Source organism: Erythrobacter sp. RANMB8 (genome assembly GCF_056848235.1).
Map to the genome: position 1 here is coordinate 1 of NZ_JBREHG010000001.1, position 55,237 is coordinate 55,237.

General features: G+C 66.0%; 57 protein-coding genes and 1 tRNA gene (1 of these 58 cut by a window edge). 25 read left to right on the forward strand and 33 right to left on the reverse strand.

From position 1 onward, the window contains the following. Position 1: 1 nt before the first annotated feature. The 15 genes from ACU0AG_RS00005 to ACU0AG_RS00075 form a co-directional block, all read right to left on the reverse strand. Positions 2-604: a DUF938 domain-containing protein gene (locus ACU0AG_RS00005; RefSeq protein ID WP_482780202.1), complete on the reverse strand. Its 603-nt coding sequence runs from the start codon at positions 602-604 to the stop codon at positions 2-4. Next, on the reverse strand, positions 601-2,163 hold the full coding sequence (locus ACU0AG_RS00010; protein WP_482780203.1) for a long-chain-fatty-acid--CoA ligase: 1,563 nt from the start codon (positions 2,161-2,163) through the stop codon (positions 601-603). Before ACU0AG_RS00010 ends, ACU0AG_RS00005 begins: the two co-directional genes overlap by 4 nt. Positions 2,164-2,232: 69 nt before the next feature. Continuing rightward, positions 2,233-2,685: an ABA4-like family protein gene (locus ACU0AG_RS00015; RefSeq protein WP_482780204.1), complete on the reverse strand. Its 453-nt coding sequence runs from the start codon at positions 2,683-2,685 to the stop codon at positions 2,233-2,235. Continuing rightward, positions 2,682-3,407 carry an NAD(P)H-binding protein gene (locus tag ACU0AG_RS00020; RefSeq protein ID WP_482780205.1) on the reverse strand — a complete coding sequence of 242 codons (726 nt, stop codon included), beginning with the start codon at positions 3,405-3,407 and terminating at the stop codon, positions 2,682-2,684. The genes ACU0AG_RS00015 and ACU0AG_RS00020 overlap by 4 nt, the downstream gene beginning before the upstream one ends. Next, a complete protein-coding gene (locus tag ACU0AG_RS00025; protein ID WP_482780206.1) occupies positions 3,400-4,563 on the reverse strand; it encodes a deoxyguanosinetriphosphate triphosphohydrolase in 1,164 nt (387 codons plus the stop codon). The genes ACU0AG_RS00020 and ACU0AG_RS00025 overlap by 8 nt, the downstream gene beginning before the upstream one ends. A gap of 272 nt (positions 4,564-4,835) precedes the next feature. Then, positions 4,836-5,540 carry an aspartate/glutamate racemase family protein gene (locus ACU0AG_RS00030; RefSeq protein ID WP_482780207.1) on the reverse strand — a complete coding sequence of 235 codons (705 nt, stop codon included), beginning with the start codon at positions 5,538-5,540 and terminating at the stop codon, positions 4,836-4,838. 93 nt (positions 5,541-5,633) lie between these two features. Next, positions 5,634-6,626, reverse strand: coding sequence for an alpha/beta fold hydrolase (locus ACU0AG_RS00035; RefSeq protein WP_482780208.1), 993 nt, complete (start codon positions 6,624-6,626; stop codon positions 5,634-5,636). After that, positions 6,623-7,636, reverse strand: coding sequence for an SO2930 family diheme c-type cytochrome (locus ACU0AG_RS00040; RefSeq protein ID WP_482780209.1), 1,014 nt, complete (start codon positions 7,634-7,636; stop codon positions 6,623-6,625). Before ACU0AG_RS00040 ends, ACU0AG_RS00035 begins: the two co-directional genes overlap by 4 nt. After that, positions 7,633-8,829: a parallel beta-helix domain-containing protein gene (locus ACU0AG_RS00045; protein WP_482780210.1), complete on the reverse strand. Its 1,197-nt coding sequence runs from the start codon at positions 8,827-8,829 to the stop codon at positions 7,633-7,635. Before ACU0AG_RS00045 ends, ACU0AG_RS00040 begins: the two co-directional genes overlap by 4 nt. Positions 8,830-8,919: 90 nt before the next feature. After that, positions 8,920-9,261, reverse strand: a complete 342-nt coding sequence (locus ACU0AG_RS00050) for a hypothetical protein (RefSeq protein WP_482780211.1) — start codon at positions 9,259-9,261, stop codon at positions 8,920-8,922. A gap of 66 nt (positions 9,262-9,327) precedes the next feature. Continuing rightward, entirely contained in the window at positions 9,328-10,788 is a 1,461-nt protein-coding gene (locus tag ACU0AG_RS00055) for an NAD(P)(+) transhydrogenase (Re/Si-specific) subunit beta (RefSeq protein WP_482780212.1), read from the reverse strand. 3 nt (positions 10,789-10,791) lie between these two features. After that, entirely contained in the window at positions 10,792-11,073 is a 282-nt protein-coding gene (locus tag ACU0AG_RS00060) for an NAD(P) transhydrogenase subunit alpha part 2 (RefSeq protein ID WP_296306960.1), read from the reverse strand. 1 nt (position 11,074) lies between these two features. Beyond that, positions 11,075-11,425 (reverse strand): hypothetical protein, encoded by a 351-nt coding sequence (locus ACU0AG_RS00065; protein WP_482780213.1) that lies wholly within the window; start codon positions 11,423-11,425, stop codon positions 11,075-11,077. 11 nt (positions 11,426-11,436) lie between these two features. Next, positions 11,437-12,558: an NAD(P) transhydrogenase subunit alpha gene (locus ACU0AG_RS00070; protein WP_482780214.1), complete on the reverse strand. Its 1,122-nt coding sequence runs from the start codon at positions 12,556-12,558 to the stop codon at positions 11,437-11,439. A 12-nt stretch (positions 12,559-12,570) separates the two neighbouring features. Next, a complete protein-coding gene (locus tag ACU0AG_RS00075) occupies positions 12,571-12,693 on the reverse strand; it encodes a hypothetical protein (RefSeq protein ID WP_482780215.1) in 123 nt (40 codons plus the stop codon). Between the two features lie 275 nt (positions 12,694-12,968). Between ACU0AG_RS00075 and ACU0AG_RS00080 the strand changes: the two genes are divergently transcribed. Further along, entirely contained in the window at positions 12,969-14,414 is a 1,446-nt protein-coding gene (locus ACU0AG_RS00080) for a sigma-54-dependent transcriptional regulator (protein ID WP_482780216.1), read from the forward strand. Positions 14,415-14,416: 2 nt separating this feature from the next. Here ACU0AG_RS00080 and ACU0AG_RS00085 read toward each other — a convergent pair whose 3' ends face one another. Then, the gene (locus ACU0AG_RS00085; RefSeq protein ID WP_482780217.1) at positions 14,417-15,235 is read right to left on the reverse strand and encodes an HNH endonuclease; all 819 of its coding nucleotides are present in this window, start codon (positions 15,233-15,235) and stop codon (positions 14,417-14,419) included. 179 nt (positions 15,236-15,414) lie between these two features. Here ACU0AG_RS00085 and ACU0AG_RS00090 point away from each other — a divergent pair, with 179 nt between their 5' ends. After that, positions 15,415-16,176, forward strand: a complete 762-nt coding sequence (locus ACU0AG_RS00090; RefSeq protein WP_482780218.1) for an SDR family NAD(P)-dependent oxidoreductase — start codon at positions 15,415-15,417, stop codon at positions 16,174-16,176. A gap of 81 nt (positions 16,177-16,257) precedes the next feature. Here ACU0AG_RS00090 and ACU0AG_RS00095 read toward each other — a convergent pair whose 3' ends face one another. From ACU0AG_RS00095 to ACU0AG_RS00110, 4 genes are all read right to left on the reverse strand, one after another. Continuing rightward, complete coding sequence (locus ACU0AG_RS00095; RefSeq protein WP_482780219.1) at positions 16,258-17,436, reverse strand: alkaline phosphatase D family protein; 1,179 nt, start codon at positions 17,434-17,436, stop codon at positions 16,258-16,260. An 84-nt stretch (positions 17,437-17,520) separates the two neighbouring features. Then, positions 17,521-18,633 (reverse strand): dihydropteroate synthase, encoded by a 1,113-nt coding sequence (gene folP, locus ACU0AG_RS00100; protein WP_482780220.1) that lies wholly within the window; start codon positions 18,631-18,633, stop codon positions 17,521-17,523. A 9-nt stretch (positions 18,634-18,642) separates the two neighbouring features. Then, on the reverse strand, positions 18,643-19,785 hold the full coding sequence (locus ACU0AG_RS00105; protein ID WP_482780221.1) for a DNA methyltransferase: 1,143 nt from the start codon (positions 19,783-19,785) through the stop codon (positions 18,643-18,645). 195 nt (positions 19,786-19,980) lie between these two features. Next, complete coding sequence (locus tag ACU0AG_RS00110) at positions 19,981-20,604, reverse strand: ribonuclease HII (RefSeq protein WP_482780222.1); 624 nt, start codon at positions 20,602-20,604, stop codon at positions 19,981-19,983. Here ACU0AG_RS00110 and ACU0AG_RS00115 point away from each other — a divergent pair. The 6 genes from ACU0AG_RS00115 to ACU0AG_RS00140 all read left to right on the forward strand — a co-directional run bounded on the left by ACU0AG_RS00115 (position 20,603) and on the right by ACU0AG_RS00140 (position 25,491). Beyond that, entirely contained in the window at positions 20,603-21,763 is a 1,161-nt protein-coding gene (locus tag ACU0AG_RS00115; RefSeq protein WP_482780223.1) for a PQQ-dependent sugar dehydrogenase, read from the forward strand. The two genes, ACU0AG_RS00110 and ACU0AG_RS00115, sit on opposite strands and share 2 nt — an antisense overlap. Continuing rightward, positions 21,760-22,326 (forward strand): GNAT family N-acetyltransferase, encoded by a 567-nt coding sequence (locus ACU0AG_RS00120; RefSeq protein ID WP_482780224.1) that lies wholly within the window; start codon positions 21,760-21,762, stop codon positions 22,324-22,326. The genes ACU0AG_RS00115 and ACU0AG_RS00120 overlap by 4 nt, the downstream gene beginning before the upstream one ends. Positions 22,327-22,377: 51 nt before the next feature. Continuing rightward, complete coding sequence (locus tag ACU0AG_RS00125) at positions 22,378-22,932, forward strand: DUF1285 domain-containing protein (RefSeq protein ID WP_482780225.1); 555 nt, start codon at positions 22,378-22,380, stop codon at positions 22,930-22,932. Beyond that, positions 22,929-23,537, forward strand: coding sequence for a CoA pyrophosphatase (locus ACU0AG_RS00130; protein WP_482780226.1), 609 nt, complete (start codon positions 22,929-22,931; stop codon positions 23,535-23,537). The genes ACU0AG_RS00125 and ACU0AG_RS00130 overlap by 4 nt, the downstream gene beginning before the upstream one ends. Next, positions 23,527-24,711 (forward strand): CCA tRNA nucleotidyltransferase, encoded by a 1,185-nt coding sequence (locus tag ACU0AG_RS00135; protein WP_482780227.1) that lies wholly within the window; start codon positions 23,527-23,529, stop codon positions 24,709-24,711. Before ACU0AG_RS00130 ends, ACU0AG_RS00135 begins: the two co-directional genes overlap by 11 nt. Before the next feature lie 258 nt (positions 24,712-24,969). Then, positions 24,970-25,491 (forward strand): hypothetical protein, encoded by a 522-nt coding sequence (locus tag ACU0AG_RS00140; RefSeq protein ID WP_482780228.1) that lies wholly within the window; start codon positions 24,970-24,972, stop codon positions 25,489-25,491. A 54-nt stretch (positions 25,492-25,545) separates the two neighbouring features. Here the strand turns inward: ACU0AG_RS00140 and parC are convergent, their stop codons facing one another. The 4 genes from parC to ACU0AG_RS00160 form a co-directional block, all read right to left on the reverse strand. Continuing rightward, positions 25,546-27,846, reverse strand: a complete 2,301-nt coding sequence (gene parC / locus ACU0AG_RS00145) for a DNA topoisomerase IV subunit A (protein WP_482780229.1) — start codon at positions 27,844-27,846, stop codon at positions 25,546-25,548. 68 nt (positions 27,847-27,914) lie between these two features. After that, positions 27,915-28,244: a 2Fe-2S iron-sulfur cluster-binding protein gene (locus tag ACU0AG_RS00150; RefSeq protein ID WP_482780775.1), complete on the reverse strand. Its 330-nt coding sequence runs from the start codon at positions 28,242-28,244 to the stop codon at positions 27,915-27,917. Between the two features lie 2 nt (positions 28,245-28,246). After that, positions 28,247-29,347 carry a cysteine desulfurase family protein gene (locus tag ACU0AG_RS00155; RefSeq protein WP_482780230.1) on the reverse strand — a complete coding sequence of 367 codons (1,101 nt, stop codon included), beginning with the start codon at positions 29,345-29,347 and terminating at the stop codon, positions 28,247-28,249. Between the two features lie 121 nt (positions 29,348-29,468). Beyond that, on the reverse strand, positions 29,469-30,461 hold the full coding sequence (locus ACU0AG_RS00160) for a cysteine desulfurase family protein (protein WP_482780776.1): 993 nt from the start codon (positions 30,459-30,461) through the stop codon (positions 29,469-29,471). Between the two features lie 172 nt (positions 30,462-30,633). Here ACU0AG_RS00160 and ACU0AG_RS00165 point away from each other — a divergent pair, with 172 nt between their 5' ends. Together ACU0AG_RS00165 and ACU0AG_RS00170 are read left to right on the forward strand one after the other, a co-directional pair. After that, positions 30,634-31,290, forward strand: a complete 657-nt coding sequence (locus tag ACU0AG_RS00165; RefSeq protein WP_069309774.1) for an alpha/beta hydrolase — start codon at positions 30,634-30,636, stop codon at positions 31,288-31,290. Between the two features lie 310 nt (positions 31,291-31,600). Further along, positions 31,601-32,287, forward strand: coding sequence for an energy transducer TonB (locus ACU0AG_RS00170; protein ID WP_482780231.1), 687 nt, complete (start codon positions 31,601-31,603; stop codon positions 32,285-32,287). Positions 32,288-32,321: 34 nt separating this feature from the next. Here the strand turns inward: ACU0AG_RS00170 and ACU0AG_RS00175 are convergent, their stop codons facing one another. Further along, positions 32,322-32,537 carry a hypothetical protein gene (locus ACU0AG_RS00175; RefSeq protein WP_482780232.1) on the reverse strand — a complete coding sequence of 72 codons (216 nt, stop codon included), beginning with the start codon at positions 32,535-32,537 and terminating at the stop codon, positions 32,322-32,324. A 73-nt stretch (positions 32,538-32,610) separates the two neighbouring features. Here ACU0AG_RS00175 and ACU0AG_RS00180 point away from each other — a divergent pair, with 73 nt between their 5' ends. Together ACU0AG_RS00180 and ACU0AG_RS00185 are read left to right on the forward strand one after the other, a co-directional pair. Then, positions 32,611-34,461, forward strand: coding sequence for a DUF885 domain-containing protein (locus tag ACU0AG_RS00180; protein ID WP_482780233.1), 1,851 nt, complete (start codon positions 32,611-32,613; stop codon positions 34,459-34,461). Positions 34,462-34,655: 194 nt separating this feature from the next. Next, entirely contained in the window at positions 34,656-36,272 is a 1,617-nt protein-coding gene (locus ACU0AG_RS00185) for a DUF1570 domain-containing protein (RefSeq protein ID WP_482780234.1), read from the forward strand. A 23-nt stretch (positions 36,273-36,295) separates the two neighbouring features. Here ACU0AG_RS00185 and ACU0AG_RS00190 read toward each other — a convergent pair whose 3' ends face one another. Both ACU0AG_RS00190 and ACU0AG_RS00195 read right to left on the reverse strand, forming a co-directional pair. After that, positions 36,296-36,619, reverse strand: coding sequence for a hypothetical protein (locus ACU0AG_RS00190; protein WP_482780235.1), 324 nt, complete (start codon positions 36,617-36,619; stop codon positions 36,296-36,298). 235 nt (positions 36,620-36,854) lie between these two features. Then, the gene (locus ACU0AG_RS00195) at positions 36,855-38,516 is read right to left on the reverse strand and encodes a phosphoenolpyruvate carboxykinase (RefSeq protein ID WP_482780236.1); all 1,662 of its coding nucleotides are present in this window, start codon (positions 38,514-38,516) and stop codon (positions 36,855-36,857) included. Between the two features lie 242 nt (positions 38,517-38,758). Between ACU0AG_RS00195 and ACU0AG_RS00200 the strand changes: the two genes are divergently transcribed. From ACU0AG_RS00200 to ACU0AG_RS00230, 7 genes are all read left to right on the forward strand, one after another. Continuing rightward, complete coding sequence (locus ACU0AG_RS00200; protein ID WP_482780237.1) at positions 38,759-39,532, forward strand: response regulator transcription factor; 774 nt, start codon at positions 38,759-38,761, stop codon at positions 39,530-39,532. Next, positions 39,525-41,078 carry a sensor histidine kinase gene (locus ACU0AG_RS00205; protein WP_482780238.1) on the forward strand — a complete coding sequence of 518 codons (1,554 nt, stop codon included), beginning with the start codon at positions 39,525-39,527 and terminating at the stop codon, positions 41,076-41,078. Before ACU0AG_RS00200 ends, ACU0AG_RS00205 begins: the two co-directional genes overlap by 8 nt. Continuing rightward, positions 41,075-41,560 (forward strand): HPr kinase/phosphorylase, encoded by a 486-nt coding sequence (locus ACU0AG_RS00210; protein ID WP_482780239.1) that lies wholly within the window; start codon positions 41,075-41,077, stop codon positions 41,558-41,560. The genes ACU0AG_RS00205 and ACU0AG_RS00210 overlap by 4 nt, the downstream gene beginning before the upstream one ends. Then, positions 41,557-42,483, forward strand: a complete 927-nt coding sequence (gene rapZ, locus ACU0AG_RS00215; protein WP_482780240.1) for an RNase adapter RapZ — start codon at positions 41,557-41,559, stop codon at positions 42,481-42,483. The genes ACU0AG_RS00210 and rapZ overlap by 4 nt, the downstream gene beginning before the upstream one ends. 75 nt (positions 42,484-42,558) lie before the next feature. Then, positions 42,559-42,984 carry a PTS sugar transporter subunit IIA gene (locus ACU0AG_RS00220; protein WP_482780241.1) on the forward strand — a complete coding sequence of 142 codons (426 nt, stop codon included), beginning with the start codon at positions 42,559-42,561 and terminating at the stop codon, positions 42,982-42,984. 12 nt (positions 42,985-42,996) lie between these two features. Further along, on the forward strand, positions 42,997-43,275 hold the full coding sequence (locus tag ACU0AG_RS00225) for an HPr family phosphocarrier protein (RefSeq protein ID WP_482780242.1): 279 nt from the start codon (positions 42,997-42,999) through the stop codon (positions 43,273-43,275). Between the two features lie 89 nt (positions 43,276-43,364). After that, entirely contained in the window at positions 43,365-44,156 is a 792-nt protein-coding gene (locus ACU0AG_RS00230) for a TrmH family RNA methyltransferase (protein WP_482780243.1), read from the forward strand. A 492-nt stretch (positions 44,157-44,648) separates the two neighbouring features. Here ACU0AG_RS00230 and ACU0AG_RS00235 read toward each other — a convergent pair whose 3' ends face one another. From ACU0AG_RS00235 to recR, 3 genes are all read right to left on the reverse strand, one after another. After that, positions 44,649-46,076 carry a DNA recombination protein RmuC gene (locus ACU0AG_RS00235; protein WP_482780244.1) on the reverse strand — a complete coding sequence of 476 codons (1,428 nt, stop codon included), beginning with the start codon at positions 46,074-46,076 and terminating at the stop codon, positions 44,649-44,651. Between the two features lie 218 nt (positions 46,077-46,294). Further along, on the reverse strand, positions 46,295-46,867 hold the full coding sequence (locus ACU0AG_RS00240) for a peptide deformylase (protein ID WP_482780245.1): 573 nt from the start codon (positions 46,865-46,867) through the stop codon (positions 46,295-46,297). Positions 46,868-46,992: 125 nt separating this feature from the next. Next, positions 46,993-47,589: a recombination mediator RecR gene (gene recR / locus ACU0AG_RS00245; RefSeq protein ID WP_482780246.1), complete on the reverse strand. Its 597-nt coding sequence runs from the start codon at positions 47,587-47,589 to the stop codon at positions 46,993-46,995. Positions 47,590-47,642: 53 nt separating this feature from the next. Here recR and fmt point away from each other — a divergent pair, with 53 nt between their 5' ends. From fmt to ACU0AG_RS00260, 3 genes are all read left to right on the forward strand, one after another. Then, the gene (gene fmt / locus ACU0AG_RS00250) at positions 47,643-48,548 is read left to right on the forward strand and encodes a methionyl-tRNA formyltransferase (protein ID WP_482780247.1); all 906 of its coding nucleotides are present in this window, start codon (positions 47,643-47,645) and stop codon (positions 48,546-48,548) included. Positions 48,549-48,664: 116 nt separating this feature from the next. After that, positions 48,665-49,405, forward strand: a complete 741-nt coding sequence (gene truA / locus ACU0AG_RS00255) for a tRNA pseudouridine(38-40) synthase TruA (protein ID WP_482780248.1) — start codon at positions 48,665-48,667, stop codon at positions 49,403-49,405. Between the two features lie 159 nt (positions 49,406-49,564). Then, the gene (locus ACU0AG_RS00260) at positions 49,565-50,677 is read left to right on the forward strand and encodes a zinc-binding dehydrogenase (RefSeq protein ID WP_482780249.1); all 1,113 of its coding nucleotides are present in this window, start codon (positions 49,565-49,567) and stop codon (positions 50,675-50,677) included. On the opposite strand, the gene ACU0AG_RS00265 is transcribed toward ACU0AG_RS00260, so the two are convergent. Continuing rightward, positions 50,661-51,593, reverse strand: coding sequence for an SGNH/GDSL hydrolase family protein (locus tag ACU0AG_RS00265; protein ID WP_482780250.1), 933 nt, complete (start codon positions 51,591-51,593; stop codon positions 50,661-50,663). The genes ACU0AG_RS00260 and ACU0AG_RS00265 overlap by 17 nt on opposite strands. A gap of 8 nt (positions 51,594-51,601) precedes the next feature. Then, on the reverse strand, positions 51,602-52,588 hold the full coding sequence (locus ACU0AG_RS00270; RefSeq protein ID WP_482780251.1) for an asparaginase: 987 nt from the start codon (positions 52,586-52,588) through the stop codon (positions 51,602-51,604). An 86-nt stretch (positions 52,589-52,674) separates the two neighbouring features. On the opposite strand from ACU0AG_RS00270, the gene ACU0AG_RS00275 reads away from it, so the two are divergent. Next, positions 52,675-52,750: transfer RNA gene (locus ACU0AG_RS00275), tRNA-Val, on the forward strand. 6 nt (positions 52,751-52,756) lie between these two features. Here ACU0AG_RS00275 and ACU0AG_RS00280 read toward each other — a convergent pair. After that, positions 52,757-54,205 carry a M20/M25/M40 family metallo-hydrolase gene (locus ACU0AG_RS00280; protein WP_482780252.1) on the reverse strand — a complete coding sequence of 483 codons (1,449 nt, stop codon included), beginning with the start codon at positions 54,203-54,205 and terminating at the stop codon, positions 52,757-52,759. A gap of 115 nt (positions 54,206-54,320) precedes the next feature. Here ACU0AG_RS00280 and ACU0AG_RS00285 point away from each other — a divergent pair, with 115 nt between their 5' ends. Continuing rightward, positions 54,321-55,073 (forward strand): SDR family oxidoreductase, encoded by a 753-nt coding sequence (locus tag ACU0AG_RS00285; protein WP_482780253.1) that lies wholly within the window; start codon positions 54,321-54,323, stop codon positions 55,071-55,073. 14 nt (positions 55,074-55,087) lie between these two features. Further along, a protein-coding gene (locus tag ACU0AG_RS00290) for an FAD-dependent oxidoreductase (RefSeq protein ID WP_482780254.1) crosses the window boundary here: on the forward strand, positions 55,088-55,237 show its beginning. 1,125 nt of this gene lie beyond the right edge of the window; only the first 150 of its 1,275 coding nucleotides appear in the window; the start codon lies at positions 55,088-55,090; the stop codon falls past the right edge of the window.

Genomic DNA, 55,237 nt, shown 5'->3' on the forward strand with positions numbered 1-55,237 from the left:
ATTACAAACGATAAACCAGCATGATGTTATTGGCCGGGAGCGCGTATCTCGCGCTTCTGGCCATGCCATGCTGCGCGGCGACATCATCGAGCGCCCCGGCCTCGCGCAGCCCCCAGCGCGGGTCACGCGCCTTGAGACTGGCATCGAATTCGAGGTTGGACGGAGCGGTTTCCACGCCCTGTTCGATATAGGGGCCATAGAGGATCAGCGGCCCCTTGCCCGCTCGCAGCACCTGCGCTGCCCCCGCAAACAGCCCCAGCGTCGCTTCCCAAGGGCTGATATGCACCATGTTGATGCACACAATCGCATCTGCGGACGTCACAGGCCATTGATCAGGCGCTGACGCATCGAGCAGCAGCGGATCGGCAAGGTTTGTCCCGGCATATTCCGCCCGATAGGCCGCGATCGAAGCCAGCGCCTCTGCCGAGGGATCGGTCGGCTGCCATGCGAGCGCGGGGAAGCGTCCGGCAAAGAACATCGCGTGCTCCCCCGTCCCCGCCGCGATTTCGAGGACCCGCCCCGATGCTGGAAGTTCGCGGGCAAGCACCTGCGCAATCGGTTCGCGGTTGCGCAGGGTGGCAGGCGCGTGCTGCTTTGCAGTCACGAGACCTGCCGCTCCTGCCCCTCCCAATAGGGCGCGCGCAGTTCCCGCCGCAGGATCTTGCCGCTGGCGTTGCGCGGCATCAGCGGGATCACGTCGACGCTTTTGGGCGCCTTGAACGCCGCGATCCGCTCGCGTGCCCATGCGATCACATCGGCCTCGTCGATCTCGCAGCCGGGCTTGGCGACAACGCAGGCCTTGACCTCCTCGCCCCACTTGGCGCTCGGCACCCCGATCACCGCGACCTCGGCAATGGCGGGATGACCGTAGATCGCGCTTTCGACCTCTGCCGGATAGACGTTCTCGCCGCCGGAAATGATCATGTCCTTGATGCGGTCCTGAATGTAGACATAGCCATCCGCATCCATCACGCCCGCATCACCGGTGTGCAGCCAGCCGTCCGGGTCGATGGTCTTTGCGGTCGCCTCAGGCAGCTTCCAGTATCCGGCGGTGTTCGAGGGCGAGCGGATGCACACCTCGCCGATCTCGCCGCGGGGCACCTCGACATTATCCGGCCCGCGCACCTCGATCCCGACGCCGGGACACGCCTTGCCCGCCGAACGCATCCGCTGGTTGCCTTCGGTCGAGTGGTCCTCGGGCGGAAGGATCGAGATCGTGCCGCTGGTCTCGGTCATGCCATAGGCTTGCAGGAATTTGGTGGTCGGCATGGTGCGCACCGCTTCCTTGAGCAGTTCGAGCGGCATGGGGGCAGCGCCATACATCAGGTATTTCAGATTGCCGAAGTCGGTCGTCGCCGCACGCGGGTGCTGGACCACCATCTGGAGCGCAGCGGGCACGATGAACATATGCGTCGCCCCGGCCTCGATCGCCTCGAGCACGCCGACAGGCGAGAATTCCGCCTGCACGAGGCTGCGCACACCGTTCGCCACCGCAATGTTGACCAGACCCGTCCCGCCGATATGCGCACACGGCATGGCGACGAGCATGCAGTCCGAAGGCTCGTAGAACTGCCAGTCCAGCCCCGCCTCGTTACCCGCATTCCTGAGGCCGAGCAGGTTGGTGTTCGACAGCATCGCCCCCTTGGGATTGCCTGTCGTCCCCGACGTATAAAGTTGCAGCACCGGATCATGCGGGCCGGGCGGAGCGTAATCCGCCGGTTCGAAGCCCGCCGCCGCCGTGCGCGCCGCCTCGCCCTCGATCACTTCGGGATTGGCAGGGACTTCGCCCGCCACCTGATGCGCCACGCCAACGAATTCGGCATCGGCAAACAGCAGCTTGGCCTCGGTATCGCCGAGAATATAGGCGATCTCGCGCGGGGCGAGGCGCCATCCGATCGGCACCATCACCGCCCCCATCCGGGCCGCAGCGATATAGAGCAGGAAGTAGATATCGCGGTTCTTGCCCAGCCACGCCACGCGGTCGCCTGCGGTAATGTCGCGAGACTGCATCAGCGCGATAAGCTGACGGGTCAGCCGGTCAGCCTCGGCATAGGTGATGATCCGCCCTTCCTGATCGAAGGCAATGCCGTCGGGGCGCTCCTTCGCCCAGAAATGCATGATCGCGTCGAAATTCTGGTGATCGTGATAGGCGTTTCGCGCCATGGCGGTGCTCTCTCCCAAAAGCTGTGGGGGAGAGGTTAGGCGAATCCGCGCGAGCGTCCAGCCGCCAATTTAACGAAACTGCCCCTGCCTGCGCGCCATCGGTTCGCGCAGCCCCAGCCACACCAGCAGGCCCAGCGGCCCGGCCATCAGGGTCGCCAGCAGGATCGGGGCCTGCACGAAGCGCGAGACGCCCTTGGCATCGGCATCGCGGGCAATCCACAGGCCGACGAACAGATCGAAGGCGAGATAATGCGTCCAACCGATCGTCACCCCCGCATCGCTACCGAAAATGGCGCGCACGCCGGCAATGGTGGTGAAATCCGCCCCGCCGCCTTGCGGGTTGGGGATCAGCCCACTCACCACCCCGATCAGCCCGCCTGCATAGATCAGGCACAAGAGGCCGACACCGAGATAGAGCACGCCCGAAAGAAGGGCAGGCCAGCGCGGCAGGGCGATCAGACCGGCCCACGCGATCAGCGCGAGCAGATTGACCATGCTGAACCATGCGTTCCAGTCGATCATGCCACCTCTCCCTCGGCATCGGCATCAGCCACGCGCCGCCATTCACGGGCGGCACGGCGCATCGCGTCATTATCATGGGTGAAGCGCCCGCCCGCCCGCCGCAAGGCAAAGCCCAGCGCCGCCTCGGCCACCAGCCCTGCATCGATCGACCGGAACCGCGCCCACTTGCCAGACAGCAGCGGATCGACCAGCGGCGCAGCCAGCAGTGCGGCGCGCTCGGCAAAGCGCAGATCGTCCACCCGCTCGCCCCTGAGCAGGCCGGGATGGAGGATGTCGAGCCGCTTGAAACCGACCTTGGACACCGCCTCCTCGGTTTCGCCCTTCACCCGCATGTAGAAGCTTTTGGAGCGCGCATCGGCTCCGGCGGCGCTGACCAGCACCATGTTGGGCACGCCTGCTGCCTTGGCCGCCCTTGCGGTGGCCAGCACCAGATCGTGATCGACAGCGCGGAACGCCGCTTCATCGCCGCCCACCTTCTTCATCGTGGTGCCAAGCGTGCAGATCAGCGCGCGCGGACGCACGGCTTCGAGCACTTCGCCCCATTTGTCGGGCTCGGCCACGAACATTTCCATGCGGGCGCCAGGCGGCAGCGGCGCCTCGCGCCGGGCGATGCCGACGATCCGCGCTTCATCGCCGGCGCTGGAAATTGTGATCACGCGGCGGCCGACAAGGCCGGTCGCGCCGACCAGCGCGATCCGCACGGGGCCGCGCGCGTCAGACATTGATCAGCCCCGAAGGACGCTCGCCATAAATGCTGCCGACCGCCTGCATGGCGAAACGGTCGCTCATCCCGGCGATGAAATCGGCGATCACGCGGGACCTCTGCGGCTCCTGCGCGGGCAGGCGCGCCTGCCAGTCTTCGGGCATCAGCCGCGCATCCTGCGAATAGGCGGCAAACAGCCGGGCGACGACATCGCGGGCGCGCTCTGCCGCCGCAACCTGTTCCGGGTGGTAGTAGAGCCGTTCGTACATGAAGGTCTTCAGCCGCCGTTCCTGCACCGCCATGTCAGGCGAGAACCCGGCCAGCTGGCGCCCCGCGGCGCGCACGTCCGCGACCGAACCGAGGCCCTTCGCCTGCTCTGCCGTGTGCTCCAGCACATCATTCACCATCAGGCCGATCTGGTCGCGGATCATCTCGCGCAGCAGACGCTCTCGCGGGGCATGGGGAAAGCGCTTTTCGACCGCCCGCCACTGGTCTGCGAGGAAATCGAGCGTCAGCAGGTCATCCAGCTCCAGAAACCCGGCGCGCAGGCCATCGTCGATGTCGTGATTGTCATAGGCAATATCGTCCGCCACCGCGGCGACCTGCGCTTCCAGCGAAGGCCATGTGCCCAGATCGAGCGGAAAGGCCGCGTCCAGTTCCGCCAGCGCCCAGCCCGGCGCGGTGACCGGGCCGTTATGCTTGGCCAGCCCTTCCAGCAGATCCCAGGTCAGGTTCAGCCCGTCATGTTCGGGATAGGGGCATTCGATCCGCATCACCGTGCGCAGCGCCTGCGCATTGTGGCAGAACCCGCCATGCCGTTCCAGCGCGCCGGACAGCGCCGCCTCGCCCGCGTGGCCGAAGGGCGGATGGCCGAGATCGTGGGCAAGGCACAGCGCCTCGGTCAGATCCTCGTCCAGCCCCAGCGCACGGGCGATCACGCGGCCGATCTGCGCAACTTCGAGGCTGTGCGTGAGGCGGGTGCGGTAGTGGTCGCCATCGGGAGCGATGAACACCTGCGTCTTGGATTTCAGCCGCCGGAAGCTCATCGAATGGACGATCCGGTCGCGATCGCGCTGGAAGGCGCTGCGCGGCCCGCGCCGTTCGCCGGCAAAGCTGCCGCCAAATTCGCGAGGGCTGTGGGTTTCGGGATCGGCGGCGTAGGGGGCGCGGGACATCACGCAGCCGCGATTAGGGGAGGTGGCGGCGCACCTCAACCGGAACAGGTCGGGAACCTTGCGGATGGGAGGAGATTATGGAGCCGCCTTCCGGTGATTGGGGGGGAGGAAGGCGGCCCCAAGGGCCGTTCGGTGCGACCCGAAGACCCGGATGATGCCATTTCATTTTCGTGACAAAATCCGCGGGCGCCCTAGCCACAAAAGTTAACGCGTTGCACCCCTTGCAACCGCCCAAATCGACCAAACGCCCACAATGCCGGACGAGCGGACGATCAATCCCCGCCTTCGCCCCCGAGAATCCACTCCGCCGCAGCCTCGCAGTGGATGCGGGTGCTGTCGAAGATCGGCAGGACATTGGCATCGACATCGACCACCAGATCAAGCTCGGTACAGGCCAGCACAATCGCGCCTGCGCCTTCCTGCGCCTTGTTGGTGATGATCGTCTTCAAGGTCCGCTCCGCCTCGCGGGTGACCTTGCCGACCATCAGCTCGTCATAGATGATCCGGTCGAGCATCTCGACATATTCGAGATTGGGGGGCAGCAGATCGATGCCGTGCGCCACCAGCCGCTTGCGGTAGAAGCTTTCGGTCATCACGTTGCGGGTGCCCAGCAGCGCGGCACTGGTGGCGCCGGCACGCTTCATGGCAAGGCCGACATGTTCGGCGATGTGGAGGATCGGGATGTTCACCGCCGCCGCGACATCATCATACAGGCGGTGCATCGAATTGGCGCCGATGATCAGCGCCCCTGCGCCCGCGCCCTCCAGCCGCCTGGCACTGTCGATCAGCACGCCCGAGGCGCGCCGCCAGTCGTGATCTTCGACAAGCCCGCAAAGCTGTCGAAAATCAAGGCTCTCGATCAGCAGCGGCGCGCTCGCCATCGGGGGGCTGCGCTTCTGGACCATGCGGTTGATGTAATCATAATAGGTGGCGGTCGACACCCAGCTCATGCCGCCAATGATCCCGAGCTTGCGCAAACCCGCAGTCCTTTCCGTATTCGTGTGCAATTGCGAAGGGATGTAACGGCCAAGCGTTCCTCCCGTCCAGTGCGCAGCGGATATGCGGCGGCTTTATTCCCCCGCCTGCGCCGGGGCGTGCTGTGCAAGCCACGGCTGAAGATCGGCAAGCGTCGCTTGCGCCGCCTCTTCATGCGGCAGATGGCCGATGCGGGGATAGACCACCAGACCGGCGTTCGGCATGGTCTTTGCCAGCCATTGGCCCGCCTCGACCGGGATCAACCGGTCTTCCTCGCCCCACAGGATCAGGGTCGGGGCGGTCACTCCGGCAATCTCGGCCTCGGTCAGGGATTCGTAGGGGTAGGCGAAACGCTTGAGCGTCGCGCGGCGGTTGCCGGGGTAGCGCAGCAGTTCCCAATAGCGGTCAACCGCCGCCTCGCTCGCGACAGACTTGACCGAGACCGACTGTTCGAGGCTCTGCCTGATCAGCGAGCGCGGGGTGATCTGTTCGACCAGCAGGTTGATCCCCGGCGTCTGGGCGATCCGGAACCCGATATTGCCGCCGCCGCTGTCCTTGCGGGTCTTTTCCCCCTTGAGCGGCAGCATCGGCCCGCCGCTGCCATCGACCAGCACAAGGCCGGCCACCCGGTCAGGATGCGCAACGGCAAAGGCCAGCGCATGCTTGCCGCCCATCGAATTGCCGCCGAGGATGAAACGATCCAGCCCCAGCCTGTCCGCCACCGCCAGCACATCGGCCACATAGTTGTCGCGGCTGTAATCGTGCTGCGGATCGGGGCCGGTCAGGCCGTGGCCGACCTGATCGAAGCGGATCACACGGTACTGGCCCTTGAGCGCCTGTGCCCACGGCTCCCAGGTGTGCAGATCGGCGTTGGAGCCGTGGAGCAGCACGATCGCGGGGGCATCCTTCGGCCCCTCGTCGCGCAGGTGAGCCGTCACGCCATCGCCGATATCGACGAATTGCGAAGGTGGGCCGCCATACTTGGCCCGCATTTCCGCCGCATCCGTATCGGGGGTGCGGAAGATCAGGAAGGCGATACCCAGCACCACCAACAGCGCGAGCAGCCCGCGCAAGGCCCACTTTTTCATTTCATCTCCGCAATCCAGCGCCGCACCACCGCAACGCCATCGTGATCCACACTGCTCTTGCCCAGTTCGGGCATGGCGATGCCGGGTTCGGCGCTGTCCATCCGGTAGAGCAGGATCGATGTGTCGGGCTGGCCCGGCAGCACCGAGAAATCATGCCCGCCCGCCCCGCGCCCGGCAGCGACCGGCCGCTTGAAAATGCCGATCGCGTGAGGCTCCTGCTGCTCCCAGCGCAGATCGAGGCCAGAATTGGACGCACCCCCGCCCGGCTGGTGGCAATGGGCGCAGTTCACATCGAGATAGGCGCGGGCCAGCGGCGCGGCGGGGCCGGTCGCATGGGTGCGCCAGTCGGGCAGCATGTCTGCACCATCAGGCATGCGGTCGAGCGCGCCCGCTTCAACCATCGTCCCAAGCCACCCGGCGGAAAGGTTGCGCGCCTTGGGCCCGATGGGAATGACCGCTCCGTTCTTGGAATGGCAGGATTTGCACTGGTTCTTGTTGGGGATGGCATAGGAAATCGCCTCGCCCGCAGGGGTGACGAGATCGATCCGCCCGCCCGCCAGCGCCAGCGTGGCATCGGTCTGTTCGTCATTCCAGCGATAGGGCAGCGCCACCCAACCATCTGCGCGGTGCAGCAGCAGGCGGGTTTCGATGAGGCGGCGATTGTCGCCCTCGCCAAAGGCAAAGGTCTTGATGATCGCGCTGCCGACAGGAAATTGCAGCAGGCCCCCGTTGTCTTCGGCGCCATCCGCAGCCAGCTTCGCGCCGGGGGGAAGGTAGATGAAGCGCAGCTTTTCCGCCCCGTCCGACCATAAGGGCGTGTTGAGGCTATAGGCCTCCACCCCATAGGTGCCCCATTGCTGGCGCATATCGGCGAAAAAGCCGTATTCGGACAGGTTCCGGGCCATGCCGCCCAGCACCGCCGCATCATTTACGGGTGCCGGACTGCGCGCACCCGCCATCGACGCGACCAGCGCCGCCACGGACAGGGCGAGGATCGCGCCGCGCCTCACTTCAGCCGCGCCTCCAGTTCCGCAGGAGCGCCGACTTCCGGGAAACTCCAGCTTTCGAGCGGCGTCAGGGCCAGCGGTGCAGGCTGGGCCTCGGCCAGATCCTGACCGGGCCGGGACAGGTTCAGCGTCCAGCCGCTTACCCCTTCGGCGATCATCAGCCCGTTGCCGTCTTCCACCACCCCGTCCCACATGACCGGCGGCAGCGCTCCGCCGAAGGCTTCGAGGAGTTGCTCCTTGCCATCCAGCTGCGGATCATCCCCGCCGCGTCCGAAGGTGTTGGGGCCGACGATCACGTTCCTTGCATAGGGGTTGTAGCGCGCATCCTCGAAGGCTTGCGTATAGGCGACCACCATCACATGGGCGGTGGGGTTGTTGTCGAGGATGTTCTCCTCGATCAGCACGCCGTCATTCGCCATCACCAGCACGCCCGTGCCGCGCCGGACGCCCGCCACGATATTGCCCGGCGGGGCGAAATTGGGGGTGTCGTTATCCACCACCAGATTGCGCCGCAGGATCACGTTGCCCCCGTTCATCACCGGCAGGCCGGGCAGATCGAACACCAGCAGTCCGCCGGTGTTGCGCGTGGCGATATTGTTTTCGACCAGCGCATTGCGGCTGTTCTCGATCTCGATGCCCGCGACATTGGCCTCGACGATGTTGTTGCGCACGGTGATATCGCGGCTCTGGCCGACATAGATGCCGGCATCCGACGCGCCCGAAACCTTGGAACCCGTCACCAGCACGCCGGTGCTTTCGACCGGATAGATGCCGTAAGCGCCATTGGTGGCAAGCGGGCCGCCCGTCCATGTCACACGGACACGGCTGTAGACGATATTGTCCGCCCCCTTGGACTTGATGCCGTCACCCTTGGGGTTTTCGAGCGCGAAATCGCGCAAGGTCACGTTGTCGGAGGTGACCAGCAGGCCTTCACCAGCGCCCTTTTGCGTGGTGAAATCGAGCACGGTTTCATCCATCCCCGCGCCGCGCACCGTCACCCCGTCAACATCGAGGCTGAGGCCATCGGTCAGCACGAAGCGGCCCTTGCCCAGTTCGATGGTATCGCCGGGCGCAGCAAGGATCAGCGCCTCCTGTAGCCGCGTGGCGGCGCCCTCGCCCGGTTCGACCCGGTGGGTTTCGGCGGCGAGCGGTGCTGCGGTGGCGAGCAGCGCAGCGGCAAGAGCCAGTCGTCTCATGGTGTTCTCCCTCTCCGCCGTGCAGTGTGGCGCATCGGGGGGAGAGAATGCAAGCGCCTCAAGCAGCGCAGCGGTAGGCGAACAAAAACCTTACCCGATCCCCAGCGCGCACAGCCCGGCAGAGGTGGTGAGCACCGCCACCGCCTCGCCATCGTCGACGCGGTCAAGCCGCTTGATCAGTTCGCCGAGGCCATAGCCTTCTTCCGGCTCGCCCGGTTGCGCGGCCATGCCCTGCCTGAGCTTCCACAGCTGGATCACATTGAGCCGGTCGACCATCCGCTCTGCCATGCAGGCGGCGCGCTTTTCGCCGATGCCGGATTGGGTCAGCGCGCTTTCGACCTGCGCGGCGATCAGCGGGTTGGCGAGGCCGGTGTACACCGCCCCGCCCGCCAGCGCGGCAAGAACCAGCATCCAGAACAGCAGTTTCTTCACAGGCAGCCTATTTGCTGTCGCATCACCGAGAAGCCGAAAACCGGTTCCCACTTTTCGGCGCGATGCTTAATCGAGCGACTTGACGATTTCCTCGACCATCTTCTTCGCGTCGGCGAGGAGCATGACGGTCTGGTTCATGTAGAACACGTCGTTGTCGACCCCGGCATAGCCCACCCCGCCCATCGAGCGCTTGATGAAGAACACCTGCTTGGCCTTGTCCACGTCGAACACCGGCATCCCGTAGATCGGCGAGGACTTGTCGGTCTTGGCCGCCGGGTTCACCACGTCGTTCGCGCCGATGATGAAGGCGACGTCGCACTGGGCGAATTCGGAGTTAATGTCTTCGAGTTCGAAGACCTCGTCATAGGGCACGCTGGCTTCGGCCAGCAGCACGTTCATGTGCCCCGGCATACGGCCCGCGACGGGGTGGATGGCATACTTCACCTCCACGCCCTTTTCCTTGAGCTTGTCGCCCATTTCGCGCAGCGCGTGCTGGGCCTGCGCCACCGCCATCCCGTAGCCGGGGATGATGATGACCTTCTCGGCCTGTTCGAGCATGTAGGCGGCATCTTCCGCGCTGCCCTGCTTGTAGGGCCGCTGCTCGCGCGCACCACCCGCTCCGCCGCCCGCGCCGGCATCGGCACCGAAGCCGCCGGCGATCACCGAAATGAAGCTGCGGTTCATCGCGCGGCACATGATGTAGCTGAGGATCGCGCCCGACGAGCCGACCAGCGCCCCGGTGATGATCATCGCGCTGTTGCCGAGCGTGAAGCCCATCGCCGCTGCGGCCCAGCCCGAGTAGCTGTTCAGCATCGAGACGACCACCGGCATGTCCGCCCCGCCGATCGGGATGATCAGCAGGAAGCCGATGATAAAGGCCAGCACCGCCACCGCGATGATCATCCAGCCCTCGCCCGCCCCGCCTTCGGGCGAAACGGTGTAGAGGCCGATCAGACCAAGGATCGCGGCCAGCGTGCCGAGATTGATCACATGCCGCCCCGGCAGCATGATCGGCGAACCGCTCATCCGGCCCGAAAGCTTGAGGAAGGCGATGACAGAGCCCGAGAAGGTGATCGCACCGATGGCGATGCCGAGGCCGAGTTCCACACGGCTCACGCCAAGGATCTGCCCCGCTTCATCGACGATCCCGAAGGACTGCGGATCGAGCCACGCGCCAAAGCCCACCACCACTGCGGCAAGGCCCACCAGCGAGTGGAAGCCGGCGACCAGTTCGGGCATGGCCGTCATGGCGATGCGTCGTGCGACAACAATGCCGACAGCCGCGCCGATGCCGATGGCCATGCAGATCTCGGTGATGTTGGCGAGGTCGTGGGTCACCAGCGTCGTCACCAGCGCAATGGCCATCCCGATCATGCCGTTGCGGTTGCCGGTGCGCGAGGTCGCCGGACTGGAAAGCCCGCGCAGCGCGAGGATGAAGAACACGCCCGAGACGAGATAGGCCAGCATCGCCCAGGCGGGCGTGCCGCCCTCACCCGCAGCGGCGGCGGAAAGCAGGGAGAAGGTCATCGCTTACTTCTCCTTCTTCTTGTACATCGCGAGCATGCGCTCGGTCACGGCAAAGCCGCCGAAGATGTTGATGCTGGCGAGCACCACTCCGAACAGGCCGAGATACTTGGCAACCGGGCTGTTGGCCTCCGCCGAAGCAATCAGCGCACCGACGATGATCACCGAGGAGATCGCGTTGGTCACCGCCATCAGCGGGGTGTGGAGCGCCGGGGTGACCGACCAGACAACGTAATAGCCCACGAAGCAGGCCAGCACGAAGATCGAGAGAATCGAAATAAAGTCCATGTCAGCCCCTTGTTGCGGTCCATGGCAGAACGAAATTGCGGCCCTCGGCCCAGGTCTGACCGACCATCTTGCCATCCACGAGGCAAGCCGAGGTGTGATAGAGCCCCTGCCCGTCAGTCGTGCGGAAGGCGACGCAGTTGCGTCCCTGTGCTGTCCCGGCGCGCCCGGCGAGAATCTCGCTGTTGTAGAAGCTGCCGGTCACCCCGCCATCGGGCGCCACGGTCAGCACCATCGGCTGCGAATAGGCCTCGTCCGTCAGTTCCAGCCTGAGATCGACGCTCCAGCTGCCAGAAAGCGACGCGGCGCGTTCTTCAGCGGGCGTGGCGGCGATGAGGACCGCGGCGAGCGGCACCAGCGCCCACCTCACCCGGCAAGCCTCTCGTTAACAACCTTGCCGCCCTGCGTCAGGCGGATGGCATTGCCGATTTCCTCGTCGAGCACGGGCCGCTGCGCCTCCTTGTCCCAGAAGGCGCTGAGGAAGTTGTAGTGGTTGCGCGCGAACAGCGCCGATGCGTCGGCGGGGAGCGCGGCGGGGGTGTTGGCATAGCCGATGATCTTCACGCCGTGCTTCACCACGACCTGATCGGCGACCGAGCCTTCAACATTGCCGCCCTGCGCCACCGCGAGATCGAAGATCACGCTGCCGGGCTTCATCGTCGCGATCTGCGCGTCGGTGATCAGGCGCGGCGCGGCGCGGCCCGGAATCAGCGCGGTGGTGATCACGATGTCCTGCTTGGCGATGTGGCTGGAGACCAGTTCGGCCTGCGCCTTCTGGTATTCCTCGCTCATTTCGGTGGCATAGCCGCCCGAGCCTTCACCTTCGATGCCTGCGACATTCTCCACGAAGATCGGCTTGGCGCCCAGCGACTGGATCTGTTCCTTGGTGGCGCTCCGCACGTCGGTCGCCGAGACCTGCGCGCCGAGCCGGCGGGCGGTCGCGATGGCCTGAAGGCCCGCAACGCCTACGCCCATGATGAAGACGCGCGCGGCCTGCACCGTGCCGGCCGCCGTCATCATCATCGGGAAGGCGCGGCCATAGGCGTCGGCTGCCGCCAGCACCGCCTTGTACCCTGCAAGGTTCGATTGCGAGGACAACACGTCCATCGACTGCGCACGCGTGATGCGCGGCATGAATTCCATCGACAGCGCTTCAAAGCCCGCTGCCGCATAGGCATCGACCACATCGCGCTTCGTGAAGGGATCGAACAGCGCGGCCACCCAGGCCCCCGGCTTCGCGCCCTTCAGCAGCGCGAGATCGGGTGCCTGAATGCCCAGAATGATATCGGCATCCTTCACCGTAGCCGCGGCGTCACCGACGCTCGCTCCGGCTTCGGCATAGGCGGCATCTTCGACCGAAGCGGTCACACCTGCCCCTGCCTCGACCGCGACCGAGCAGCCGAGCGCTGCAAACTTCTTCACCGTTTCCGGCGTGGCGGCAACGCGCGTTTCGCCGGAAGCGCGCTCTTTCAGGATGGCGATTTTCACGTGCGCGGGCGCTTAGCTGGCGATCGCTGCGACAACGGCGAACACGATCACCGCGATCACCGGGATGGCCCACTTCAGCGTGGCCATGAAGCCGCTGTAGGTGGCCGTGGCCTTTTCCATATCGTGAACTGTCATGATTTTACGTTTCCCCTTGGGCTGTCAAACACGCCAGCGCGCATTTGGTTGCCGAAAAAACACGCCTCGTCATGAGACACTGCCCGCTCCCGTATCGGAGCAGGCCCGCTATCTCAAGCCACCTTTAGTGAGAGTGCGCCGCTTTGCCGCGTTCTACCTGTCCCAACCTGTGACAGCTTTAATCCCGTTTTTACCCCTCGCCCCTATGCCTTGTGCCCTGGAATTGATCCCGGATCACCTCTGACCGGGCCGAGGGAAAGCGAGCGGCACGACTGATGGCTGACATTGATTGCCACCCCGAAGCGCAAAGCGATGCGCGAATCGTGATGCTGATCGATGATGAGCCGGCCCAGTCGCGGCTGATCACCGCGATTGCCGCGCGCGATGGCTGGCGCACGATCGTCGCCCCCGATGCCGAAACCGCGATCGCCATGCTCGGCACCCGCGAAGGCATGCAGCTGTCGGCGATCCTGCTCGATCAATGGGTGCCGGGCGATGATGCCTGCGCGCTGATCGCCGAACTGAAATCGCGCCGCCCCGCCCTGCCGATCCTGATGCTCACCACCAGCGCATCGCCGCTGCTGGCGGTCGAAGCCATGCGTGCAGGCGCGAGCGACTATCTGGTCAAGCCCGTCTCGCCCGACCGGCTGATGGAGGCCCTGCGGTCTGTCACCACCCGCGAATCCCCGCGCGACGAACTGGCCCCGCTGACCGAGAAGATGTCCGCCAGCCTCGATTTCGATGCGATGATCGGCACCGCGCCCTCGTTCCGCGCCGCGCTGGCGCAGGCGGCCAAGGCGGCGCGCGGGCATGGCCATGTGTTGATCGAAGGCGAAAGCGGCACCGGCAAGGAAATGCTGATGCGCGCCATGCACGGTGCCAGCCCGCGCTCGAAAGAACCCTTGCGGATCATCAACCTCGCCAGCGTGCCGCCCGGATCGATCGAATCGGTGCTGTTCGGGCATGAACCCGGCAGCTTCCCCGGCGCCTTCGACCGCCAGATCGGCGCGTTCCAGCACTGCGACGGCGGCACGCTGATCCTCGACGAGATCGACCGCCTGACCCCGGCCCTGCAACAGCGGCTGTGCGAGGCACTGACGAGCGGGATCATCCGCCCGGTCGGTGCCAGCTACGGGTTCCGCGTCGATGTGCGGCTGCTGGTGACCAGCAATGTCGGGCTCGACCGGATGGTGGAGGCCGGACAGTTCGACGCCGATCTTGCGGCCAAGCTGGGCGCGACCCGCATCCTGCTGCCCGCGCTGCGCGAACGCACCGGCGATATTCCCGCGCTGACCCGCCATTTCCTCGCCCGGATCGGCGAACAGCCGGGTCTCAACCACCTTTCGGTATCGGACAGCGCGCTGGCGCTGCTGGCCGCCTATGAATGGCCGGGCAATGTCCGCCAGCTGCAATCGGTGCTGTTCCGCGCCGCGGTCTATTGCGACGGCAACACGCTGACCGCCGACAGCTTCCCGCAATTGTCCGAGATGCTGGGCGAACAGGGCAGCGTGACCACGGCAAGCGTGCACGACGGGGTGGGCATCATGCTCTACACCCCCGACGGCAACCTGCGCCCGCTGGAAGAGATCGAGGCTGACGTGATCCGCCTTGCCATCGGCCATTACCGCGGCCGCATGACCGAAGTGGCGCGCAGGCTGGGGATCGGCCGTTCGACCCTTTACCGCAAGCTCTCCGACCTCGGGATCGATAACGCGGCGTAATGTCACGGCGATAAATCGCGCAACTCGTCGATAGAAAGCGGTTGTGCCCCCCGTTTGTGGTGGACTGCGCGATGACAGTTGGGACAAAGTACGATCAGGTCTTGCGGCAGTGTTCTGCGCACACCTTGAGCGATCGGCTTGCAGTGATGCACGTCGAACATTCCACGATCCGGATGCGTGAATCCGCAGCCGACACATTGCCCCATCCCTCTGTGCGCCGCGACATTCGATCTCCATGCGCGGTCCACGACATCCCGGTCCCGAGAAAGTAGTTTCGCTTCGACGAGCCGTGCCGTGCCTTCCAACGCATAATGGGGCTCCACATCGGACACCAAACCTATCGGCCAGGTTTCAGCAGGCGACGCGGGCAACTTGTCGAGCCAAGCCCTGTCGAGCTCGCGAATGGTCATTCGGACATTCAATGTTCTCCATAGGTCGGCGGGCATGTCGTCACGCCCGAACTGGGTATGCCAAATCGCGCTTCGAATGTGGTTCGCGCGGATCGGCAGGTCTGCCAAGAAACGATAAGGCTCTACGAGCACCTTGCCTAAAAAGAACTTCCTGCCGGAAGCGAACGGCATCAGCACGTCGTCATCGGGTTTCATTGACCACAAGAAGTTTGCGATCTCATTGGCGAAGCGGGTTATCGTCGCGGGGCATTTCTCGGGATAGACCGCATGAACGATGGCGCGGAGTTCTTCCCTGTCCTTGACCCGGCCGAGGTCCGGCGTGCCATAGAACCCTAGAACCAACCACCCGAATTCCACGATTTCGTTCAGAAACTGATCGTTACGACCCGGACGATAAAGCCAGAACGCCATCAGATGTCCTTTCTCAGTGAACCCGGGTCTGCGCTTGAGGATGCACGCGTAAAAACCGCGTCACTCAGGAGCACTTACTCCCGATTTGCTGCAAAGCCTACGGTCCGTCTGGGCGACGCCAGCCTCGGCCGGCAATCGAACGGCTTGATCGGTGCGCTTGCCGGGCCTAGCCGGTGGGGATGACACAGACTCAGGATTTCAAAGGGCGCATCGCGCTCGTGACCGGCGCGGCATCGGGGATCGGTGCTGCGGCGGCAAAGGCTCTGGCAGCGCGGGGGGCAGCGAAGCTGTTCCTTGTCGATGTCGATGACGCGGGGCTGGATGCGCTCGACCTGCCCGGTTGCGAGGTTCACCGCATTGTCGGAAGCGTGGCGGATGAGGCGCTCTGGGCCGATCTAGACCCCCGCTTGACCGGTCTTGACCATGCCTTGGTAAATGCCGGTATCGGTTCGGGTGGCCCGCTGGCATCGCTTTCGCTGGCTGAATGGCGCCGTGTGATGGCCGTGAACCTCGATGGCGCCTTCCTGACGCTCGCCAGTTCCCTGCGGGCGATGGAAAGCAAGGGCGGCAGCGTGGTGGTGGTCGCCTCGGTCACCGGGCTGAAGCCGGTGCCGGGCATCGGCCCCTATGGCGTGTCCAAGGCCGCAGTCGCGCACATGGCCCGCATCGCTGCCGCCGAGAGCGCAAGAAAAGGCATTCGGGTCAATGCGATAGCCCCCGGCGGGGTGGACACCGCGATCTGGGAGAGCGGCGAGGACTTCAAGGCCTCGGTCGCCGCTATCGGCCGCGAGGCAACGATCAGGGCCATGGCCAAAACCACGCCGCTGGGCCGTTTTGCCACCTCAGAGGAGATGGCAGACAGCATCCTCTATCTGCTGAGCGATGCCGCTTCCAACATTACCGGCCATGTGATGGTGTCAGACGGCGGCTTTACCCTCTGATTTCACGAAACATTTTCGCCCCGATCCAACAGGGCGAAAATGTTTCACGTGAAACATCGCCGAAATGCCTTTCCAAGCACCTCAGAAATCGAACGTCTGCGAAGCAAGCGTCGCGCTGGTATTGCCCTTGAGCGTCATGGTCAGGCGCTTGGTCTTCCAGTCGATGTCGATCAGCCCGTAATTCTCTTCCGAGAAGAACTTGGTGGTCCGCGCCGCATCGGGTTCGCGCGCGGTGCTGCGGTCATTGTCGTTGCCGAAGGCGAGGTTGAGGCTGGAACTGGTCAGCTCCCACATGGTCTCGCCCTTGTGCTCTGCCTTGTAGATGCCCGCCGCGTGGCGATCGCCCGACAGCATCACCAGCCCGCTCGGTGCGCGAGCCGCAAGCGCCTCGTAAAGCCGTGCGCGCTCGGCGGGGAAGTTGGTCCAGCCTTCGAACTGGTGGGCATCGGTGATGACCTGCGTGGACGACACCAGAATGCGCAGGTCTGCGGGCTTGGCCAGTTCCTGCTTGAGCCACGCCCACTGGTCAGCACCAAGGATGGTTTTGGCCGGATCGCTATCGGGCAGGTAGCCACCCAACGGCGGGCGATCCTTGCTCCACGCCATCCGCTTGAGGTCCGACCGGAAAAAGCGCGTGTCGAGCAGGATTACCTGCACGCGCTTGCCTTCGGGTCCGGTGATGCTGCTGTCATAGACGCCGGGGCGCGAACGCACGGCGTCAGAGGATCCCCAGAAGGTTTCGAACAGTTCCTCGGCCCAGCGGCGCATCGGGAAATTGCCGCCTGCATCATTGAGGCCGTAATCGTGATCGTCCCAGGTCGCCATCATCGGAAACCTTGCGCGGAAGGCGGCGAATTCGGGGTGCGATGCCTGCAGTGCATAGGACTGGCGCAGGCTCTCAAGCCCGGCATCGGCGTCCCAGCCATTGTCGCCGTAAACATTGTCGCCGATCATCATGAACAGCTGCGGCTGCTGCGCCGCGATCTGCGCCCACATGTGCTGCGGCGCGCTCTGGTGGTTGCAGCTGCCAAAGGCGATGCGGGTCAGCGTGGTCGCAGGGGCGAGCGCGGGGTTCGGGCCGGCTTGCGGCATCGAGACCTTCTTGCGCAGCTCGGCATAATAGGGGGCAAGCAGCTGGTCCGGGGTCAGGCTCACCGCCACCGGAGTTTCATCCGCAGGCGCGTGATTGTCAGCCAGCAGCGGGGCAGCGGCAAGTCCGGTGGCGGCAAACAGCGCGGCGGCGAACAGCGGGGTACGCATGATCAGGCTCCTTGAAGGGAATCGGACACAGGGGATGGTGTGGCCTGATCGGGTGACAGGACTATGGCGTCAAGTGCAGCGGCCTCAAGCGGCAGGGATCTGGCTGAAATCGGTCAGCCCTGCATCGCGCAATCCCCGCCAGACATTGCGGGCCTGCACCGTCTCGGCCACGTCATGCACCCGCAGCAGGTGCACCCCTGCCTCCATCCCCCTGAGCGCGAGGGCCAGCGATCCGGCAAGGCGCCGGTCGGCCGGCTCCTCTGCCGAAAGCGCGCCGATCATGCGCTTGCGGCTCGCCCCCAGAAGCAGCGGACTGCCGAGGCCGTGGAACAGCGGCAAGGCGTTCATCAGCGCGAGGTTTTCGCCAAGCGATTTGCCGAAGCCGATGCCGGGATCAAGGATGATGCGATCCTCCGCAATCCCCGCTGCAACAGCGCGGGCGCGGGCGGATTTGAGGAAGTCGAACACCTCGCTCACCACATCGCCATAACCTGCGCCTTTGTGCAGATCCTCGCCCGCGCCGGGCGCGTGCATCAGCACCACGGGGCAGCCTTCGGTGGCGACAACCTCGATGCTGCGCGGGTCATAGCGCAGAGCGGACACATCATTCGCCATATGCGCGCCAGCCGCAAGGCCAGCCGCCAGCACCCCCGCCCGCCGCGTGTCGAGGCTGATCGCAGCGCCCATCGCAGCGCAATATTCGACTGCGGGGACGACGCGGCGGATTTCCTCATCCTCGAAGGTGGCAGCAGCGCCCGGACGGGTGCTTTCCCCGCCGATGTCGATGATGGCCGCACCCGCCTCCAGCATCGCGGCAGCATGGGCGCGGCCCGCAGCGGCGCTGTCGTGCTGGCCGCCATCGGAAAAACTGTCGGGCGTGACGTTGAGGATGCCCATGATCTGCGGCTGATCGAGCCGGACAGTGCGCGGGCCAAGTTCCAGCGGCGGGTGAACCTTTCGCAAGTTGGCCCACTGTGCGGCAGCATCCCCGGCCAAGGCGGAGGGCAGGCGGGCAATCGCCGCCTCCATCGTTGCGGGTGTGGCGAGCGTGCGGGATGTGACTGCCCCGCCCTCGCGCACCACCAGCGCGAATTCGCGGGCATAGGCCATGCTGCCGCCCAGCCGCACCGCCTCCCCGTCCACCGCCTGCGGGCCGGAGACGAGCGTCAGGGGGTGGAGGTAGACGGCCCCCGCCATGGCCTGCGCCTAGTCCTCGGCGGCCAGCAGGTAGAGCTGGCGTGCGGCATCGATCGGCTGCACATCACCGCCGCTCTCGTAATGCCAGAAGGACCAGCCATTGCAGCTCGGCGCGCCCTGCAATTCCTTGCCGAGGCCGTGGATCGAACCGGTCTTTCCGCCGCATTCGAGGCTGCCATCGGCACGCACCGTGGCGATCCAGCGGCGCTTCTTGTCGAACACCGTGCTGCCGGGCGGGATCAGCCCGCCCTCCACCACCGCGCCGAACGCCACCTTGGGCGCGGTGCGGGCCGATTGCATCGTGGTGAGCGCGCTTTCATCGAGCGGCAGTTCGCGGGCAATGCGCTTTTCGGCGACGCCACGGTAGAAATCCTCGCGCTCGCACCCGATCCACTCGCGCCCCAGCCGCTTGGCGACCGCGCCGGTGGTGCCGGTGCCGAAGAACGGGTCGAGCACCACGTCGCCCTTTTCCGTCGTGGCGAGCAGCACACGGTAGAGCAGCGCCTCAGGCTTCTGGGTCGGGTGCGCTTTCTTGCCGTTTTCCTTGAGCCGCTCCCCGCCCGAGCAGATCGGCAGCACCCAGTCGCTGCGCATCTGGAGCTCGTCATTCAGGGTCTTCATCGCACGGTAATTGAAGTGGTAGCGCGATTTTTCCCCCATGCTCGCCCAGATCAGCGTTTCATGCGCGTTGGTGAAGCGGGTGCCCTTGAAGTTGGGCATCGGGTTGGTCTTGCGCCAGACGATATCGTTCAAGATCCAGAAGCCGAGATCCTGCAAGATCGCCCCGACGCGGAAGATATTGTGGTAGGAACCGATCACCCAGAGCGCGCCATCGGGCTTGAGCACCCGCCGCGCCTCGGCCAGCCATTCACGGGTGAACTTGTCATAGGCCGCCATGGAATCGAACTGGTCCCAATGGTCGGTCACAGCATCGACATGGCTACCGTCAGGCCGGTTGAGATCGCCGCCGAGTTGCAGGTTATAGGGCGGATCGGCGAACACCAGATCGACGCTGGCGCTCGGCAGCGAGCGCATGGCGGCGATGCAGTCGCCCGGCAAGATGCGGCCCAGCGGCAAATCCGGTGTGCGCACGCTTTCCTGCGTTTTTACAACGCTTTTTGCCCGCGACCTTACCTTTTCTGTCACACTCACCGGATCAATCCTGCCTGCTATGTCTGGAACTTATCCACAGGCATGAGTCTTTGAAGAGTCCGCGTCAAGCACCTAATTTTTCGCAGGGATTGTGGCAGCACGGTGCCATCGTGCGGAACGAAACGAGTCCGGCACAAGATGTTGAGTCCCCCGCCCCCGGCAGGACTCGATATGCAGGGGTGTGGCGGGGAAGACTCAGATCAGCGGCAACTGCGAAACCGGTGCAAAGCTGCGGCGGTGAAGCGGGCTGGGGCCATGCTGGCGCAGCGCTTCCATGTGCTCGGCGGTGCCATAGCCCTTGTTGCGTTCCCACCCGTAATGCGGATGCGCCTGTGCGGCCTCCAGCATCATCCGGTCGCGCCATTCCTTGGCGATGATCGAGGCGGCAGAGATGCACGGCTCGATCCCGTCCCCGCCGACAATCGCCCGCGCCTTCCAGTCCCAGGCGGCACAGCGGCCCTGCGGGGTCATGTTGCCATCGATCAGCACCTCGCGCACCGGCGCGGCGATTGCGCCCGTAAGTGCGCCAACGGCACGGGTCATGGCTTCCATCGTGGCGATGAAGATATTGAGCCGGTCGATCTCTTCGGCGTCGACCACCGCAACCGCCCAGCAGCAGTTGCGGCGGATCGCTTCGTCGAGGGTTGCGCGGCGCTTGGCGGAAAGGCGCTTGGAATCGTCGAGCCCCGCAGGTATCTCGCGCCCCAGAACCACCGCCGCGGCCACCACCGGCCCGGCCAGCGGCCCGCGCCCGGCTTCGTCCACCCCGATGACGATGCCGCCGGTTGCAGCCGTAAAACCCGGAGTAACCCCTAGCATGATCCGTTCATCCCGCTTTCTCGCCGCCTTGTCCCTGCCTGCCATGCTGCTGGCAAGCTGTGCCAATGCCGAAACCGGGGAAACCGCCGCTGCAACAGCAAGCGCCGCCGCTTTCGCCTCGAAAGAAGTCGCCACTTTCGAGGAACCCTGGGCCATCGCCTTTGCCCCCGGCACCCCGGTGCTGTTCGTGACCGAGAAGGCCGGGGCGGTGAAGTTCATCGACACCACAACCGGCATTATCGGCACGGTCAGCGGGGTTCCGCAGGTCGCCTATGGCGGTCAGGGCGGCCTTGGCGATATCGCCTTCCTTCCGGCTGAAGCATCGGATGTGCTCGAACGCCGCACCATCTATCTCAGCTGGGCCGAAGCCGGAGAAGGCGACACCCGCGGCGCCGTGGTCGGCAAGGGCACGCTGGTCTGCGGCGAGACCGAGGATTGCGCCATCGAAGGCCTCAGCGTGATCTGGCGGCAGACTCCCAAGGTGACCGGCCGCGGGCATTATTCGCACCGCCTGCTGATCTCGCCCGATGGCAAGTATCTCTATGTCGCCAGCGGCGAACGGCAGAAGATGCAGCCGGCGCAGGATACGTCGAACACGCTTGGCACGATCGTGCGGCTCAACCTCGACGGCACGCCTGCCGCGGGCAACCCGATGGCTGACAAAGGCGGCGTAACGGCGGAAATCTGGTCTTACGGCCACCGCAACATCCTCGGCATGGACTGGGATGCGAGCGGGCAGCTGTGGGAAGTCGAGCACGGCCCGGCGGGCGGCGATGAACTCAATCTCGTCAAGCCGGGCGCCAATTATGGCTGGCCGGTGCGGTCCAACGGCGACCATTACAACGGCGATCCGATCCCCGATCATGCCGCCGACGATGGCTTTGCCCAGCCTGCTGCCAGCTGGACCCCGGTGATCGCACCGGGCGACATGCTGATCTACACCGGCGACATGTTCACCGCATGGAAGGGGCATGCGCTGATGGCGGGCCTTGGCAGCATGGCGCTGGTCGATGTCGCGCTTGACGGCGAAAGCGCGCGCGAAGTCGCCCGCCACACCTTCGAGCGCCGGTTGCGCAGCCTTGCACAGGGTCCGGACGGCGCGCTGTGGGTGGCCGAGGATGGCAAGGGCGCCCGCCTGCTGAAGCTGACCGCCGAATGAGCGGTGCGGCCACCATTACCCTGATCCCGCTCGAAGCGGTCGATCCGGCGATGATCGAGGAAGTGCTGGACCGCGCCTTCGGGCCGGACCGGCACGCCCGCACCGCCTATCGCATCCGTGAAGGGATGGACTGGCTGCCGGGTCTCAGCCTTGCCGCGCTCGACGAGGACGGTTTGCTGGTCGGCACGATCCAGTGCTGGCCGATCGGCCTCAGGACACAGCAGGGTCAGGTGCCGCTGGTGATGGTGGGGCCGGTGGCGGTCGTGCCCGAACGGCAGGGCGAAGGCTTCGGCATCGGGCTGATGAGCGCGATGATTGCCGAGGATGCGCGGCTGGCCGCTGGCGGAGGCCCGGGGTCCTCAAGTAGCGAAGCGGTAGGACCGCAAGGACTCCCTCAGGTGTTGATCGGCGATGCGGAGTATTACGGTCGCTGGGGCTTTTCCGCCGCAATGACCGGCGGCTGGCGCTGCCCCGGTCCCTATGAACAGCACCGACTGCTTGCCCGCGGCCACGGCCTTGCCGCCATGCCCGCCGAAGGGATGCTGGGTCCGTGGGAAGGGTGAGGCAGGTAGGCTCTTCACCTTACGCGACGCATCTGCCATCTCGGACACCCGATGCCTTACGAACCGCCCCCCTACCTTGCCGAACTGACGCTGGCGGAAATCGCCGACCTCGTCGCGCAGCGCAAGCTGCCGCCGGTTGAAGGCTGGGCGCCGCAGCAATCGGGCGACAGCCAGATGCGCATTGCAGCTGACGGCACCTGGTTCCACGAGGGCGACCCGATCCGGCGCGAGGCCATGGTACGCGCCTTTGCGGGCCTGCTGAAGCGGGACGAGGCCGGCCAGCACTGGCTGGTGACCCCGTTCGAGAAACTGACCATCGCGGTCGAGGATGCAGCCTTCATCGCGGTCGATTGCGTGCGCGCCGATGATGCGCTGGTGTTCCGCCTCAACACCGATGACATCGTGATCGCCGGGCCGGATCACCCCTTGCGCGCTGCAGGTTCGGCCGATGAACCGGCGCTCTATCTCCACGTGCGGCGCGGGTGCGAGGCGCGGCTCAACCGTTCGACCTGGGCGCAGCTGGCAGAGATCGCGCTGGCCGAGGGGGCAGAGGAGAACGGCTGGCTGGTCACCAGCAAGGGCGAAAGCTTCGCGCTGCTGCCATGAGCATTTTCGATCCCCTCGCCCGCGCCTTTGCGGCTGGCCATGCGCGCGAGATTCCCGATCTGTTGAGCGATGCCCAGTTCGCCCGCGGTGGGCGCGCCACGCCTGCCGCGGTACTGATCGCGATCACCGACGTTCTTCATGATCCGCAGGTGATCCTGACCCAGCGCCCCCGCGCCATGCGCGACCATCCCGGACAAGTCGCCTTCCCCGGTGGCAAGATCGATCCGGGCGAGGATGCCGTCACTGCTGCCCTGCGCGAGGCCGAGGAGGAACTGGCCCTGCCCCGCGATGCCGTGCGGGTGATCGGCACCAGCGATATCTATCACACCGGCACCGGCTTTGTGGTGACGCCGGTGGTGGGCGTGGTGCCGCCGGGCCTGCCGCTTGTGCCCAGCCCCGGCGAGGTCGAGGCATGGTTCGAGGCGCCGCTTTCCCTGCTGCTCGATCCGGCCAGCTGGACCAGCAACGAGGCCTATTGGCGCGGCAACACGCGGCGCTATCTCGAACTCGATTGGCAGGGGTTCCGCATCTGGGGTGTGACCGCGGCGATCATCGCCAACCTGTCGCGGCGGATCACGCTGGAGGCCTTGCGCGATGCTGCTTGATCTTGCGGTGGCAGAATGGCCGCGCCGTGCGGGCCTTACCGCGCTGACCGCTGCGCTGGGGGCGGAGAATATCCGCTGGGTTGGCGGGGCGGTGCGCGACAGCCTGCTGGGCGTGGCCGTCCACGATGTCGATTGCGCCACCAAATTGATGCCCGCCGAGGTCATCGCATTGTGCGGCAAGGCCGGTATCCGCACGGTGCCGACCGGGATCGAGCACGGCACCATCACCGCGATCCTGAAAGACGGCCCGGTCGAAATCACCACCCTGCGCCGCGATGTCGCCACCGATGGCAGGCGCGCCACCATCGCCTTTGCCAACGACTGGCCGGAGGATGCCGCAAGGCGCGATTTCACCATCAACGCGCTCTATGCCCACCCTGAAACGCTGGAGATATCAGACTGGTTCGGCGGGCTTGCCGATCTGGCGGCGCGGCGGGTGCGGTTCATCGGCGATGCCCGTCAGCGGATTGCCGAGGATCATCTGCGGATCCTGCGCTACTACCGCTTTCAGGCACGCTTCGGGGCCGATCTTGATGCGGTGGCCGAAGATGCCTGTGCCGAACTTGCCCATACGCTCAAGGGCCTCAGCCGCGAACGGATAGCGGCAGAACTGCTCGCGCTGCTTGCCCTGCCCGATCCGCACCCGACACTGGAACGGATGCGCGAACGCGGCGTGCTTGGCGTGATCCTGCCCGAAGCCTGCAAGGCGCAGCTTGCCGCGCTCGCCCGGCTGATTGCGGCAGAGCGGAAACAGGGCTTCGATCCCGATCCCGTGCGGCGGCTTGCAGCGCTGCTGCCACCCTCGCCCGATGTCGCCGAGACGGTCGCCGCCCGCCTGCGCCTGTCCAAGGCCCAACGCGGCCGCCTGGTCAGCGCGGCAGAGCGGCAGGCCGATGATGCGGCAAACCACCACGCGCTGGCCTACCGCCTGACCCCGCCAGTCGCCATCGACCGGATGCTGCTGCTGGGCGGCGATGCGCGGGCGCTGGTGGGTTGGCCGGTGCCACTGTTCCCGCTGAAAGGCGGCGCGATTGTCGCGCGCGGGGTGACCGCAGGGCCGGCGGTGGCGCGGATCCTGCAAGCGGTCGAGGCGCGCTGGGTGGCCGAAGGCTTCCCCGATGCAGGGCGGATCGATGCCCTGCTGGCCGAGGAACTGGCGAAAACCTCCTCCTGATCGTGCCCACGCGGGGTGAAGCGGGCCTTGGACGCGGTGGCCCGCCCCCGCAGCGGTTGTCACCTCTGCAAACCAGCGGTTAGGTTCGCTTTGCGGGCATGATCCGGCGCATGTTCGACAGCGCCGGGCACCCCTCTTTTCAGGGCCGTTTCCTGCGCCCTTCCGCCGCAGCTTTTCGAGGCTGCACGCGCCCGCACATCCCCCCCGGACGCGCCGTCCCTTTGGCGCGACCCGGACATGCATGAAAGGGAAAGACTGATGAAAACCGTGAAGCTGGCGCTTGCCGCCACCCTGTTTGCCGCCGCCCCTGCCGTGGCAATCGCACAGGATGTCGGCACGACGATCTATGGCAATGATGGCAATCCGATCGGCACTGTCGAACAGAAGAACGACAGCGTGATCGTGATCAACACCGGCAAGCACAAGGCGCCGGTTCCCGTCAGCCTGATCTTCGAAGGCGAAACCGGTCCTGCGGTCAATGCGACCAAGGATCAGGTCGATGCCATGATGGACAAGCAAGTGGCCGAAGCCGCCGCGAAGCGCGATGCCGCGCTGGTCGCCGGTGCAGCGGTGGTGTCGATCAATGGCAATCCGGCGGGGACCCTCTCCAAGGTCGATCTGGCTGCCGATGTGATCACGCTCGACAGTCCGGACGGCCCGATCGTGCTCAAGAAGGAATATTTCGCGGTCAACCCGCAAGGCCAGCTGATGGCGCTGGTTACCCGCGAACAGATCGCCGCCGCTGCGGCCAGCCGCAAGGCCGGGGGCGGCGCGCAGTAAGCGCCCTTTATCAGGGGGCCGCAGCTGCTTTTGCCGCTGCGGCCCGATTGCGCGTCAGTCGAAGCGATTGTCCTTCGGGAAGCCCTGCGGCGGCATCCGCCCGGCCGCACCGCGCGCAACCTTCCACATGCGGATTTCGGTTTCGGTGCGCGTGCGCTCCCCCGATCCGCCCATCTGCCAGCTGAGCCCGTCGGCCAGCACAAAGGTGGTCGCATCCGACATCCCGCCATCGCGGTAACGCTGCAACTGCACCCCCTGCCCGCGGGTCATCACCGGCAGTTCTTCCAGGTTGAACACCACCAGCTTGCGGTTGTCGCCAACGCAGGCGACGTGATCGTGCCCTTCGGCGATCGGGCGGATCACCCGCAGCACCGCGCCGTCTTTCAGGTTGACCACCTGCCGGCCCTTGCGCGTTTCGGCGAGCAGCTCGTTCATTTCCGCGACAAAGCCCTTGCCGTGGCTGGAAGCGAGCAGCAGGCGGCCACCGGGGCGGTGCACCATCATCGCCACCACATTGGCCTCGGTCTCGAGATCGATCATGGTGCGCACCGGCTCGCCAAAGCCGCGCGCGCCTGGCAGCTTGTCACAGCCCAGCGTGAAGAACCGCCCGTCGGATGCGGCCAGCAGCAGCTTGTCGGTGGTCTGGGCATGGCAGATGAAGGCGAGGCCATCGCCCTCCTTGTATTTGAATTCCTGATCCAGCGGCACATGCCCGCTCGCCGCCCTGATCCAGCCCTTCTGGCTGAGGATCACCGTCACCGGCGCCTTCTCGATCATCGCATCCATGCTGAATTCGACTGTGGGTGCGGCCTCGGCAATCAGCGTGCGGCGACGGCCGAGCAGGGTATCCTCGGCATAATCCTTGCGCAGATTGCGCAGATCGCGCTTCAGGCGGGTGCGCTGTTTGGCGGGGCTTTCGAGCAGCGCCTGCAATTCGGCCTGTTCGGCCAGCAGCGCGTCCTGCTCCTTGCGCAGCTCCATTTCCTCCAGCTTGCGCAGCGACCTGAGGCGCATGTTGAGGATTGCCTCGGCCTGCCGGTCGGTCAGATCGAATTCGGCCATCATCACCGGCTTGGGTTCATCCTCGGTGCGGATGATCTCGATCACCCGGTCGAGGTTGAGGAAGGCGATGATGTAACCGCGCACCAGTTCGAGGCGCGAGGCGATCTTGTCGAGCCGGTGCTGCGCGCGGCGTTGCAGGATGTCGATCTGGGCACGGGTCCAGCTTTCCAGCAGTTCCTTCAGCCCCATCACCATCGGGGTGCGACCGAAACCGGGCTGCGCGTCCAGCACATTGAGGTTGAGGCTGAAGCGCGTTTCCAGATCGGTCAGCTTGAACAGGCTTTCCTTGAGCAGTTCCGGATCGACATTGCGGCTCTTGGGCACCAGCACGATCCGGATCGCCTCGTCGCTTTCGTCGCGCACGTCCTCAAGGATCGGCAGCTTGCGATCGGCGATCAGCTGGGCGATCTGTTCGATCAGCTTGCTCTTGGGCACCTGATAGGGAATTTCCGAGATCACCAGCTGCCACTGCCCGCCGCCAAGGCGTTCGATGCCGGCCGCGATATCTTCGGCGTCCTTGCTTTCGGGCGCGTGGAACCGGCCCCGCAGGCGGAACGCCCCGCGCCCGGTGCGATAGGCCTCGGCGATCATCGCCGGGCTGTCGACCACCTGTCCGCCAGTGGCGAAATCGGGCCCCTTGAACAGCGTCATCAGCTCTTCATGCGTGACGCCGGGGTTATCGATCAGCGCCAGCGTCGCATCGACGATTTCCGCGACATTGTGGCTGGGAATGCTGGTCGCCATGCCGACCGCGATACCGCTCGCGCCGTTGGCGAGCAGATTGGGGAACAGGCCGGGGAAAATCTCCGGCTCCACTTCCTCGCCATTATAGGTCGGCAGAAATTCGACCGTGCCTTCGTCGAGCCCCGCCATCAGTTCGAGCGCGGTCTTGGTCAGGCGCGCTTCGGTATAGCGGTAGGCGGCGGCGTTATCGCCGTCGACATTGCCGAAGTTCCCCTGCCCTTCGACCAGCGGATAACGCAGCGCGAAATCCTGCGCGAGGCGCACCATCGCGTCATAAACGCTCGCATCGCCATGCGGGTGGTATTTGCCGATCACGTCGCCGACGACGCGGGCGCTTTTCTTGAAGGCGGACGAGGGATCGAGCTTCAGCTGCCGCATCGCCCACAGCAGGCGGCGGTGCACCGGCTTCAGCCCGTCACGCAGATCGGGCAGCGAGCGGGCGGTGATCGTGGACAGGGCATAGACGAGATAGCGCTCGGACAGCGCGGCATCGAAGGGCGCATCGACGATCGCGTCGAAGCTGTCATCAGGCTCGGTGGTATCGGACACGGACATTCCCCCCGTCTAGCAATCCCCGCCCGTGCGAGGGAGAGGGGTTTCCACAGGGTTGAGCGCTTTTACATGCGCCTGAGGTCGTTGCTTTCGGCAGGCACGCTGACAGTCAGCCCGTCCATGTCGGCGGTCAGTTCGATCTGGCACGACAGGCGCGAGGTGCGGCGCGCACCGGCGGCAAAATCGAGCATGTCTTCCTCTTCCTCGGCAGCGGGCGGCAGGCGGTCGAACCACTCGGCGGCGACGATCACGTGGCAGGTCGAGCAGGCCATCTGGCCTTCGCATGTGCCTTCGAGCGGCAGGCCCGCCGCCTGCCCTGCGCGCAGCAGGTTGTCGCCCGGCTCGCAAGTGGCGCTAACCGGCTTGCCGCGCGGATCGATGAAGGTGATGGTGATGCTCACAGGCCCTGTTCCCTGGCGGCCGCGTTGATCATGGCGGCTGCGGTTTCGATTTCAGCCGCACTGGTATAGCGGCCAAAGCCGAGGCGGATAGAGGACTTTGCCTCGGCGTCGGTCAATCCGATAGCGCGCAGCATGTGGCTGGGGCGGCCAGAGCCAGAGGCGCAGGCGCTTCCGGCGGAGAACATCACCTGCCTGCAATCGCTCATCAGCCTTGCGACATCGAGGCCGTCCTTCCTGATGTTGAGATTGCCGTGCCAGCGGTGGGCGGCGCTGCCGTTCAAATCCCAGTCCGCAAAGGCATCGCGGGCGGCGTTCCACAAATGTTTCACGTGAAACATTTGCTCGGCCATATCCTCTCCCGCCAGCCGCGCTGCCGCGCCGAAGCCTGCGCACAGGGCGGGCGAGAGCGTGCCGGAACGCAAGCCCGCCTCCTGCCCGCCGCCCCATAACAGAGGGGCAGGCAAGCCCGCATCAGCCGCGATCCACACAGCACCTATGCCTTTCGGGCCATGCATCTTGTGCGCCGAGACGGCAATGTAATCGGGTCTAAACGGGGTCAAGGGCAGTCTGGAGGCAGCCTGGACGGCATCAACCAGCACCCGCACCCCTGCCGCATGGGCAATCGCAATGGCTTCTTCGAGCGGGTGGACCACCCCGATCTCGTTATTGACTGCCATGATCGCGACCAGCCCGGTGGCTGGCGTGATCGCGGTCGAAAGCGCCTCCGGATCGGCGCGGCCATCGGGCAAGACGGGCAGCACGGTAAACCGCCGCCCCTGCGCCTCGACCACCCGCCGGCAATCGAGCACGGCGGCATGTTCGGTGGCAAAGGTGATGACATCGCCGGATGTGCCTTGCAGCACCATGTTAAGCGCCTCGGTCGCGCCGGAGGTGAAGATCACCTTGCCGCCTGCGGGCATCAGCGCGGCGACCTGATCACGCGCGGCCTCGATCGCGGCGGCGGCCATGCGGCCCATGCGGTGGGGGGAATGGGGATTGCCGAAAGTGTCGTCGGCAGGCCCGCCGAGCCAGCGCAACATCGCCTCGCGGGCTTCGGGCGCGAGCGGCGTTGTGGCCTGATAGTCGAGGTAGATCATGGGCCTGCCCCTACCTCGTCATTGCGAGCGAAGCGAAGCAATCCATGGCCCGACATTGCGACCCGGCACCACGACGGGCCATGGATTGCCGCGTCGCCTTCGGCTCCTCGCAATGACGAAATCAGCATAGCGAAGCCCAAGCCTCGCTGAACCGCTCCAGTTCCTCGGGCGTGGTCGACCACCCGATGCTGACCCGGATCGTGCGCGCGGCGACATCATCGGCAACGCCAAAGGCATCGAGCACCCGGCTTTTCTTGAGCGTACCCGAAGAACAGGCGCTCCCCGCCGACACCGCAAAGCCCATGGCGTCGAGGCGGATCAGCAGGGCTTGGGCGCTCAGCGTGGGGTGGGCGATAGAACCGATGAACATTGAGGTCATCCCCTCGCCGTCAATCACCTGGCCCCCAGCCTCCCATACCAGATCATTCAGCTCGATGAATTTGTCGCCAACTTCGACAAATGCTTCGGAGCCTTCCGATGGCCATTGTTCCAGCGCGGCTGCCATGCCGAGGGCGGCGGGAAGGTTCTCCGTCCCCTGTCGATAGCCTCGTTCGTGACCGCCAATCGGTTCGAGCATACCGAAATCCCGCACAAGCAATGCGCCGATCCCGATCGGTCCTCCGAACTTGTGAGCCGAGATGACGGCCAAATCGACGTCGGGCAGTTCGTGCTTTCCTGCGCTCTGGGAGCAGTCGGCCAGCAGCAGTCCGCCAGCCTCGCGCACAATCGGCGCATACTCGAACAGCGGTTGCATCACCCCGGTTTCCGAATTCACATGCTGGATGGCGACCAAGGGGCTGTCGCCTCCTTCCAGAGCCTTGGCGAGATTGACCGCTCCCACCAACGGACCTTGCCCGAGGGCGATCACCTCGGCATCCGGCGCAGCCCGAAACACCGCGTCATGCTCCACCGCGCTGACGATACGGCGGCTCGCCTTGCAGCGGTTGAGCGCAATCGCAAGCGCCTCGCTCGCGCCGCTGGTGAAGATCACCTCCCCTTCCCACCCCAGCGCCCGCTTCACCCGCTCGCGCGCGTCCTCCAGCGCGGCGCGCGCACGGCGGCCTTCGGCGTGGGGGCTTGAGGGGTTCGCCCAGATGGCAAAGCCTTCCTCCATCGCCGCCCTCGCCTCGGGGCGCAGCGGCGAGGTGGCGGCGTGATCGAGATAGACCCGTCGGGGAATGACCATTTCCTCACAAGAAATTGCGATTTTCGCGCGTGCCCCTATATAGGCCGCGCAATCGCCAGCGCCACCCGGCGCGCAGGCTCTCGATCACAAGGTTTGCCCGATGCCCTCAGTCATCTTTCCCGGCCCGGAAGGCCGTCTTGAAGGCCGTTTCTCCCCGCCCCCGCGCCCGCGTGCGCCGGTGGCGATGATCCTGCACCCGCACCCCGAAGGCGGCGGCACGATGAACGACCGGATCGTGCAGCGGCTCTACAAGACCTTCGCCGACCGCGGGTTCGCCACCCTGCGCTTCAACTTCCGCGGCGTGGGCCGTTCGCAAGGCTCATTCGACAGCGGCATCGGCGAACTTTCCGACGCGGCGAGCGCGCTCGACTGGGTGCAGTCGATCCACCCCGAAGCGCAGAGCACCTGGATCGCAGGCTACAGCTTCGGCGCGCTGATCGGCATGCAGCTGCTGATGCGCCGCCCCGAAGTGCGCGGCTTCATCTCGGTCGCGCCGCCGGCCAACATGTATGACTTCAGCTTCCTTGCCCCCTGTCCCGCCAGCGGCATCTTCGTGCAGGGTGCGGCGGATACCGTGGTGCAGCCCAATGCGGTGCAGAAGCTGGTCGACAAGCTGCGCACCCAGAAGCACATCACCATCCACCACGAGGAAATCCCGCGTGCCAACCACTTCTTCGAAAACGAGCTCGAAGAACTGATGGCCTCGGTCGACAATTATTTGGATTTCCGCCTGAGCCCGGATTGCCCGATCAAGTAAAAGGCTGGAGCGGCGCACACCCCTTCCCCGTTCGTCCTGAGCGTGTCGAAGGACTGTTTTTTCCTTGAGACTCGCGCCGAGTTCCAAAAGTGAAGAACGACCCTTCGACAAGCTCAGGGCGAACGGCCTAGCTTAACTTGCGTGATTTTTCTGCAATTGGTTTTCAGTCGCAACGCGAAACCATTTCGCCCCTATCAAAAAGCATAGTAATTATGCGCGTGAGCGGGGCCGGAGGGTTTTGCTCGAAAGCGTTGGTGTCATCAGCACTCCGGCCGCCGCTCCCACGATGATGGAGAGAGGAGCCCCCTGAATGACCTACGCCTCCAACACCCGCCGTCCCAACCCCGCCGCCCTTGCAGGCGCTCTCGGCATCCCCGCTGCCGTGGGCGCGCTGATGGTGGTGGGACTGGCGGTCACCGTTGTAACCGCACCGCCGGAACCCCGCCTCAAGGGCTTTACCGTCAGGCCGATCCCGATCCCCCCGCCGCCGCCCGATCCGGTCGAACCGGCGACGAGCACCGCGAAGACTGCGACTGCCTCCACCCGCACCACAGTGACCCCGCCAACCGGTATGCTGCCGGTCGATCTGGGGCGCAGCGATCCGGTCGGCACCCTGCCCGGCACCGGCGATCTGATCGGACCGGTCACCGGCCCGGTCGATTTCGGCATCCCGCAGCCGACGCCCAGCGCCTCGCCGTTCAAGCCGGTGGGCGCCAGCCCGCGCACCAATCCGGGTCGCTGGGTAACCGACCGCGACTATCGCCCGCGCTGGATGCGTGAAGGCCTGACCGGCAGCGCCAGCTTCTCCCTCGGCATCGATGCGAGCGGCAAGGTAACCGATTGCACCATCACCCGTTCGACCGGGCACGAACCGCTCGACAGCGCCACCTGCCAGCTGATCCGCGAGCGCGCCCGTTTCGACGCGGCACGCGATGGCAATGGCAGGCCGGTGGCTGGCAGCTACAGCGGCACGATCACCTGGCGGATCCCTGATTGAATAAAGGCGGCGCGGTTTTCGGGCCGCGCCGCTCTTACTGCGCTTCTCCGGCTGTCTTGATCTGGGTGATCGGCGCTTCGCCGCTGCTGGTGGGGATGGTCCAGATCAGCACGTTGATCACCGCGATCACCGCCAGCACCAGCATCAGCGCCGGGTTCTTCCATTGGCCGGTGCGCCGCCACAGGGCAAAAGCCCCGCCCACCAGCGCCAGCGCGGCCAGCATCACGATCGAAAGCACGATATCGGTCATGGCTGTACTCTAGCCCGCAATCGCGCCCCCGCGCAATTGACTTGGGCGCGCCCGCTCGCCAAACCTCGGCCGCATGAGAGAGAGATTTGCCGATTTCACCCGCCGCCAGACGCTTGCCGGTCTTGGCGGAGTTTCCACCCTTGCGCTGCTGCCCGCCTGTGCGGGATCGGGCGCGGCGCCGGCCAGCGCCTCGGCCCCGATCGGCGCGCTCGCGCCCGATGCCGCGCTCGATGCGATCGCCTACCGGATGCTGGCGCATGAACCGGGCCGCGCCACCGGGCTCGGGGTCGATACCGGAGACTATGCCGCCTGGCGCTCCACCTTCGGCACGGGCGGCGAGGAAGGCCGCAGCGAATATGCCGCCACCCTGAAAGAACTGGTCGCCGAAGCCAGGGCCTATCCCAAGGCGGGCCTGACCAGCGACCAGCAGATTGGGTTCGAGGTGGTGGAAACCGCCTTTGCGAGCGCCGTGAAGGGCATGGCCCTGCCCTATGGCGATGTCGCCGTCGGCAGCTGGCGCAATGCGCCCTATGTCGTGATCCAGAACGTGGGCGGCTATATCGATCTGCCGCGCTTCTTCGGATCGACCCAGCCGATGAAGACCGCCGAGGACATCGGCCCCTACATGGACCGTCTGGCCGAGGTGCCCGCGATCCTCGATGGCGAGCTGGACCGTATCCGCTCGGCGCGCGGGATGGGCGTGGTGCCGCCTTCCTTCCTGCTCGACAAGGCAATTGCCCAGATGGAGGCGAGCCTTGGTCAGGCGAAGGATTCCTATGCCGGGCCGCTCGCCGGTTCGGGCGTGGCCGGGGCGGATCGCAACGCGGCGATGGCCGAACGGATTGTCGCCACCGGCATCGTCCCCGCGCTGGAACGGCAGCTTGCCGAACTCAAGGTGCAACGCGCCTCGGCCAAGCACGCAGCGGGGATGTGGGCCCAGCCGATGGGCGAGGAATATTACAGCTGGGCGGTCGGCGCATCGACCACCACCTCCATGACGCCGGACGAGATCCACCGTCAGGGCCTTGCCGAGCTGGAGGAAATCCACGGGAAGATGGACCCGATCTTGCGCGAGATCGGCTATACCACCGGCAGCGTGGGGGACCGGATGCGCGCCCTGTCAGACGATCCGCGCTACAAATTCGCCGAGGGCGATCCGGGCCGCGCCGAGATTTTCAGCTTCATCAACGACCGCGTGGCGTGGATCAAATCGCAGATGCCACGTGCCTTCAACCAGCTGGTCGATCCGCCGCTGGAGGTGCGCCGCCTGCCGCTCGCCGAAGAACCCGGCGCGCCGGGTGCCTATGGCGGGGCGGGCAGCAAGGATGGCTCGATTCCGGGCCGGTTCTGGATCAACCTGCGCACCACCGATCTGCACCGCAAGTATGATCTGGCCGACCTCACCTTCCACGAGAGCATCCCCGGCCACGTATGGGAGGGCGAGTTTTCCAACCGCCTGCCGCTGATCCGCTCGATCCTCGCCTTCAACGCCTTCAGCGAAGGCTGGGCGCTCTATGGCGAACAGCTGGCTGACGAGCTGGGCGCCTATGACGAATTCAAGGTCGGGCGGCTCGGCTACCTGCAATCCCTCGCCTTCCGTGCCTGCCGTCTGGTGGTGGACACGGGCCTCCATTCAAAGCGCTGGACCCGCGAACAGGGCCGCCAGTTCTTTGTCGAACGCAACGGTTCCAAGGTCGAGGAAGTCGCCTCGGAAGTCGATCGCTATTGCAGCTGGCCGGGACAGGCCTGCGGCTACAAGATCGGCCACACCGAAATCGTCCGCCAGCGCGCCCGCGCCCAGGCCGAACTTGGTTCGCGGTATGATTTCAAGGCGTTCAACACCGCCGTGGTGCTGGGCGGCAACGCGCCGCTGAGCGTGGTGGCGAACACGGTGAGCCGGTATATCGCGCAGGCGAAGGGGTAATACCGAAGGGCGATGAGCTTGCCTCATCGCCCTTCGGTCAAGCCCGTGCGGCACCTGAGCATTTCCAGCGCGTGATGCGGCAGCATCTTGGCGCGCTGGTAAAAAGCGCCGCAATACGGCGCTGGTAAGACACGCGAAAATCAATATCCTGTCCCGATCGCCATGCAATCGCAGGCATGGTGAAAGGGGGGTATATGATCCGGGCATTCTTCCGCATGGCCGCAGCCGCGCTGCTCGTCGCGGCATCGCCGGTGCTGGCTGAATGGCATCAGGCATCGAGCGACCGCTTCGTGATCTATTCCGATTCGCGCGCCGAGGACCTGCGCGAATTTGCCCAGACGCTGGAACGCTATCATGTCGCGATGGAGCTTGAGAGCGGCCGGCGCGTCGCAGTGCCCAGTCCGTCGAACCGGCTTACCATCTATCTGGTCGGCACGGTCGAGGAACTGCGCACCCTATATGGCGCGCCGCGTTCATCGGTCGGCGGCTTCTACATCCCCCGCGCCAAGGGCTCGGTCGCCTTCGTGCCCAATGTCCGCATCAGCGCGACTGACGGCAGCCGCGGCGCAACCGGCACCCGCCGCCGGCGCGGCACGGGTGACACGCTGCCGCGCGAACTCGGCACGCTGCTGCACGAATATGCCCACCACTTCCTGATCGGCACCTCGCGCCACGCCATGCCGCGCTGGCTGAGCGAGGGGGCGGCGGAATATTTCTCCTCCGCCCGCTTCGGCGCGGATGGATCGGTCGATCTCGGCCTGCCCAATAATGACCGGGCGTGGGAGCTGAGCCAGGCCGTGCCGGTTTCGGTCGAGGAACTGCTCGATTACGAGACCTTCCGCAAGAAGAGCGATTCGCGCTACACCGCCTATTACGGGCGCAGCTGGCTGCTGTTCCATTGCCTGCGTTTCAATCTGGGCCGTGCGGGGCAACTGCCGCGATACTGGCAGGCGGTCGCCAACGGCACAGACAGTCTGACTGCGGGCAAGCAGGTGTTCGGCGATCTGGCGGTGCTGGAAAAGGAACTCGATGCCTATGGCCGCCAGCGCAGCATGGCGGGGATGCGCTTCAGTGCCGACGCGATCCGCATCGGCGCGGTGCGTGTCACCCCGCTCAGCGCGGGCCACGCCGCAATGATGCCGGTCATCATGCAATCGGAACGCGGCGTCGATGACGAGAAAGCCGCCGCTGTCGTGGCCGAGGCGCGCAGGATTGCCGCGCGCTATCCCGGCGATGGAGCGGTGCTCGCCGCGCTGGCCGAGGCCGAGTATGACGCCGGCAATGATGATGCTGCCATCGCCGCTGCCGAAGCTGCCGTGGCTGCCGATCCCGGCGCGATCAACGCCTATGTGCAGCACGGCTATGCCCTGTTCCGCAAGGCCGAGGACGCCGAGGACAAGGACGCGGCCTTCGCCGATGCGATGCGCCCGTTCGAGGCGTTGAATGCGATCGAGGCCGATCACACCCAGCCGCTGATCCACTATTTCCGCAGCTTTACCCGGCGCGGGGTCAGCCCGCCTGATGGCGCACGCCATGCGATCGAACGGGCGAGCGAGCTTGCCCCCTTCGACCAGAACCTCTCGGTCGAGGTGGCGATCCTCAAGGCTTCGGAAGGGGAAAACACGCTGGCGCGGTTCCTGCTCGGGCCGGTGGCGGCGGACCCCCACGGGGGCAAGCGGGCCGCGGCGGCACGCGGGCTGATGGAGCGGCTTGCTGTCACCCCCGATGGTCAGCGCATCAGGGTGAGCGGGTTCAATCCGGATGGCTCTGTTGAGGGTGACGACGACGAAGAAGGCGACGGGGACGGTTGAACGCCCCCGCCGGCAAAGCCCGTTCAGCTCTTGCCGAACAGCCCCTTGGCCATGCCCAGAATGTCGTTCACCGGATTGCCATCGCCATCCTTGTCGAGGATCGAGGCAAAGTTGGAAAGCGAGCCCTCGCCGCCGATGGCCGCCACGATCTGGCTCAGCGCGTCCTTGGGAAGGCCGGTCTTTTCCGCTGCCAGTTCGACCGTGTCGCCATCGAGCTGATGGGTGTGGCCGAGGGTCGCGATCGCCTTTTCGACCATCGCGGGGTCAAGCCCCACCTGCTTGGCCAGATTGACCACATCATCCGGCGCGCCGCCGATGTTCTTCAGAATTCCGTCGAGAATGCTCATGTCCTTGTCCTCCCAGGTATCGAGTCGGGAGAGATTGTGCCGCAAATTCGCGGCAGGACAAAGTAACGGAAGGTAACACCAGAGGGTGGTGAATGTGATTCATCATCCTCTGGTCAAGCCCGTGCGGCGCCTGAGCATTTCCAGCGCGTGATGCGACAGCATCCTGGCGCGCTGATAAAAAGCCCCGCACCGGTCTTGCGCCGGGCGGGGCTCTCCTCTCCAACTCGTGTGGCGATCAGGCGGCGACGGGCGCCGGTGCGGCCTGACGCACGCCTTCGTCGACATGGGCTTCGAACTGCGCGAAGTTGTCGATGAACAGCTGCACCAGCTTCTTGGCGGTGGCGTCATACTCGTCACCGTCAGCCCAGGTGCTGCGCGGATCGAGGATGGTCTGGTCCAGCCCCGCTTCAGCCAGCGCAGGCACGAAAACCGGCACATCGAAGCCGAAATTGGGGTCCTTGCGGAACTCGACATCGTCCATCTTGCCGTCGAGCACGGCGTTGAGCAGCGCGCGGGTCGCCTTGATCGGCATGCGGCTGCCGGTGCCATACTTGCCGCCGGTCCAGCCGGTGTTGACCAGCCAGCATTCCGCACCGCCCTTGCCGATGCGTTCTTTCAGCAGGTTGCCGTAAACGCTCGGATGGCGCGGCATGAAGGCGGCGCCGAAGCAGGTGGAGAAGGTCGCTTCCGGTTCGGTCACGCCGATTTCGGTGCCCGCGACCTTGGCGGTGTAGCCGCTGAGGAAGTAATACATCGCCTGATCCGCGGTCAGCCGCGCGATCGGGGGCAGCACGCCGAAGGCATCGGCGGTGAGCATGATCACGTTCGACGGCGCCGGGCCGAGGTTCTTCTCGCTCGTGTTCGGGATGAACTCGATCGGATAGGCGCCGCGGGTGTTTTCGGTCTTCGAGGAATCCGTGAAGTCGAGCTCGCGGGTGTCCGGGTCCATCGCCACGTTTTCGAGGATCGTGCCGAACATCTGCGTGGTGGCGTAGATTTCCGGCTCACCCTCGGCGGAGAGGTTGATCATCTTGGCGTAGCAGCCGCCTTCGAAATTGAACACCGCGGTGTCCGACCAGCCGTGCTCGTCATCGCCGATCAGGGTGCGGCTGGCGTCAGCCGACAGCGTGGTCTTGCCGGTGCCCGAAAGGCCGAAGAAGATCGCGCTCTTGCCGTCGGCGCCGATATTGGCCGAACAGTGCATCGGCATCACGCCCTGCGCGGGCAGGAGGTAATTGAGCAGGCCGAACACGCCCTTCTTCATCTCGCCCGAATATTCGGTGTTGCCGATCAGGATCAGCTTTTCGGTGAAGCTGACCGCGATCACCGTGTCGCTGCGGCAGCCGTGACGTTCCGGGTCGGCCTTGAAGCTGGGCAGGTTGATGATGGTGTATTCGGGGACGAAGCTGGCGAGCTCGTCAGACGTGGGGCGCACCAGCAGAGTGCGGATGAACAGGTTGTGCCACGCCAGCTGATTGATCACGCGCACGTTGACGCGATATTCCGGCTGCGAACCGCCGAACAGGTCAGCGACGTAGAGCTCGTCCTGCCCTTCGAGTTCCTTGAGGAAATCGGCCTTCAGCGCGGCGAAATGGGCCTCGCTCATCGGCTGGTTGATCGGCCCCCAGTTGATGGTGTTTTCGGTCTCGGCGTCACGGACGATGTACTTGTCCTTGACGCTGCGACCGGTGAACCGGCCGGTATCGACCAGCAGCGCACCATGCTTCGTCAGCTGGCCTTCACCCTTCTTCAGCGCGTGTTCCACCAGCGCCGAAGTGCCGAGGTTGGCGTGGATCTTTGCGCGGGTGGCGAGGTTCTGGGCGGCCAGCGGGGTTGCGAGCGAAGTCAACGTAACGTCTCCTGGGCGAGGCGGCAGAGTGATGCGAGGCAGGGTCATCAGGCACTCGCCAGCGAATCCCCCGCCCCCTCACGTACTCCGTAGCATCTGCGCATACGTATGCAACCTTGGGCGGGGAAAGGGCTGACGTGCCACCCGATCCCGTGTCCGGGGCCTTAGTTGGCGACTCTGTCCGCGTCAAACCGGCGGCGACATAGCAATTTTGCGGGGCGGCCAACCGGGACTTTCAGCCATCCACAGGCAATTGTCTCGGGCGCGGGTTGAGGCTACCCATTGGCACCATGTCCGACACCATCTCCGGCCCTTCCGGCGAAGCGCACACCCAGACCGGCGATTCCGGCCGCAAGCTGCAGATCGCGCTGGTGGATGATGATCGCAACATCCTCACCACCGTTTCGATCGCATTGCAGGCCGAAGGCTTCGCCACGCGCCTCTACTCCGATGGCGAGACTGCCTTGAAGGCGCTGCTCGACAATCCGCCCGATCTGGCCGTGTTCGATATCAAGATGCCGAAGATGGACGGGATGGAACTGCTGCGCCGCCTGCGCGAGAATTCCGCCCTTCCGGTGATCTTCCTCACCAGCAAGGATGATGAAAGCGACGAGGAGGCCGGGCTTGAGCTGGGGGCGGATGATTACATCGCCAAGCCCTTCAGCCTGCGCCTACTGATCGCGCGCATCCGCGCCATCCTGCGCCGTGCGGACACGGTGCCAGCCGGCACCGGCCCGGTCGCCACGCCCGAGCCCGCTCCCGCAACGCTGGTGCGCGGACGCCTGTTCATGGACCCGGCGCGCCATCAGGTGATGTGGAATGGGAAGGCCGTGAGCCTCACCGTCACCGAATTCCTGATCCTCGAAGCCCTCGCCATCCGGCCCGGCGTGATCAAGAGCCGCAACCAGCTGATGGATGCAGCTTACCCGGACGATGCCTTCGTCGATGACCGCACCGTCGACAGCCACATCAAGCGGATGCGGCGCAAGTTCAAACTGGTCGATCCCGGTTTCGATGCGATCGATACGCTCTACGGCGCGGGATACAGCTTTACCGATGCCTGACCGGCCTCGCCCGAGCGGCGAACAATTGACCGCCACCGGCCGGTTCGCGCTGACGGGCCGCATTCTGGCGGTCAACATCCTGCCGCTGCTGATCATTGCAGGCGGGCTGTTCTATCTCGATGGCTACCGCGCGCAGCTGATCAACGAACGCTTCAAGCTCGCCCGGATCGAGGCGCAGATCACCGCCGAGGCGCTCGCCGGGGCCAGCCGCGAGCGGCAGGAGGCTCTGCTGGTGCAGATCGGCAAGGAACAGCGGATGCGGCTGCGGATGTTCGATGCGCAAGGCAAGCTGACGGCCGACAGCTTCGCCCTCGCCGATCCCTCGTTCCGCTTCAACGACATCAATGATGACGACTGGGAACAGCGCTTTGCCCGCTGGCTCGACCGCACCGTCGATACCATCGTCAGCGCCGAAAGCGTGCAGGACTATGTCGAGCCTGAAGCGCAGGATGCCGATGCCTGGCCCGAACTGGCGCGGGCGCGCGAACTCGGCCTGTCGCAGGTGCGGCTTTATGACTGGCGCGATGGGACGCCGGTGATCACTGCCGCCGCGCCGGTGGGCTTGCAGGGCGCGACGCTGCTGACCGTGCGCAACGCGGTCGACATTACCGAAAGCGTCCGTTCGGCGCGCACCACGCTGGGCTTTGCCATGCTGCTGCTGCTGGCGGCCTCGGCGCTGCTGTCGCTGTTCCTCGCCCGCACCATCGTCACTCCGCTGCGGCAGTTGGCCAAGGCGGCGGTGCGGGTGCGCCAGGGCCGCGAGCGCGAGGTCGAGGTGCCGCGCCTGCCGCAGCGCAGTGACGAGATCGGCCTGCTGGCCCGCGCCGTGTCCGACATGACCGGGGCGCTGCGCCAGCGGATCGATGCGGTCGACAGTTTCGCCGCCGACGTCGCCCATGAAATCAAGAACCCGCTCGCCAGCTTGCGCAGCGCGGTCGACACCCTCCCGCGGGTCGAGGACCCTGCCCTGCGGCAGGAGCTGATCGGAATCGCCGCGCATGACGTGCGCCGGATCGACCGGCTGGTGACCGAAATCGCCGCCGCAAGCCGGGTCGAATCCGAAATCAGCCGCGCCAAGCTGGAACGGGTCGATCTGGCAGACCTGTTTGCCAACCTCATCCGCAGCCGCGAGGATCGCGGGCTGAATGGCGGGCGGCGGCTGGTGCTCGAAGCGGGGGGCGGCGCCTGCACGGTGATGGGCGTGCCGACGCAGCTTGAACGGGTGGCCGAAAACCTGCTCGACAATGCCGTGTCCTTCTCCCCGCCCGATGGCACGGTGACGGTCCATATCGAACGCAGCGAACGGCAGGTCATCACCGAAGTGTGCGACGAAGGCCCGGGGATCGCGGCCGAACGGCGCGAGGACGTGTTCCGCCGCTTCCATTCCGACCGTCCCGAAGGCGAAAGCTTCGGCAATCACTCGGGGCTCGGCCTCGCGATCGGCCGCGCCATTGCCGAGGCGCATGATGGATCGCTGCTGGCCGATGCCCGCCCGGATGGTGCAGCCGGCGCGTGCCTGCGCCTTGCCCTGCCCGCCGCACCATGACCGGGGCTGCACCCCTCGTGATGCAGGCTGGCGCTGTCGCGATGGGCGGGCGTGCGGTGCTGATCGAAGGCCCGCCGGGCAGCGGCAAATCCAGTCTCGCCCTCGCGCTGATCGAAACCGGAGCAGGGCTGATCGGCGATGATGCGGTTACGCTGGTGCGCGAAGGAGACCGCCTGATCGCCCTCCCGCCGCCCAATATCGCCGGTTTGCTGGAAGTGCGCGGGGTGGGCCTTGCGACCCTGCCCGTCGCCCCGCCTGCCCCGGTGGCACTGATGCTCGCGCTGGGCGGCGCATCGTCCGACCGCCTGCCCGAAATGCCGCTGCCACGCCGCATGATCGCGGGGGTGGAGATTCCGGTGCTGGCCTTCGATCCCGGCACGATCGCCCCTGCCGCCCGCGCCCGGCACGCGATTGCGCTGCACGGACTGGGTGGCGAAGACGCTTCCCTTTCGTCGCCATCCGCGCAAGATACCCGGCCATGACCGAACCCGCCGCCCCTCCTGCCGATCCCGCCGCACCCCAGCAATTGCTGCTGGTGACAGGCCTTTCGGGTGCGGGCAAATCCACCGCGCTGGCGGTGCTGGAAGACCTCGGCTGGGAGACGATCGACAACTTCCCCGTCCGCCTGCTCAAACGGCTGGTCGCCATGCCGGACGAGGCCCGCGGCCCGCTCGCCATCGGCTTCGATTCGCGCACCCGCGGCTTCGTGCCTGCCGAAATCATCGCGCTGCTCAAGGACCTAGCCGCCCGCGCCGATATCGCGCCGGTGTTCATGTTCCTCGACTGCACCGGAGCCGAGCTGGAACGGCGCTTCAACGAAACCCGCCGCCGTCATCCGATGGCCGCCGGGCGCACGGTGCAGGAAGGCATCGCCGCGGAGCGCGAATTGCTCGAACCGCTGCGCCGCTGGGCCGATCTGGTGATCGACACTTCGGCGATGACCAGCAACGATCTGCAGGCACAGGTGCGCGGGCAGTTCGGAACCGAAGACAGCGAATCGGCGATGACGCTGACCATCTCAAGCTTCGGCTTTGCCCGCGGGATGCCGCCGCTCGCCGATCTGGTGTTCGACATGCGGTTTCTCGACAATCCGCACTGGGTGCCGGATTTGCGCGAGCTTACCGGACAGGATGCGCCGGTGGGGCAGCATATCGAACGCGATCCGGCCTTCGCCGATGCCTTCGCCCGTATCCGCGACCTGCTGCTGGTGCTGCTGCCGCGCTATCAGGCGCAGGGCAAACCCTATGTCCATGTCGCCTTCGGCTGCACCGGCGGGCGGCACCGCTCGGTCTACACCGCCGAGACCATGGCAGAAAGCTTGCGCATGGCGGGATTTTCGCCCACTGTCCGCCATCGCAATCTGGGATCGCGCGCCGCCGACGAGATCGAACGGCCCCGTCATTAGACGCGCATTGCCCGGATCAGTGCAAACGCGTAAGGCTCGCACCCCGGCTGGCTAGCAACGGACCCTTTTTCACGCATGATCGGCTTGATCCTGGTAACCCATGGCCGCCTCGCGGACCAGTTTGTCGAGGCGATGGAGCACGTTGTCGGCCCGCAGGACGGGATCGTGACGGTCTGCATCGGCCCCAATGACGACATGGAGCAGCGCCGCGCCGATATCGCCGGCGCGATCGAAGCGGTGGACAGCGGCGGCGGGGTGATCATCCTTACCGACCTGTTCGGCGGCACCCCTTCCAACCTCGCGATCTCGCTGCTCGATGCCGGGCGGATCGAGGTGATTGCGGGCATCAACCTGCCGATGCTGATCCGGCTGGCGGGTGCACGCAAGGCGATGGACGTGACGGCCGCCGTCCACGCGGCGCAGGCCGCCGGTCGCAACTACATCACCATCGCCAGCGAGCTGCTGGGGCAGGACCCCGCGCCGGTGCGGGCCAAGGCATAGGGGGACGCCGCCGTGGGGGAGGCAAGCCGGAGCGTCGTAATCGTCAACCGCCGCGGGCTGCACGCCCGTGCCAGCGCGAAATTCGTGGGCGCCGTGGCCGCCCTGCCCGAAGGCGTGAAAGTCACCGTGTCCAAGCCGCCGCACAGCGCTGCGGGCGGATCGATTCTCGGCCTGATGATGCTGGGCGCGGCCAAGGGCGACACAGTCGAGGTCAGGGTCGAGGGCGATGAGGCCGATGCAGTGCTCGCCGAACTGGTGGCGATGATCGAAAACGGCTTCGGCGAGGATTGATACCACAAGGCCGTTCGCCTCGAGCGCAGTCGAGAGGCCGGTGCAAGGTGTCTCGACTACGCTCGACACGAACGGCATAGGCTTACCCCATGCGCAAGCACATCACCGGCTTTTCCAACCCGACCGTCAAATACCTGCGGTCCCTGCGTGACAAGAAGCATCGCAAGCGGGCGGGCGCGTTTCTGGTCGAGGGGCTGCGCCTGATCGAGGATGCCCGCGCCAGCGGCCGCCTGCCGCAGACGCTGGTGTTGGCCGAGGGGCGCGAACATCCGCTGCTCGAACGGCTTGAGGCGGAGGTGATCGCAGCGGGCGGAGAGGTGATTGCCACCACGCCCGATATCCTCTCCAAGATCACCGGTAAGGACAACGCCCAGAGCGTCGCCGGCGTGTTCGACGAATGGGACACAACGCTTGCCCGTCTCGATCGCACCGCCGCGCCGATCTGGCTGGCGGCGCAGGCGCTGCGCGATCCGGGCAATCTCGGCACCATGCTGCGCACCTGCGATGCGGTGGGTGCAGGCGGCCTCATCCTGATCGACGACTGCGCCGATCCCTTCAGCGCCGAGGCCGTGCGCGCGAGCATGGGCGCGGTGTTCACCGTGGGCCTTGCGCAGGCGCGGTGGGAGGAATTCCTGCCGTGGCTGCGCGGTGGTGAAGGCCAGCTGGTGGCGGCGTCCTTGCGCGATGCAGTGCCCTATCGCGGCGCGGCCTATCAAGCGCCGTGCTTCATTCTTGTGGGCAACGAATCGCAGGGCCTGCCGGAAGACTACGAGATGGCCTGCGACCTCAGGGTGACGATGCCGATGAAGGGCCGCGCGGATTCGCTCAATGCGGCGGTGGCGGGCGCGGTGCTGGCTTACGAGGTGCTCGCCAGCCTTTAGAGCGCTTTCCGACCAATCCGGGTCACCCTGATCGTGTCAGGAAGTCCGCTGGACAGGAGTGGCGCGCAGCAGGGGCTGGTTGCCCCTGCAAGTGCCGCGACGAAGCCAGCGGACTTCCTGACACGACCGCGCAGGGGCGGGCCGGTTTTGGCCCAGTGCTGTGTCATTCGTCGGTCACTATGCCGCAGCATGGCTCCCTCCTCATTCCTTGCTCTGGGCCAAAACCGGCTCCGTCAGGATGACCCGGATTGGTCGGAAAGCGCTCCAGGCAGGGTGACAAAAGTTACACCCTGTCACCTTCGCCTAAACTCAAAATATCCTTAGATTTCATTGCGTTGAATCCCGAACCGCCAGGCGGACGGACAGGGTAATGGCGCGTGTTTTCGCGCATTGGCCGTACGCGGGTCGACAATGGGAAAGAGCAGGCCCCGCAAGGATGGCGCGGCCGGCGGCAGTAGGAAAGCCGCCGCGCCGCTGCCAGCCTGATGCGTGCTACTCCGCCGCGTCCTTGCGCCCTTCGAGCGCCGGGTATTCCACCTCGACCGCATCGCCATCGGCGGCATTGTAGCGCGGCGCGCTTTCCACCAGCGGCACTTCCTCAATGGCCTGCTTGCCGATCTCGACGCCCTTTTCCGCCAGCCTGCGGCCCGATGTCAGCACGTTGCGTTCGAAGCTGCCGACGAACTTGTTGTAATTGTTGACTGCCGACTCCAGCCCTCCGCCGACGCGCTTGAGGTGTTCTGCCGCCACCCGCAACCGGTCATAGAGCTCGGCGCCCATCCGTCCGATCTCCTGCGCCTCTTTCGCCAGCCCGTCCTGCCGCCACACCTGCGCCACGGTGCGGGCGATGGCGACGAGGTTGGTCGGTGTCGCCAGCAGCACGCGCTTGTCGAAGGCGAAGTTCCACAGATCGGGATCATGTTCGAGCGCGGCGGCGACGAAATGTTCGCCGGGGACGAACATCACCACATAATCGGGCGCTTCCTCGAACTGCGACTGGTAGCTCTTGGTGCCCAGCGTCTGCACGTGATTGCGCATCGAGCGCACGTGATCGGCGAGTGCCCGTTCGCGGGCCTCGTCCGAATCCGCCTCGAAGGCTTCCTGATAGGCGTTCAATGACACCTTGGAATCGATCACCAGCACCTTGCCGCCGGGAATCCGCACGATCGCATCGGGCCGCAGCCGCCCGTCCTCGGTCGCGACGGAATGCTCCATGACGAAATCGGTATGCTGCGCCAGCCCGCATTGTTCGAGCAGGTTCTGGAGCGCCTTTTCCCCCCAGCGCCCGCGTGCCTTGGGCTGATTGGTGAGCGAATTGCCGAGCCGCTGCGCCTCGCGCCGGACCTGTTCCTGCCCTTCGCGCATCGACTGGATCAGGCCCGCCAGTTGCCCGAACGCATCGGTGCGCTTGGCTTCCAGATCGGCGACCTGCCTTTCGTAACTCGCCAGCTTTTCGCCCACGGGAGAAAGCAGCGCCTTCAGCTTCTCCTCGCTCGCCTTCTCGGAATGGCCGAGCCGTTCCTCGGCACGTTTGAGGAAGGCTTCCTGCGCACGGCCCAGCACCGCCGCGCCGGTGTTTTCGAATTCCTTGAGGAGGTTCGATCGCGATTCTTCCAGCAGCCGCTTCTGTTCATCGAAGGCGGCACGTTCGGCGCGGAAACGGGCGTTTTCCTCGCGCAGCGCGTCGATCTGCTGGACCAGCCCGTCAGCCCGCGCGGCGCGCTCACCCAGCGCGGCCACCTCGATCCGCGCTTCGCCAAGTTCGGCAACGGCGCGCTTGAAATCCGCCTCACGCTCCCCCGCCGCCGCCTCGGCAGCAGCAAGGCGGGCGCGCAGATCCGCAAGCGGACGCGAGGCCAGAAACCAGCCGAGCAAAGCGCCGGCAACGAGAGCAATGATCGAGAGAATCGCGGGGTCCATCGCGTATTCCTACAAGGAACGAATGGAGAACGCTAGGCTTGCGATGTGATTTCCAACAAGAAAGCCTTGCCCCGGATCAAGTCCGGGGTGACGGTGGTGAGTATGGCATAATCACGGCGCACAGCGCCGCAAGGGCGACCGCCCGCCCGCAGGGACCCGTAGCGAAGCGGAGGAACAGCCCCGAGGACAAACCCGCGGAGGCGGGTTTGCAAAACAAGCTACGCTGCCCGCCTGATCTTCTCCAGCTTCTTCAGCACCATCGCCCGCTTCAGCCGCGAGAGGTGATCGATGAACAGGATGCCTTCGAGGTGGTCCATCTCGTGCTGGAGGCAGGTTGCCATCAGGCCGTCGAGCGCTTCCTCGTGGGTGTTGCCGTCAAGGTCCTGATACCGCACGCGGCAGGTCGCCGGGCGATCCACGTCGGCGTAGATTTCGGGGACCGAGAGGCAGCCTTCCTGATAGGTCGAAAGCTCGGCGGCCGGATCGAGGATCACGGGATTGATGAACACCCGCGGTTCCTTCTTGGTGGCGGGATGCGTGTGCTTGTGGCCGTTGTGGTTGCATTCCACGGGCTCGGCATCCGGGTCTTCGGGTTGCAGGTCGATCACCAGCACCCGCTTGGGCACGCCGACCTGGATCGCGGCGAGGCCGATGCCGGGGGCGTCGTACATCGTCTCGAACATGTCTTCGACGAGCGTGTTGAGCTCGGGGCCGAACTCGTGGGGTTCGACCGGGGTCGAGACGATCTTGAGCCGGGGGTCCGGCACTTCGAGGATTTCGCGGATAGCCATGCGGGGTATTTAGGCGAGGCGCGCGATTTATTCAACGCGTGCATGCCCACCCCGCTGCGACTAGGCGGCAAAGCCGCCAAGTCTCGCTCCCCTCCCGCTTGCGGAAGGGGTTGGGGGTGGGAAAGTCACCCCACCGGTCTGCGCGCCCGCAAGGCCTGCGCCAGCGTGCCCTCGTCAAGGTAATCGAGCTCCCCGCCGACCGGCAACCCGTGGGCGAGCTGGGTGACGCGGACGGGATGGGCCTCCAGCCGCTCGGCGAGGTAGTGCGCGGTGGTCTGGCCCTCCAGCGTCGCGTTCATGGCGAGCACCACCTCGTCCACCCCGCCCCCTTCGACGCGGGCAAGCAGGCTGGCGATGTTGAGGTTTTCGGGACCGATGCCGTCGAGGGCCGAGAGCCTGCCGCCGAGCACATGGTAGCGACCCGGGAAGAGCCGCGCGCGGTCCAGCGCCCAGACGTCGGAGACCTCCTCCACCACGCACAAGGACCGCGCATCGCGGCGCGGGTCGGCGCATATGCCGCAGGGGTCGCGGGTGTCGACATTGCCGCAAGATGCGCATTCGACCAGCGTCTCGGCGACGCCCGCCAGCGCCTCCAGCAGCGCGGGCAGCGCGCTCTCGCGGTGCTTGACCAGCCACAGCACCGCCCGCCGCGCCGAACGCGGGCCCAAGCCCGGCAGACGGGCAAGCGCGGAGCTGAGGGCTTCGATCTCTTGCGATGCCATGGGGGGAGAGATAGGGGCTGCGCTTCGCTTCACAAAGGCTTCGGGCACAGCTTATGCGCATCATCTTCATGGGGACGCCCGAATTTGCGGTTCCGGCGCTGCAGGCGCTGCAAGGGGCGGGGCATGACATCGCCTGCGTCTATACCCAGCCGCCGCGACCGGCGGGCCGGGGGAAGAAGCTTAGCCCCTCGCCGGTGCAGATCGAGGCCGAGCGGCTGGGGGTGCCGGTGCGCTGTCCGGTGTCGCTGCGCGGTGCCGAGGCGCAGGCCGAGTTTGCCGCGTTGCAGGCGGACGTGGCGGTGGTGGCGGCCTATGGCCTGATCCTGCCGCAGCCGGTGCTCGATGCGCCAAAGCACGGCTGCCTCAACATCCACGCCAGCCTGCTGCCGCGCTGGCGCGGGGCAGCGCCGATCCACCGGGCGGTGATGGCAGGCGATGCCGAGACGGGCGTCACCATCATGCAGATGGAAGCCGGGCTCGACACGGGTGCGATGCTGCACAAGGTGACCGTGCCGGTGGGGCGCAAGACCACGGGCGAATTGTTCGGAGAACTTGGCGCGCTCGGCGCGGCGGCGATGGTCGAGGTGCTGGCCGATCTCCCCGCCTTCCCGCCGGAAGTGCAGGATGAGGAGCAAGCGATCTACGCCCCCAAGATCGACAAGGCGGAAAGCAAGATTGATTGGACTGCTGACGCCAAGGTGATCGAACGCCTTGTGCGCGGCCTCGCGCCGTTTCCGGGAGCGTGGTTTGAGCTCGACGGGGAGCGGGTGAAGCTGCTGCTTGCCGAGGTGGCAGACGCCTGCGGCGCGCCCGGAACGGTGCTCGATGATGACTTCACCATCGCCTGCGGGTCGGGCGCGATCCGGCCGCTCAGGCTCCAGCGGGCGGGCAAGCCGGTGCTCGAACGCGCCGAGTTCCTCCGCGGGCGTCCGGTTGCGGCAGGGACGGTGCTCCAATGATCGTCATTGCGAGGCGCAGCCGAAGCAATCCATGGACGACTCTTTCCTCGCGCGGCGACGGCAGGCCATGGATTGCTTCGTTGCCTCCGGCTCCTCGCAATGACGAGGCTTGAGCCATGACCCGCTTCGCGCTCACCCTGGAATTCGACGGCACGCCGTTCTTCGGGCTGCAACGCCAGTCCCACGGGCCGAGCGTGCAGCAGTCCATCGAGGACGCGCTCCAGCGGATCACCGGCGAGAGCGTCGTCATGCACTCGGCGGGCCGCACCGATGCGGGCGTGCATGCGCTGGCGATGCGCAGCCACGTGGACATCGAAAAGCCCTTCGATCCGTTCCGCCTGATGGCCGCGATCAATGCGCAAGTGCGCCCCGATCCTGTGGCCGTGACCCATTGCGAGGTGGTGCCGGGCGATTGGCACGCACGCTTTTCCTGCACCGGCAGGCGCTATCTCTACCGCATCGCCAATCGCCGCGCGCCGCTGACCCTGTCGCGCAGCCGCGCATGGCACGTGCCTCAGCCGCTCGACTCAGAGGCGATGCACCGCGCCGCGCAGGCGCTGGTGGGGCGGCATGACTTCACGACGTTTCGCAGCGTCCATTGTCAGGCCGCCGATCCGGTGAAGTCACTCGATCGGCTGGACGTGGAGCGGGTCGGCGAGGAGATCCACATCCACGCCGCCGCACGAAGCTTTCTGCACCATCAGGTGCGCTCGATGGTCGGCTGCCTCAAGCTGGTCGGCGCGGGCACGTGGCCCGAACACCGCATGGCCGAGGCGCTGGCGGCGCGGGATCGGGGTGCGCTGGGGCTCAACGCCCCGCCGCACGGGCTCTATTTCGTCGAGGCGACCTATTCCTGATTCGTGCCCACCCCCTGCCCCTCCCGCAAGCGGGAGGGGAGTTTCAGCGCCAACCAGTCCCCCTCCCGCCTGCGGGAGGGGCAGGGGGTGGGCCCTCGCCAACGGTTGCCTAGTCCAACCAGAAACCCTAGGCCCGCCAGCAACCAAGGGAGACGTTCAATGACCACCGGAAAGCAGCTTTTCACCACCCTTACCGCCGACGGCAAGCTGACGCTGGAGGTCGCCGAGAGCACCTTCCCCGCCCCCACCGGCAATCAGGTGCTGGTCAGGATGGAAGCCGCGCCGATCAACCCCAGCGATCTCGCGATCCTCACCAGCGCCGCCGATTTCGAGACCGCCGAATACACCCCCGGCAAGGTCGTCGCGACCATGCCCGAGCCGTTTCTGTCGGGCCAGAAGGGCCGCCACGGCCAGCGTCTGCCTGCGGGTAACGAAGGCGCGGGCACGGTGATCGCGGCCGGCGAAAGCGACATGGCGCAGGCGCTGATCGGCCAGCGCGTCGCCTGCGTGCCGGGCAATGCCTTCTCGCAATACGCCATTGCCGACGCGATGATGTGCCTGCCGCTGGGCGAGCATTCGTCCGAGGTCGGGGCCTCCAGCTTCGTCAACCCGATGACTGCGCTGGGCTTTGTCGAGACCGCGAAGATGGAAGGCCACTCGGCAATCATCCACCTCGCCGCCGCTTCGAACCTTGGCCAGATGCTCAACCGCATCTGCATCGAAGACGGGATGAAGCTGGTCAACATCGTGCGCAAGGACGAGCATGTGGCGCTGCTGAAGTCGCAGGGCGCGCAATATGTCGTGAACTCCTCGGCCCCCACCTACATGGCCGATCTGCGCGCCGCGATTGCCGAAACCGGCGCCTATCTCGGCTTCGATCCGATCGGCGGCGGGCAGGCCTCGGACAGCGTGCTGAAGGCGATGGAACAGGTCGCAGCATCCCAGATGGGCGAGTTCTCGCGCTATGGTTCGAACCAGCAGAAGAAGATGTATATCTATGGCCGGCTCGATCTTCAGAACCCCACCATCCTGACCGCGTCCTATGGCCTCCAGTGGTGCGTGGCGGGCTGGCTGCTGACTCCCTTCCTCCAGCGTGCCGGCATGGAAACCGTGGTGCGGATGCGCACGCGGGTGCAACAGAACCTCACCACCACCTTCGCCAGCCACTACAAGGCCAAGGTGACGCTGGAAGGGATGCTGGAGAAGGACGCGATTCTTGACTACCGCCAGATGAAGACCGGCGAGAAATACCTCGTCACCCCCTGGGGGTAATGGCCTTGCCCTCCCCGTCCTCGCTTGCCGCTTTGGCAGCGAGGATGGGGAGCACGATGTCCGCCAGTTCCTGCGCCAGCCGGTCGCGCCCGGCGGGATTGAGGTGGCAGCCATCGTAACGCAGTTCGGGGCCGTAGGCGCTGATATCAGGGGCGATGTGGAACCGTGCGCCCTCGCGCTGGCCGAAATCGACCAGCGCCTGCTCGATCGCCTTGCCGGTGCCCGCCCGGCCCTGGCAGGCGGTGCTGAGCGGGATGATCCAGTCCGGCCTCGCTCCGCCGGGAATGGCGCCTTCGACCCTAGCGATCACGGCCTTCTGGTCAGCCACGTAGGTGGCCGGGTCCATGCCGATTGCAGCATCGGTCGTCCCCTGAATCCAGATCGCGATATCGGGCCCCAGCCCCAGTGCCTCGGCCTCTGCGATGGTCGTGGTGAGGCGCGGCAGATAGCCCGAACGCTCGTCGAGGAAATCGGCAATCTGCGATCCGCCCACCGCACCGTTGATGAACACCACCGGGCGTCCGGTGGCGCGTTCCAGCAGATCGCCCAGCTTGGGCCACACCGCCATCGCGTGGGTGGTTGCGCCCAGCACCGGGCTTTCGAGCGCAAAGCACTTCCTTGCAAAGACCTGCGCATTGCGCGGGTTGCCGATGACGTCCTTGATCGGGCCATGGGCATTGCCCGCGAATGACTGGCCGCCGGTGACGATCACGATCGGATCGCTCGCCGGATCGGGGCAGGCGACGCGGGCGTGGGTGGTCTCGTCGACGTAGAAATTGGTGACCCAGAACTTCGGCAGGCCCAGCGCCACGCGCACCTCGCGCCGGAAATCGTCGGAAAGATAACCTGCCAGCACCACGCCTCCTGCGGCGAGAGCTGCGGCGCAGGCGGCAAGGATCAGGCGGCGGCGCAGCACGTTCCCTGTCACCTTGCGTCGAACGCCGCCTGCACGCTGGCCGCATCGGTTATCCCGTTCGCGATCAGCACCATCAGCAGCATCCTCGCCTTGGCCGGGCCGAGCGCGCGGGCGGCGATGAAGCCGTGGGCGTCGTCGTCCACCTCGACATTGCGATCAACCAGCCCTTCATCGACGCGGGTCGATCGCACCACCGGCACACCACTGGCAGCGGCGCGGGCGAGCGCTTCCAGCACCACCTGCGGCGCATTGCCCTGCCCCATGCCGGCCAGCACGATGCCCTTGCAGCCGATGCCGAGCAGCGCTTCGACCGGCTGATCGTCCATCCCTGCGCCAGCCGTCAGGATCGCGACGCGGGGCAGGCTGGCAGGCCATGGGTAGCGCGCGACCTCGCCCGCCCGGTGCGGCGGGCCGAACCAGTCGAGGCTGGCAGGCGTGACACGGGCGAGCGGCCCGCGGGGAAAGCTCTTGAAGGCGTCGATCTGCGCGGTCGCGGCCTTGCGGGCATCGCGCACCGCCAGCACCGCATCGCCCATCACCAGCATCACGCCCCGGCCCGCCGCTGCCGGATCGCAGGCGACCTTCACCGCATTGGCGAAATTGCGCATCCCGTCCGCGCCCACGGCATCGGCCGGCCGCATCGCGCCGACCAGCACCACCGGCTTGGCGGGGGCGAGGGTAAGGTCGAGCAGGAAGCCCGTCTCCTCCGCCGTGTCGGTGCCGTGGGTGATGATCACGCCGTTGATCGCCGGATCGGCCAGAGCGCGGGTGCAGGCCGCATGGAGTGCCTGCCATTGCGGCCAGCCGATATCCTGCGATCCGATGCGGGCGACCTCCTCCGGCACCAGCTGCGCTGCCAGCCCCAGCGCATCGAGCTGGCCCAGCAACCGGTCAAGCGCCAGCCCGCCGGGCTGATAGGCTGCCCCGGTCGCACTCGCAGCAGCGCCCGCAATCGTGCCGCCGGTGCCAAGAACAAGGATACGCGGTGTCGTCATGCCCGCTGCCCTACCCACCCTCGGCCACCAGCGCCACAGGGCAATTGCATTTGCGCGGCAAGACGCTAGAGAGCCGCGATGCCGTGGGGCGGTTAGCTCAGTTGGTAGAGCATCTCGTTTACACCGAGAGGGTCAGCGGTTCGAGCCCGTTACCGCCCACCACGGCCATCATCCCCCCAACTCGCGCAGCAGCCGGTACCAGTGATCGAGCCCGGCGTAGAACGCCTCGACCGACAGGCGTTCGTTGAGGCCGTGGGCATACATGTCCTCCGGCCGGCTGGCCGCGCCCGAAATCGCCACCGTGGCATAGCCGCGTGCGCGGTAGTGCATCCCATCGGTGCCGCCCGATTCCATGTAAGGCTGGATCGGCAGGCCGGGATAGCGCGCGTCGATGGTCTTGCGCAGCGCGGCCATGACCTCCGCCGGCACAGCGGATTCGGGGCTTTCGGTGACATCGGTCATCAGCCGGAACTGCACGGCATCATTGCCGATCGCCTGCTTCAGCGCAGCCTCGGTCGCGGCTGCCCCTTCGCCGGGGAAGATGCGGCAATTGACGGTTGCCGTGGCCGATTGCGGCAGGGCATTTTCGGCATGGCCCGCCTTCAGCATGGTGGCAACGCAGGTGGTGCCGAGCGTGCCCACGGTTTCGGGATTGGCACGCAGCACCGCAATCGCCGCCGCGTCTGACGGATCGGCGGCAAAGGCGCGCATGGCCGCGCCTTCCTCGCCCGGCGTGATCTGGCCGAGCGCGCCGAGGAACGAGCGCGTCAGCGGCGTCGCCCGCACGGGAAAGCGATAGGCGGCAATCTTCTGCAAGGCGTCCGACAATTCGTAGATCGCATTGTCGGCCCGCGGGCGCGAGGAATGGCCGCCGGGGTTGGTCACTGTCAGTTCAAAGGTCGCGAAGGTCTTTTCCGCAGCCTGCACCGCCATCGCCAGCGGGGTGTTATCCGGCGCCAGCGTGATCCCGCCCGCATCGGAATTGAGCACATAGGCCGGATCGATCGCCTTCGCGACATAGTCTGCCTGCGCGCGGGTGGAGATCATGCCGGTCTCCTCGTCGCCCGAAAACACCAGATAAAGGTCGCGGCGCGGGCTCCAGCCTTCCCGCTTCAGGCGGATGAAGGTCTGGACGAGGTTCATGATGCCGTACTTGTTGTCGGTCGTGCCGCGCCCGAAGAAGTACCCGTCCTTTTCGGTCAGGGTGAAGGGCGGCAGCACCCAGTCTTCCGCCAGTGCATCGACCACATCCATATGGCCGAGCAGCACGATCGGCTTGCGCCCGTCAGGCGAGGCGGCGGCAAAGCGCACGATCAGGCCCTGCACCGGCTCGCCTTCGCTGTTGTAATCGCTCACCATGATGTCGGCATCGGCAAAGCCCGCCTGCTTCAACCGGCTGGCGAGATAGGCGACCATTTCGGGCGTCTTCGCCTGACCGCGCGCAGTGCGGATGGCGATGATATCGCGGTAGATATCCAGCGCGAGCTGCTGGTCGGCGGTTTGCGGCGCCCGCTCTGCCGCACTTGCGCTGGCAGCCGGAGCCAGCATCGCCGCCGCCAGCGCCATGGCTACGCCCGTCAGCATCCGCCTGCCGCGCACCGAATATCGTGACATCATTTCCGCCCCGCCTTGTTGCTGTTACCGTTCCTTGCCCGCATGTAATCAGGCACGCGGGGCCTGCCATAGCGGGCATTCTGGCACAAATCTGCCCAAGCGTAAGGGAGAACAGGGGATGGATCTGCAACTCGGCGGCAAAACCGCGCTGGTGCTGGGGGCGAGCAAGGGTCTGGGCCGCGCCATTGCCGAAAGCCTCGGCGCGGAAGGCGCGGGAGTGATCACGGTTGCCCGTTCTGCCGAAGGGCCGCGGGGCCTTGCCCACATCGCCGCCGATCTCGACGATCCGGCCGCGCCGCAAGCGATCATCGATGGGGTGCGCGCCGTGGGCAGGCCGGTCGATATCCTCGTGCTCAACAGCGGCGGCCCGCCCACCGGCGCGGCGGCCAGCACCACGCCCGGCCAGTTCGGCAGCGTGATGGACCGGATGTTCAACGCCCAGCTTGCCCTGGCACAAGCGTTTCTGCCCGACATGCGTGCCCGCGGCTTCGGGCGGATCCTTGCCATTGCCTCGACCAGCCTTGTCACCCCGATCCCCGGTCTGGTGCTGTCCAACGCGGTGCGGGCGATGCTGGCGTCGTGGTGCAAGACACTCGCCGCAGAGGTCGCCGCCGATGGCGTGACGGTGAACCTGCTGCTGCCCGGCCAGATCGAGACCGACCGGCTGAACAGCCTCCACGCCGCCATGGCCCAAGGCAGCGGGATGAGCGCCGAACAGCTGCGCGCCCGCTCGGTCGCGGCGATCCCGGCGGGCCGCCTCGGCAGGCCGGAGGAATTCGGCGACCTTGCCGCCTTCCTCGCCTCCCCGCGCGCCGCCTTCATCACCGGCTGCGCGATCAGGGTCGATGGCGGGCAGACCGCGACGCTGTGAGCCAAGGGCACGCGATGACAGGCCATCGGCCGCTTTCGATCGGCATCATCGGCTGCGGCCCGGCGGGGCTGGCAGCCGCGCTGCTGTTGGCACGGCAGGGGCACGAGGTTGCGATCTTCGACCAGTTCGCCGCCCCTGGCCCGGTCGGATCGGGGCTGATAATC

Coding starts and splice junctions, on each gene's coding strand:
- ACU0AG_RS00085 (WP_482780217.1), bottom strand. CDS start 15,235: ATGGCGTTCTGGCTTTATCGTCCGGGTCGTAACGATCAGTTTCTGAAC.
- ACU0AG_RS00080 (WP_482780216.1), top strand. CDS start 12,969: ATGGCTGACATTGATTGCCACCCCGAAGCGCAAAGCGATGCGCGAATC.
- ACU0AG_RS00095 (WP_482780219.1), bottom strand. CDS start 17,436: ATGCGTACCCCGCTGTTCGCCGCCGCGCTGTTTGCCGCCACCGGACTT.
- folP (WP_482780220.1), bottom strand. CDS start 18,633: ATGGCGGGGGCCGTCTACCTCCACCCCCTGACGCTCGTCTCCGGCCCG.
- ACU0AG_RS00220 (WP_482780241.1), top strand. CDS start 42,559: ATGATCGGCTTGATCCTGGTAACCCATGGCCGCCTCGCGGACCAGTTT.
- ACU0AG_RS00270 (WP_482780251.1), bottom strand. CDS start 52,588: ATGACGACACCGCGTATCCTTGTTCTTGGCACCGGCGGCACGATTGCG.
- ACU0AG_RS00165 (WP_069309774.1), top strand. CDS start 30,634: ATGCCCTCAGTCATCTTTCCCGGCCCGGAAGGCCGTCTTGAAGGCCGT.
- ACU0AG_RS00280 (WP_482780252.1), bottom strand. CDS start 54,205: ATGATGTCACGATATTCGGTGCGCGGCAGGCGGATGCTGACGGGCGTA.
- truA (WP_482780248.1), top strand. CDS start 48,665: ATGACCCGCTTCGCGCTCACCCTGGAATTCGACGGCACGCCGTTCTTC.
- ACU0AG_RS00060 (WP_296306960.1), bottom strand. CDS start 11,073: ATGGACTTTATTTCGATTCTCTCGATCTTCGTGCTGGCCTGCTTCGTG.
- ACU0AG_RS00155 (WP_482780230.1), bottom strand. CDS start 29,347: ATGATCTACCTCGACTATCAGGCCACAACGCCGCTCGCGCCCGAAGCC.
- ACU0AG_RS00260 (WP_482780249.1), top strand. CDS start 49,565: ATGACCACCGGAAAGCAGCTTTTCACCACCCTTACCGCCGACGGCAAG.
- ACU0AG_RS00200 (WP_482780237.1), top strand. CDS start 38,759: ATGTCCGACACCATCTCCGGCCCTTCCGGCGAAGCGCACACCCAGACC.
- ACU0AG_RS00285 (WP_482780253.1), top strand. CDS start 54,321: ATGGATCTGCAACTCGGCGGCAAAACCGCGCTGGTGCTGGGGGCGAGC.
- ACU0AG_RS00235 (WP_482780244.1), bottom strand. CDS start 46,076: ATGGACCCCGCGATTCTCTCGATCATTGCTCTCGTTGCCGGCGCTTTG.
- ACU0AG_RS00190 (WP_482780235.1), bottom strand. CDS start 36,619: ATGAGCATTCTCGACGGAATTCTGAAGAACATCGGCGGCGCGCCGGAT.
- rapZ (WP_482780240.1), top strand. CDS start 41,557: ATGACCGAACCCGCCGCCCCTCCTGCCGATCCCGCCGCACCCCAGCAA.
- ACU0AG_RS00240 (WP_482780245.1), bottom strand. CDS start 46,867: ATGGCTATCCGCGAAATCCTCGAAGTGCCGGACCCCCGGCTCAAGATC.
- ACU0AG_RS00135 (WP_482780227.1), top strand. CDS start 23,527: ATGCTGCTTGATCTTGCGGTGGCAGAATGGCCGCGCCGTGCGGGCCTT.
- ACU0AG_RS00090 (WP_482780218.1), top strand. CDS start 15,415: ATGACACAGACTCAGGATTTCAAAGGGCGCATCGCGCTCGTGACCGGC.
- ACU0AG_RS00130 (WP_482780226.1), top strand. CDS start 22,929: ATGAGCATTTTCGATCCCCTCGCCCGCGCCTTTGCGGCTGGCCATGCG.
- ACU0AG_RS00035 (WP_482780208.1), bottom strand. CDS start 6,626: ATGAAAAAGTGGGCCTTGCGCGGGCTGCTCGCGCTGTTGGTGGTGCTG.
- ACU0AG_RS00160 (WP_482780776.1), bottom strand. CDS start 30,461: ATGGAGGAAGGCTTTGCCATCTGGGCGAACCCCTCAAGCCCCCACGCC.
- ACU0AG_RS00015 (WP_482780204.1), bottom strand. CDS start 2,685: ATGATCGACTGGAACGCATGGTTCAGCATGGTCAATCTGCTCGCGCTG.
- ACU0AG_RS00210 (WP_482780239.1), top strand. CDS start 41,075: ATGACCGGGGCTGCACCCCTCGTGATGCAGGCTGGCGCTGTCGCGATG.
- ACU0AG_RS00045 (WP_482780210.1), bottom strand. CDS start 8,829: ATGAGACGACTGGCTCTTGCCGCTGCGCTGCTCGCCACCGCAGCACCG.
- recR (WP_482780246.1), bottom strand. CDS start 47,589: ATGGCATCGCAAGAGATCGAAGCCCTCAGCTCCGCGCTTGCCCGTCTG.
- ACU0AG_RS00115 (WP_482780223.1), top strand. CDS start 20,603: ATGATCCGTTCATCCCGCTTTCTCGCCGCCTTGTCCCTGCCTGCCATG.
- ACU0AG_RS00020 (WP_482780205.1), bottom strand. CDS start 3,407: ATGTCTGACGCGCGCGGCCCCGTGCGGATCGCGCTGGTCGGCGCGACC.
- ACU0AG_RS00140 (WP_482780228.1), top strand. CDS start 24,970: ATGAAAACCGTGAAGCTGGCGCTTGCCGCCACCCTGTTTGCCGCCGCC.
- ACU0AG_RS00205 (WP_482780238.1), top strand. CDS start 39,525: ATGCCTGACCGGCCTCGCCCGAGCGGCGAACAATTGACCGCCACCGGC.
- ACU0AG_RS00175 (WP_482780232.1), bottom strand. CDS start 32,537: ATGACCGATATCGTGCTTTCGATCGTGATGCTGGCCGCGCTGGCGCTG.
- ACU0AG_RS00185 (WP_482780234.1), top strand. CDS start 34,656: ATGATCCGGGCATTCTTCCGCATGGCCGCAGCCGCGCTGCTCGTCGCG.
- ACU0AG_RS00120 (WP_482780224.1), top strand. CDS start 21,760: ATGAGCGGTGCGGCCACCATTACCCTGATCCCGCTCGAAGCGGTCGAT.
- ACU0AG_RS00125 (WP_482780225.1), top strand. CDS start 22,378: ATGCCTTACGAACCGCCCCCCTACCTTGCCGAACTGACGCTGGCGGAA.
- fmt (WP_482780247.1), top strand. CDS start 47,643: ATGCGCATCATCTTCATGGGGACGCCCGAATTTGCGGTTCCGGCGCTG.
- ACU0AG_RS00195 (WP_482780236.1), bottom strand. CDS start 38,516: ATGACCCTGCCTCGCATCACTCTGCCGCCTCGCCCAGGAGACGTTACG.
- ACU0AG_RS00075 (WP_482780215.1), bottom strand. CDS start 12,693: ATGACAGTTCACGATATGGAAAAGGCCACGGCCACCTACAGCGGCTTC.
- ACU0AG_RS00010 (WP_482780203.1), bottom strand. CDS start 2,163: ATGGCGCGAAACGCCTATCACGATCACCAGAATTTCGACGCGATCATG.
- ACU0AG_RS00180 (WP_482780233.1), top strand. CDS start 32,611: ATGAGAGAGAGATTTGCCGATTTCACCCGCCGCCAGACGCTTGCCGGT.
- ACU0AG_RS00055 (WP_482780212.1), bottom strand. CDS start 10,788: ATGACCTTCTCCCTGCTTTCCGCCGCCGCTGCGGGTGAGGGCGGCACG.
- ACU0AG_RS00025 (WP_482780206.1), bottom strand. CDS start 4,563: ATGTCCCGCGCCCCCTACGCCGCCGATCCCGAAACCCACAGCCCTCGC.
- ACU0AG_RS00230 (WP_482780243.1), top strand. CDS start 43,365: ATGCGCAAGCACATCACCGGCTTTTCCAACCCGACCGTCAAATACCTG.
- ACU0AG_RS00170 (WP_482780231.1), top strand. CDS start 31,601: ATGACCTACGCCTCCAACACCCGCCGTCCCAACCCCGCCGCCCTTGCA.
- ACU0AG_RS00110 (WP_482780222.1), bottom strand. CDS start 20,604: ATGCTAGGGGTTACTCCGGGTTTTACGGCTGCAACCGGCGGCATCGTC.